Below are 54,473 nucleotides of genomic sequence, written 5' to 3' on the forward strand. Positions count from 1 at the left end.
TTGGCCTGTGGGCTGGTGACGAGCATGAGGACGTCATTGCCATCGCTAACGGTGATCTTCGGCTTGGGCGAATGCCTCGCCACATCGTTGACATCGAGGTTCGCCGCCAATCGGATTGATGTGTCAGGAAGAAATTCATGCTCCAACTCGCTCAAAAGCAGAAGTTTATAGTCAGCCAAATCTGTATCCTCGTTTGGGCTGCATCGGCTCAAAGAGCGAAGCTTTATAACGTAGATTTGAAACCGCAATATCAAAGGTCAGTTGAATCGCCACAGGTTTAACAGAAACCTCAGGGTCATTTATGAACTGACCCCACCCCGTTGATTGCCACAGATTGTTCTCATTAACGTCCGCTGTTGTCAGGGCTGCTGTTGCAGCCCTGACAACCTTAGACTTCAATCGATTCAGATATCTCTAATTTATCATCGACTTCGATGCCCAGATAACGGACTGTGCTTTCCAGTTTCTTATGGCCCAACAGAAGTTGGATCATCCGGAGATTCTTGGATCAGGTAAGGTTTTGTTCTTCTCATGGAATGTGCGCTGTAAAGCGAAGCTTCGAGGCCAAGCTTTTCTACCCACCCATGAAAAATTCGGCTGTATTGTCGGGTTGATATGTGCCGGTTAGTTCCGATCCGAGACCGAAACAAGAAGTCTTTACTGTGCAAATTGCCAAGCTTTATCAATGCAGCAACAGCTTCTCTTGTCCCTTTGGTTATCTCAAATTGCACAGGGCTACCGGTTTTCTGTTGCAGCACCGTTGCTCTGCTTGAAACCGAGCATACCATATTCAACATCAGATACTTTGAGATTCACCAGATCGCAGCCTCGTAGCTTACTATCTAAGGCCATATTGAACAGAGCTAAATCACGCGTTTTACCTTCCAGTTCAAGCCGGATTCGGATCCCACAGATATGAGATATCTGAAGTGGTCTTTTTTGGCCTATGATACGGTCTTTATTCCACGGTGACATGTTCATACTCAAATCTCCTGCAATGTTGGAGATTTGAGTATGGTTGTCCCTTATGAGCGAGAATCGGATGTTAGTCCTTACCATAATAATTTCAACAGCTGGACTACTCTTTACTGGTAGGCGGCTTTCCTTACAGTCATAAGGAAACACCATAAAGCGCTAAAAATTATGGATTGCGGTGTTTTTTAAATATCCTCCAATTACGATTAGTTTAAGTTTTTAAAATTTTCACGCAATTGCGGGATAATATCAACTATTAATTTCCTTCTCATTTTTAAAATTGAATCCGTACCATAGATGATACCGTAATCTTTCATGTATTCATTAGCATGGACAGCAGCAGTGTTATATGAGGTTATTTTTGGGTGTATTTCTAAGCCTTCATTGATTTGTTTCCTGTAGTGGTACATGCGATCGCAGAGCATCGCTGTAAAATAGCCAAGAAATTGATTCCTTTGTTCCAATATTTGTCGTTTATAAAGTTCACCACGAACACTGGTGGGTAAGTAATGGGTTAAATAATCTTTTATTGTATGCAACGGTTTCTGTCGTGTGAAGAGTAAAGTTCTTATGTCACAGATAACCGAATTGAACCTACTCTCATCAATTTCTTTTGGGATGTTAATGATAAAAGCATTATCAATTAATTCGTTGTTAATTGAAATAGGTTCTTCATCTGCATCCCTCAAAAAACCAGCTACAATGCCACTTAGTCCATAATTATTTTTAGTGGTTTTGTTCCATTTCTCGATAATAACTTTTGCTTCTTCCTGCGGGATTTTTTCCTCAAGTGAATTTTCATTCTCTCTAACTTTAAGCCAGTCTTCCCATGTGTGGGTATCAACTAATTTCGGACGTTTTCTAGGATAAAATAAAGCATCTTTAATATAATTACCCCATAACCAACTATAGTAAGTATCGAATGCCATCGAAAATTTAATTTGGCGAGATATTATTGTTGTCCACGGAATGGAGTGATGATGTGTGATTTTATCTAAAATACCTATGATTGAATTGGTGATGATTTTATCATTAATTATAGCAACCAGATCTGAGTAATTTTTCATGATGTGCTGTTCAATCGCCATCACTTCCCACGAGGCTTTTGATTTTTTTGCGTAGAGGTAATCCATTAGTATTTTTGAAATATCGTCTTTTTGATTTTCCAATTGAGCCGACGTTGAATCTCCGGGATTCAAGTAAATATAAAGGGCTATGTTTTTATTTATCTCTTTATGTAGGTTAATTACTTCATCACACCGACCAGCCTTAAGCTCATCCCAAACAAGTAGGTCACAAGAGAGTAACCAATCCAGATGATTTAGCATACTTATTTCATGTGGTTCCAGTAGAGCCATTACGCACACCTCCAAGTGGCAATTCAGAATTAGGTTCAGAGCAGTGAGGGGAGTTTGGTCAAACCAAAGTCTCTCTTTTTTTGAGCACTAAACTTCACTACATTTGATGAACTTCTTGCAGTCTATCTAATGGTGATAACAAATGAAATCAGTATCGTATGACGCAGTAATGAGCCCAGGGGCTAGGGAAAAGATCGATAACGGCGAATGGCGTGTAATCGGCTTGTCCGTGATGGATACCTCAAATGGAAGAATGGTTGCCAATCTCAAAACGGTTACCAAGAGTAATCAATCTGAGTACACTCCTGCTCTGTTCGTAGCCTTAAGAGATGAGATTTGCCTCTCTCAACGATTGATGTCAATTAAGATTCGTGAGTCATTCGACAAGCAAAGGAGCATTCTGAACCGAATTGAAGGAAAAATTGATTTTCTGACTGATGTCAAATTCGCTGAGTTGGCTGGTGAGATTAATCATTTCTTTACTCAATGTGATCATTTACATACAAGTGAGGCGGTAAAGGCAGAGAGAGTGCTCGACCATGGTGGCCGTTTAGCTGCTAGGTTAGCGGGAATAACTGATGCCTTAATAGATGACTATTTGGGTAGCGTACAATTGGTTGTTGGGAATGAAACAATGGATTATTCCATGTACACATCGAGAGAATATACTACGGGGGGGTATCGTTACGAACCAGATGTTACGGAAATGACTTATCCGGATTTTATCGGTACGAGAGTTAAAAGCTTCCTTGGTGCGTTAATTGAAATGCTTAACAGTCTCAATCTTATCTCAGTGTGCTTTAACCAGGAGCTCTACATGGGGTATATGGACTCGCTAACGGCGCTACGTGTAAAATTACGGGCACTGCTTAATAGTTTAGTGTTCGGAGTTCCTGTTAAGGAAGGGAAGTTTAAATGCAAAAACTATCGTGCGCTAATATTCACCAAAGATCGCAATGGCGACTGGGTTCAGGATAATGAGGCCGAAAGACTCGCTCAGTACTACACTGAATTTTCCCATAATAATCTTGCAGCAAGCATCTACGAGCGGACCTCAGGGTATGTTAAACGAGATGAGAATTTATTCGCTGCCGTAACCGTAGTGCTCAATTTTATTGAGGATATTGATCTCCTTCTCAGTAGAGGTACCGAGCTCACGGAAGGAAGTATCATGGATACTGAGTCCATTAAATTGCTGTCCGAAACAATATTTCCATCTCGCACGAACCGATTACTAACGTCAACATCATGATAATTTGATGCCTAAACAGTCGCGCAAGTGATGTCTGCTGTTGGCACAAAGCGGCATGTAGGAAACTGATAGCTCTGCTATGAGCGAGAAGCAAATCAGTCTTTGAGGAAGGCCGACTTACTCACTATTGAGTCGTGTAAAGTGGTTTGTCATACAGGAATGACCCTGAATCATAAAGATGTCAAATCACATCCGACCGAATACAAGTGAGACGTTTCCAGCATCCCGCCTATATGTTTATAAAAACTGTTTTTATCGACATATAGCCAGAACATGTCGATGCCATAAACATGTTTTAGCCTTATGTTTATAAACATGAGTGTTATCACCATGTTGTTGCTGTATCTCGATAGAATTTCTGGTCGTCAATCATAGTTTTCTGCATAGTGCTGTTAACGATGTCTTTTGGGGTGAGACAGAGCTACATGGATACGACAGTGAAACTGTGTACAATTAAAAATATTATCCCTCACAGGGGATAAATTTGAAATATCCCCTGAAGCGGATATACTAAAAATATCTGTCATGGGGGATAAAATGAACGTAACCTCACCCAAAATGCTGGCTCAGGCAGTCAGGGATGCACGCAAGCAACGTAAGCTGACTCAACGCGAAGCTGCTGAAAGTATGAGCATGAAGCAATCAACGGTTTCAGAGTTTGAGAATCATCCGGAGGGGACACGGCTGGACACGCTTTTTAAGCTGCTTGCCGCTCTGGATCTTGAACTTCAGGTCGTAAGCCGAAAGGGTAAAAACAAAACATCTGAGGGTTGGGACCAGGAGTGGTGATCCGTGGAAAGATTAACGGTTGCGCTAAATGGCATCATTGTTGGTACGCTGGAGAAAACAGCGGGCGGTGAAATGTCTTTTTACTACCAAAGAGACTGGCTGGAAAGAGCTGGTTCTCGTGCTATTTCTCTTTCGATGCCGTTACGGGAAGAGCGTTATCGTGGCGAAATCGTTTATAACTTTTTTGATAATCTTTTGCCAGATAGTGAGCAAATTCGTAGCCGGATTCAGGCGCGGTTCCATGCGCCCACAAAGCAACCTTTCGACTTGTTAGCACGTATTGGGATGGACTGTGTTGGGGCTATACAGCTTTGGCCTTATGAAACCGATATTCCATCTATTCAGAGAGTGGATGCCGAACCCTTAACTGAAAACGAAATAGAACATCTGCTGCAGGGATACAAAGATGCTCCATTGGGTATGCAGGCAGAGGTCGATGATTTTCGTATTTCACTGGCGGGTGCACAGGAAAAAACAGCTCTGCTCTGGTGGAATAATCGATGGTGTAGGCCACGCGGGAGCACACCGACAAGCCATATTTTTAAACTACCTATTGGCTATATCGCCAATAACGGAATTGACCTTCGCGAGAGCGTTGAAAATGAGTGGCTGTGTTCAAAAATAGCGGCTGAGTTTGGTTTTCCCGTTGCGGATACCCGAGTTGCGTATTTTGGGCAACAAAAGATACTGATTGTTGAACGTTTCGATCGGCGATGGGCTAAAGATGGTCAGTGGCTGATGCGTTTGCCAACGGAAGACTTTTGTCAGGCATTGGGTGTAGCTCCGGCGCTTAAGTATGAATCTGATGGTGGGCCAGGAATCGCCAGAAGCATGGATTTGTTACTGGGTTCTCAACAACCGCTTAAGGACAGGATTTTGTTTTTCAGAAGTCAGATCTTTTTCTGGATGTTGGCGGCAATTGATGGCCATGCCAAAAACTTCAGTGTATTCCTTGAACCAAACAGCGCTTACCGTATGGCCCCGCTTTACGATGTAATGTCTGCTTACCCTTTGATGCACCCGAAAGGTATTCCTCCCAGAAAAGCTAAAATGGCGATGGCGCTATCCGGACGTAATCGCCATTTTCACTGGAGTACAATCATGCCCCGTCATTTTCTTTCCACTGCGCGAGAAGTGAGCTTTCCCGTTTTGCAGGTTGAGCAATTGCTGGCGGAGATGAAACAACGAACTGAATCGGTGATCTCAAAAGTGGAAACGATGTTACCTGCAGGATTCCCAGAGCACATAAGCGAAGCTATTTTTGAAGGATTAAGGCATCAGTCAGCGCGTATTCCGTAGCCATCTCGGTAGTAGTTGAAACAGTAAAAAATACCCCTATTTCATGGCTAATTAACCGCGAAATTATAGCTATGGAGGAAACTACCGATGTTACCCCGGACACACCGCCAGCTCGTGAGCGTAGAAGTGATGTGGCCTGCTCAGACGCTACCGCTTCCCCTGCAACAGGTAGTCGAAGCATTGAATCAGGGCGAAACGCCCGATCAGATTATTATCCGCATGAACCAACGGGGTCTGCTGGCGTGGCGCGAAGACGCATTCGAGCAGGATACACACGATGTTTTTCAGGTGCGGCTGGACAATCAGCATGAAGCGCGGTTTCTCTGCCGCTACGTTACGCTGCCGCTGCACTGATGTCCGTATCCCGGTAACGCGAAATTGAAGAGTGCTGTTTATCACCGGATAAATTAATATGCTATAAAATAAAGAGTTAGCATATGTCGTTTCAGGGATGATGAGTTGTAAATGAAGAAGAAACTGCCAGACCAGCTTACCAGGGAATGCATTATTGCGGCTATGCGCGCCTATGATGAAGGTGTACGCCACCAGTTCAGCGAGTCCCGGCTGTATGATGTGGTCTTTGAAGGGCGCAGTTATCCACCGAAAGCTATAGTCGGTATTGTTGCTTCAAATATGACAGGCGTTGAGTTTTCCCCTGAAGATTTTAGTGGTGGTATCAAGTCGAAATGCGTCAAGTTGCTTACCGATCAAGGGTTTCAGATCGTTGAGAAAAATTTGGGTAACGAGCAGCCTGCCATCAGTATTTTTCCTGATGAACTGCCGCCGCAGAGCGTATTTAATGAAGGTGCAGCTACGCAGGTAACGGTTAACCGCTATGAACGCGACCGTAAGGCCCGCCAGGCCGCATTAGCCTGGCATGGTTGTCTGTGCAGAGTATGTGGTATTGATATGATGAAGGTGTATGGTGAGATAGCAAAAGGTTTTATCCATATACATCACCTGATTCCGCTATCAGACATCAAAGAGAATTACTCTCTGGATCCCAAAAAAGATCTTATTCCCGTCTGCCCTAATTGCCACGCCATGTTGCATCGGCGTAATCCGCCTTTTTCGCCTGAAGAATTGAAATCAATTATTGAATATCATGCGGCTCTTTAGGTATTAAAGCCCATTCGCTGTAGCTCGGTGGAAGAGAGTATTTTGATATAAATTGCTATTCGCGCAGCAACTTCAGCCACGGATTATTCACCGGCACTTTCTCCCCCAATACCTGCTTCGGATCTTCCATCAGAAAACCTTTCAACTGACTACTTTTCTTTTGTGGAACCCGAACCTCGCAGGTCCAGATAAAACTGTCATCATTACAGCGCAGGGCAAGCCCTGACTCCTGAAACATTCGCTGTGCCAGTTTCCAGCCGTCGCCGGTATCGCCTGTAGTTTCTGCTGCGTATGTCTTAAAGATCCCCGGCGAAATCAAGAAAAGATGGTTTTCCACCACATGTACCTTGCCGTTTCGGGTATTCACCGTGGTTGAAGGGCTGGTGTGGGTCTTCAGCCACTGCAGGAAATTATTATTGTCACCAAGCCTCGGGTCGTCTGCTATCTCCGGCAGCGGTTGAGTGGGTGCGCTAAGTTCAGGGACGGGTTCAGCTTTGCTTACCGGCGTCACATCACCGGCAAAACCGGCGGGACGTTGTTCGCCTAGCTCCCATATTGCAGACGGTGTCAGGCGCAGCAGCGTCAGCGGTTCAACGGGCGACCAGCCCTTATCCGATCGGATAATGCAGCGCCAGATCGCTTTATCCTCATTGGCAACGATAAGCTGATGCGTCAGCAGTTCGTCAAACAGGCGGTTATTGTTTTCCGGCACGCTAGATACGCCATGCTGGAGCAGCCAGGCGCGAACCCGGTCGGCGGTGGTTTTGCTGATAAGCCACAGCGCATCCTCCGTCAACCAGCCATCTGATCCGCATTCGGGATTATTGAGCCGGTACTCGTTCTGTACCAGCGACCGCAAGGCTGTAAGAAGTTGCTGGGGGAAGGAAGAGGGCTTTTGCGCCAGCGCGGTTTTGATATCGCCGCCGAGGTATCGGGCGACAGAGGCTTTATCGGCCTGCTGCACCAGTTCAGCCAGTGCGCCAGCCCTTTCGTAGTGTCCGGTGAGCTGATAAATCAGGGACGCAAAAGCCGCCGGGTATCCGGCCAGCCAGTCCAGTAATGGCGAGGGTATCAACTGATTAATCAACATTGCGCCAGCTGCCGGATGCAGATGATAGTCGCGACCGTGGCTATGGTACTGCCAGCGATAAGGCTGTGCCAGATTACCCTGCCACGAATGCCAGCGGGTGCCATCACGTTGATCAATCTCCATATCCACGGCGATTTTTCCCGTATCGTGCAGCAATGCCGCGCAGACCACCGCGACCGTCCATGCGCTGGCCTGCCGCGCCTGTTCTTCCGCACCTGCTTCAGGTGGCAGCAGATAACCCTGGCGCAGTCGGATGGCGTTGCAGGCAACTTCCAGCGAATGATCCAGCAGCCCGCCGGGAGTGGAATGGTGATGACTTTGTGAGGCGGGTAGCAGTTGCACCAGGGCGGCGAAGCGATGAATCGCCGTGAGGATCCAGCTATCGAACAGGGTATCCGGCAGCGGGGTCAGTTGTCGTAACTGCTGCAAACAGGACTGGCGTAACGGTGTCGCCAGTAATCGTTCTGCGGATTGTGGCGCAAACCAGCCCTCCGACAGCGTAGCGTCTGGCGCAGGTGGCTGGCTCCATGATGGTCTTTGTAGCCACTTCAGCATATTTCCCCTTTCCGGGCAGGCCCCTTTGCCCTTGTCGCCCTTCCTTTGCAGTTTCTCCCTTTGGGCCTTTTGTATGCAGCAGGTTATTTTTGTCAGCGAGGAAGAGTTGAAGGTTGATGGTCATTTAACGAATATAAGGATGGTGTCTCTACGGGCTGGACTATGCGCAGATGGCAGCGCAATTTGGCTGACAAATAATGAATTTATACAAGGACGAGGTCATGGCACGATTAGTCAGAAAAAATTATCCGCAACTGGGGGAAGTTAACGCTCCTTATGTTCATGCAGTTGCACACCAGGGGGCGCTATATATATCGGGTCTGACAGCTTTTGGTTCTGAGTCGCAGAGTGGTGATGTTGTTGCGCAGGCAAGTGAAATATTCAGGCAACTTAAGGTGATAGCAACAGCGGAGGGGATTACGCTTGATAATCTGATTAAAGTGACGATTTTTGTTACTTCAATTGGTTCGCTGAAAGTATTGCGTCAGGTATTGTATGCAAACTATGGCGAGAGCTTGCCCGCCAGTTCTCTTGTCGAAGTTAGTGCACTGTTCTCCCCGGATCTTCATATTGAAATTGAAGCCGTGCTTGCACTGCAATGATGTAAAAGTGGCCGATCGAAACCGGCCACTCCGTTCCACTTACCACCAGGCATAAAACATCAGCCTGTCTCGCTCAAAATCAAACGTCTCCAGCGTCTCCTTCACCCAGCGAGTGACGGTGCGGACATCTTTCCAGTAGTGTTCTCCATAATCGGTATAACCATAGAAAAAGCCGTCAATGGTGGGATAAACCGCGCCGCAGTTATCCGGCGTCAGGCTCTGCAGGTCACTCAGAAGCGCCTGCAAATGTGCTTTTGTGACTTCTAACAGCACTTGGTTGCGCACCAGCCCAACGTGTTTATCCACCCATTTGAGTAACGGGTTCGCCTTGCGGAAATAACCCACTCTGGCGTACTGGCTTTCATCGGGCGCGTTTTTTGCCCGTTCGAAAAAGAAGAGATCGAGTCCCATACGTTGATCCTCAGAAAAAGGGAGCAACTTCCCGGCGGGGAAGGCTCCCCGTGCGGGTGGGCTGTCAGGCGCTAAGCTGACAGGGTTGTGGTACCGCGTTGAGCAGCCATTCACTGGCGTGGCGCGCCATACCGCTGGCGCGGATCACTGCCCGCTTGTCCTGGCGCAGAATATCCAGCCAGTAGCCGATGTAGCTGGCGTGCTGGAGCCTGCCCTGAATGCCGCAATGGGCGCACAGGAAGGCGCTCCCCATCTCCGCCACTAACTCTTCAGCGGCGTAGAGTGCTTCGGTGCGTTCTGCTCCGGCAATACCGGGGCGGTTGAGGCGTGAAGCGTGACCAGTAGCGTGCGTCAGTTCATGCAGCAGCGTGGCGTAGTACGCCTCGCTGCTTGCAAACTGTTGCGGGTGCGGCATCATCACCAGGTCGGTCGCGGGTTTGTAATACGCTTTCGACTGGCGGCGATGGCGTAGCGTCACGCCGCTATTCATCGCGATGGTTTCGGCCATCTCCACAGACTCTGCGGGCCGGGTAAACGGCTCGGACAGCGACTGCGGCAGGCCGTCACACTGCGACAGGTTAAACAGCCGAAATTCACGAATAATCCCGAAATGCCGCACCTTCGGCTCACCGTCTTTATCCAGCAACGGCTGGCCGAGTGCATCGGTCTCTTCCTGTGTGCGCGGCAGATACAACACCGCCAGAGAGGATTTCTCCCCCCGGCGTACCTGCCCACCGAGCGCGCTGACCTGATGGAACGTCAGCCAGCGGTCGCTGGCGAAGCTCTGCTTGTCGGCGCTGTTCCACAGCAGCGGCACGTTGATGCCGTGATACGGTCGACCGGATAACGCATTGATCGGGAACGGCGGCTCGCCATCGCGCCACGGGCGGATCCACGGCACATTGCCGTTTTCCAGCTCAGCAATAATCTGGTCGGTGACTTTCTGGTAGATATCGTTGCTTCTGTCCATTGTGCGATCCTCATGGAAGAAGCCGGAACTGCCTCCACCCGGAAGCGACTCCGGCGGGGAGAGGTTATGCCTGTTCAGCCATCGAGACCTGCACATAGTGGCCGTGATAGTTGAGCGACAGCGGTAATGCGACAGGGACTTTCATATCGCCCTGCGGCGGCTGGCAGTAGATCGTAAAGGTGACTTTCTTGCGGGATGCCCCGGCGGTGCGCAGGGTCAGCAGTACGGCGAGCAACAAATTGCCCAGCCGTTCTTCCACCTGCTGCGGGTCGGCGGGAAATTCCACAGCGGATTGCCAGACATCAGGGGCGATAACCACCGGCATTAACGACGGTTTTTTATCGAAAAGCGACATGGTGTTTCTCCTGTAAATGAGCAGGGAACACCCTTCGCAGGGCATTTCCCTGCGGGATGGAATGGTACAGGTATCCTGCGCATCTGCGCCGTTCGCGCCTTCCGGATACATGGCGAACTTACTGCATGGCTGGCGGTAGTGTTTTCTGCGCGGGTGATAAAAGGGAGGGGAAAATCATTACCGGGGCTGAAGAGTTTTGTCGTTCCTGAAATGTGAACGCAGGCAGATTGATGCGCACTCATCGCTCAAAAAATGATCTTTTTCAGGCGGATACTGAAATCAGAAAAGCATATGACCTTGAACAGTAAACACAATGACTGGAGGGATATGCTAATGAACCAACAAGATATAAACGCATTGAAGAATTTTGATTTTCTGGCGCGCAGTTTTGCCCGTATGCACGCCCTGGGCCAGCCAGTAGATATCGATGCCGTGACCGGCAATATGAGTGATGAACAGCAAGCATGGTTCCGGGAGCGATACGACCACTACCGAAAGCAGGCTGAGCGGGCGAGAGTGATAGAACTGCGGTGATGTAACGAACAACGGGCTTAACGGCCCGTTGCGTTTTTCAGGCTTTGAAAATCTGTTTTCGGTGCCAGCCAACATACTGTTCAGCAGGCCACTGCGTTTTGTCATAAGGGAGGAATAACTGCTGGCCGTCCCGGTGCCAGAACAGATGGTCTACCACCGGGCTACGACTGACGCCGCCGGAGATGCGGATGGTCATACTCTCATCCAGCCCGAATGCCCCCATATCAAACGCATCGTGGTGCAACGTACAGAGCGCCAGGCCATTGTTTACCACGCACGGACCACCGTACGCTTTCCAGTGAATATGCGCCGCTTCAATACCAACCAGCGCGCCATCGAGTCTGAGATCGTAACCACAGAACGCGCACCGTGAGTGGTAAGCGCGAAGAACGATATCCCTGAAACGCGGATCGCGGTTCCTGGAGCGATCGATAAAATCGAATCCCAGTTGGTTGGCCAGGATCCGCTGAATACTTTCCGGGAAGCGATCGGTGAGGATCTTCTGAGCCAGTTGGTCGATCATCTCTGGATGTGCCAGCAATTGCTGGTAAGCCGCTTCATCGAAGCCGCCCGCCACCTGGTTATCAATCAGTTCTTTCTTTGTCGGCTGAGTATTGCCCTTGCGCGGTTTGCAACCTTCTGCGTGAGCGATCTCCCAGAAGCCGTCTGTTCGCAGCCGCCAGAACGGCATATTGGGATAGTCGGTGCGTCGCTTGGGGCCAAACTCTTTCAGCAGGCGAGTAAGCGGTTCGTGGATCTCCAGGCCGTAGTTAAACAGGCGTGGATGGCCTGCTTTGTACTGCGACAGTACGTACAACAGCAGCAGCGGTTTATGTGGCGCGCATACGTCACCCTGACGCCAGACTGAGACGTTAGAGATGGCGGATTGCAGCGTTTCTGGAGAGATCATAAGAATGAACCGGGTAACAGGCTGATGTTATTGCGATCATGCTCGCAAAATGCCGGTGACTCAAGCCCCATTCATCACACCGCCAGTACGAAATCTTCAGGGAATGCGTGTTTTACTGACGATCATCTTCCCGACCTGTTCACCAGCGCTGCGGATATCGCCGACCGCGCTACCCATCACTCCGGCGAAGGCTGCGCCGATCCTAACGCCCGCCCACGTCAGCGCACCCAGCCAGAATGCGGGTAACACCAGGAACATTACGCCCATAATGATATTCACAATCAGATCGTCGGAGGTGTTTTGCAGCCCCCAGAGGTTGAAGTACGAGTGGGTGTCGCTGTCGTACATCATCTGCATCAGCCAGTTATCCAGCCAGCGGGCCAGTTCCCACCAGAAGGTAAGAAAGAACAGGGCGAACTGCACAAAGCTTAGCGTGATGACAGTTTTAAGATCCCATGCCGAGAACAGCAGGAGCACCGGAATACAAATTACCAGCGCCATTTCGAGGAACGCCTGCACCATCGGCAGCGCCTGGCGGACATTATCAAACGCCGGAAACAGGGCGTAGCTGGAAAGCCCCGCGCCGATGATCCCGCCCACACGACTCAGTAACTGCGTCTGGCTGAGATTCTCCCCCGCACTCCCACCAAACCCGTTGTACACCAGCCCGCCCTGCGATACCTGCATATTGCGCGGGCTGACCAGCGAGCGCAGTACCGCTTCTTCATACTCGTCTTTCGACTGCCCCAGTTTTTGCAGTTGCTGCCAGAGCGTGGTATCGACTTGCTTAAGCAGACGGTTTTTCAGCCCCGTATCGCCATCGGACCACCACTCCTTACACGTTGGGTAGCCTCCTCCACCCGTATCGTTCAGGCCATCATCGCGGCTGGCGTCATAAGGCCAGGCGGCGCGGGGCGTATGGGAATGATCGTGGTCGTAATAGCCTGGTGTGGCGAGATAAAAGGCCGATCCCACCCAGTCCACTTCCCGACTCTGTTCCTCGCTGATATCGCTGCCCAGCCGCTTGAGGCGTGCGCGCGACGGCCCGTAGCAGTCGTTAACGAAATCCTGTAGCTCCTGCGCCAGCGCCGGATCGGCGATCCGGGTGTGCTGCACCTCAAAGCGCAACTGGCGCAGGTCCGGCTTGCAAGGTAGCACCGCGACGGCGGCGCTGGTGATGCCTTTGCCCAGCGCATGAGTGAAGTACCACCAGACCGGCACCGAGGCGTTCTGGCCGCTGAGTTCGTTGATCAGTGGTGCGTAGCCGGAATCACCGGGCTGCACCACCGACCAGCCGCACTGCTTCGTGCGCTGGCTGTCGTAGGTGAGGGTATTGATATCAACATTGAGGAACGGCACACCCGCGAAGAAGATCACCAGCAGGGCGCTGTAGAGCGAGTGCTCCACCCAGACGACCAGCAGGCGGGCGACGTTGCCCTCATCAGCCCCCTGGCCTCGTGCTTTAAGCCACAGGGCAACCAGTTTTGCCAGCAGGGGCAGGGCGAACAGCCCGGTGGCGGTCAGCGTCTGCCACACGCCGTTGTTCACCAGCCAGCCGAGCAGGGTGAGCACGTACTCGAAATAGCTGTTGGCGGTCATCGCGGGCTGTCCGGCTGCGGGTTATTGAGGTTGTGTAGACGGCTGTCGCTGTCGTCCGGCACTTCCACCGCCTGTCCCTGAAGCTGGTCGCGCTGCTGCTTGCGTTGCAGGATAAGGCTTGCGGTATTGCGTGTCAGCGCCTGGCGGAAATCAAGTTCCAGCTTAAGCTGGCTCAGCTCTTCATCCAGTTGGGTGGTGGTTTTGCTTAAGCTCTCCTGCGCCTCTTTGACGTTGGCGATATTCGGCTCGCGCATGCCTGCGAGCAGCGTACGCCGGGCCAGCAGCGCCTGCTCGGTGACGCGGGCCAGCGCCAGTTCTCCCGCCAGCCGTTCGGTGAGGACGGCAACATCCGGATCGTCGCGTAGCGCCTCGACCACGCCGCGGGTAAGCTGCATGGATCCGCCGGAGGCTTTCGCCAGATTGTCGAAGCCGGGTTTCTGACTGCCATTAACCAGATCTGTCAGGAGGGGCAGGATCTTCGCTTTTTCTTCGTCGATCAGTGGATGCAGGCCGATCCCCGCCTGTGCGCCGGAACGTGCATCCGGATCGTCGGTGGCCTGCGCCACGCTGATGGTTTGCTCACCCACCACGCGGCTCATCCATCCGGCGGCCTCTTCAGGGGATGTCCAGGTGCTACAAAGTTCTCCGTCGCATTCGGAGGAGGTAAGAGACGTGGTGCTGGTGGCGGGCTGCTGGTTGAGAATATTCCAGCCTGCGGCGGTGGCGTCATGGACCACCTTAATTGGCGGCTGGCCTTTGCCGCCTCGCTTTTCGCCACCTACCCAGCGTTTACCCTTTTCGGCGGCCTCTTTTGCCGCTTTCTGGTCGGTGCGGATGGCGTCATTATCGCTGGCGGCAAGGGTCTGATAGTTCTCCGCTTTGGCTCCGGAAAACCAGGCGGAATCAGTCGCCAAATCGGTCATCTTCTCCGCCATTTTCTGGCAGTTCAGCAGCGACTTATCAAAATCCAGACGCCCCTGCAGCACGCCGTTGGTCAGTAGATCATAAAGCTGCGGATTGGCGCGCTGGATAATCATCGCGGGCAGGCTGGCAACCGCGCCAGTGGCGCTCTGGATAACGTTACCCATCAGTTGCTGGAAGCCATCGGTGATGCCGTTTAGCTGGTTGCGCACCGTGGTGTCGATGTCGAAATTGCCGCACATCATATCGGCGTTCCAGCCAATGCCCACGCTGAGCGGCGAGGGGCTGCGGCGTACCGGAGGCGGCATGACTGCCTCGCCGCCGCCAATCTGATAGTAAAGCTGGTCGTCAACCGCGCCTCGCGTGCGGAAGCTGTAGTCGTCTGCCGCCACGCAAACCCAGGCGAAAAACAGTAAGACCAGGCAAAGAACTCTCATCACCGCCTCCGTTAACCCGTACTGCCGAGGAAGGTTTGCCCCCGGCGCGGACAGCATTTGTAAGGCCGCCACAGCGTCCAGGCGTACGTGCCATCCTCCGCCAGCTTGTCGGCGTAGGTGTCGGTGGCGCTGCCATCCGGGAACACCGAACAGGCGGCGGATTTTTTCGGCGTGAGCATTTGCCAGCGATGGTTATCGCTGTCGCCTTCGATAACCGGGGTGGGCGGCCAGTACCCGGCGCGCGATGAGGCTGTCAGCGGCGTGTAGATATGCGACTGCCCGGTACGCGTCACCAGATCGGCCACGCGCTGGGCGATAACGGCGGCGGCTTTATAGTCGTGTGTCTGGCTGATGGCTCCGGCGCGCGGGTAGATATTGCCCCACATATCGCCGTTCCGACCGACTTCCCGCATGCCCGGCGTCAGCGCCTCCGGGTAGGTCATTTCCGGCACACCGCTGCGCCATGCCAGCGTATCGAGTTGACTCAGAAAGTACGGTTGAAAAGGTTGCGATGAAGGTGAGCAGATATAGCCAAACTGGGTGAAAAACGTCGCCAGCTCATCGCCTGCCGGGAAGCCGATGGCATCGGCATTCTTAAAGCGGATCTTGCTGTGCTGACTGGCAGAACGAGGATTAGTATCGCCGCCGCCTTCGGCAACACCGGGCAACGGTGGGCTGAGTAACGACATCTCTGCCCACGGACTTTGCCCGGTGTTGCTGTAAGCCGACACCACCAGATCCGGGCGGAAATGACTGACCTTCACCGACGTGCGCACCGTACAGCCGAACGGCGTGCAGTACAGCCAGTAGCATAGGCCGACTACCCGGTAGTTCACGCAGTCCGGCGACAGGGCGGAGGCTGCAATTTCCGGCGTGGTAATGGCTCTGAGCGGGAAAGCGGCGCACAGCATCAGGGGCAACAGAAGAGGAAAGCGGTCTGGCATAACGCCTCCGGCAACAGAGTTTTCTTCTGCCGGGTGTAGCGCAATGCTCATACGATCACTGCTGAAAACTGGAACCCGCCCGTGAAAATTGTTGAGTCTGTCATCAACCTTTGCCGGGCTTTCTGGTGTTATTCTGTGGTTCAGGCCGGGCTACGAAAGTGGTTCCGGCCTGTTTTTTTCTTCATTTTTTATTGTGTTTAAGGAGCAAGGCTTATGCCAGTAAAACGAAAACATCTGACCCGCCATGAAGTGGGGCAGATACTGCTTGCAGCGGACAGAGGGATCCATTTTGAGCGCGATTACTGCCTGATTCAGATGTGTTTTTTACACGGTCTGCGGGTCAGTGAACTGTGTGGGATGCGCCTGTCGGATATCGATTTGGTAGGGCGTTCTGTCTATGTCCGACGGCTTAAAAACAGTCTCTCGACGCAGCATCCACTGTTTGATGCCGAATTGCCCGCATTGATGCGCTGGCTAAAGGTGCGCCGACGCTGGCGGGAGGCAGACAGCGACTGGCTTTTTCTGTCGCAGAAAGGAGGCCCGCTGTCGCGTCACCAGGTCAGGTTATTGCTCAGACGTTACGGCGAACTGGGCGGCGTCAGCATTTCCGCATATCCCCATATGCTGAGGCACGGATGCGGCTACGCGCTGGCGGACCTGGGGCGTGATACGCGTCTGATACAGGATTATCTGGGGCACCGGAACATCCGGCATACAGTGATTTATACGGCGACAAATACGCAGAGATTTATGAATGTCTGGGGGAATATGAGAGAAAACCACACAATTAGTGCCAGAATGTAAAGTAGTATCAGAAAAATTTAGCAAAGTGTCAAAATTTTTCTGAGACCCCTTTTGATAACGGATTATCTCTCTGTTTTTAAATAATTATTCCGAACTAATGCAGCTTAACACACCTTTGGTACCCTGCTGGCAACGTGCGTGAGTCGTCCACGTTGCCAGTTTTCATTTGCTCACCGCCTTACTGTTTTATGCCATTCCGAAAGCTCAGTTCCTCTCCCGATGGCATTTTATTTCTCATTCTCTTCTTCCACATCATTTTCTCCTGAACTCACCACTCTGGCACTAACGGGAAAGTCTAACGCAGATTTTTTCACCGCCAGAGTGATGCGGGGCCGAGTCCCGAATGTTCTTTCATCAAGGAGAAACACATGAAAAAAACGATGTTAAGCGCGTGTTTTATGCTAGCGGCGGCTAATGCCATGGCCGCCGACGGCACCATCCACTTCACCGGTAGCATTACCGACCAGACCTGCAAGATCGACACTGGCTCCCAGAATCTACCGGTGAACCTCGGCAATGTTGCCCAGACTGCCCTTAACGGGGCAAAGGGGATGAGAGCGGCGCCAACGCAATTTACCATCAACGTGAGCGAGTGCCCGGAAACGGTCACCGGTGCAAATGTGAAATTTGACGGGACATCCGATAACAACGACCAGAGCCTGCTGGCGCTGGACAGTGGCACGGGCATCGCCACCGGGGTTGGGATCCAGATCGCAGATAAAAACGGCACGGCCATCCCACTGCACTCCGCTTCATCCGACTACACCCTCGCAGAAGGCGCAAATGCGCTCGACTTTGTCGCTCGCTATGTCTCCACAGGCCCGGCGGTCACCACCGGTACAGCAAACGGTACCTCTGAGTTCACCATCATTTACAAATAACGCTGTGCCGTCGCGGGGCGCATTCTCCTCCTCCTACCCATGCGCCGCCGCATAACAGGGAGCGTTTCGCAGGGATGCGTATTTTTCGTCCGGAGATAACAAGATGAACAGGTATGCAGACATTTTGCTGGCGCTATTGCTGGCCGTATTTACCGTGCAGGCACAGGCCGGGATTGTCATTGGCGGGACACGGATCATTTATAACGGCGACAAAAAAGAGACCTCCGCTTCTATACGCAACCCCGACAGGTCCGGCGTCTGGCTGGTGCAGAGCTGGGTAGATAGCGGGATGAAAGGAAGTAAAACGCCATTTATCGTGACGCCGCCGTTATTTCGCATTAATCCAGGCGAAGAGAACATCCTGCGCATTGTGCGCACTGGAGGGAGCCTGCCTGAAGATCGGGAATCGGTGTTCTGGCTGAACGTGAAGTCCATTCCCGCCACCGACGACAGCGTGCCGCATAACAACGTTCTGCAAGTGGTGGTGAAATCCCGCCTGAAACTCTTTTACCGCCCGGCGGGGCTGGAAGGACAGCCGGAGACGGCTTACCACCATCTGTCGGTCTCCCGTAGCGGCAATCGTCTTACGGTCAGCAATCCCACGTCTTACTACGTCACTTTGTTCACCTTAAAGGTGGACGGGCAGGAGATCAAAGAGGCCGATATGGTGCCGCCGAAAGGCAGCGTCAGCTTCACACTGCCATCGGCCACGGCGTCCACGGTGACCTGGCAGTCGATCAGTGATTACGGCGGCGTCAGTCAGACCGAAAGCCGTAAGCTCTGAAGGAGGGAATATGAATAACCCGAATTCCCGACTGATGATCTTCCTGCTGGCGCTGTTGCTGATTATGGTGCTGCTATTGGGTTATCTGCGTCATGCGGAAGCTCGCGAGACCTTCAATACCCACGCGCTGGAGCTGGACAGTCCGGGCCAGGCGGTCGTTGACTTATCCGCCTTTTCCGAATCCGATGGCCAGCTACCGGGCACTTACCGGGTGACGGTGTACGTCAACGGCGAGCAGCAGGGCGAGGCGCAGGATATTGCCTTCGTTGCCGGACCGGATAAAAAACTCATCGCACAGTTAACCCCGGCGATGCTGAAAGACTGGGGCGTGAATACCGCTGCGTTTCCTGCGCTGACCGCACTGCCAGCGGACAAACCGCTGGAGGATATCGGCCACTATATCCCGATGGCTTCCAGCGAGCTGCGTTTCAGTAAACTGCAACTGAACCTCAGTATCCCGCAGGCGGCGATGAGCGCTACCGCGCGCGGCTGGGTGGATCCGTCCGAATGGGACGAGGGCGTACCTGCCGCGCTGCTGAACTATAACCTCAGCGGCAGCAATACCTGGCGCGACGGGGAAAATGGCTCCGATGATAACTACTACGCCAACCTGCAGAGCGGGCTGAACCTCGGCGCGTGGCGGCTGCGCAACTATTCCACCTGGAATTACGACGAGGATAACGGCAGCCACTGGGATTCAGTGAACACGTATCTTCAGCGGGATATCCAGCGCCTGCAGGGGCAGCTCACGCTCGGCGACAGTTATACCCCGTCGGACATCTTCGACAGCGTGCAGTTTCGCGGCGCGCAACTGGCGTCGGATGACAATATGCTGCCGGACAGCCTGCGCGGGTTTGCCCCGATCATCCGCGGTATTGCCCAGTCGAACGCCCAGGTCACCATTAAGCAGAACGGCTACACCATCTACCAGAGCTACGTCGCGCCGGGGGCCTTCGCCATCAGCGATCTCTACCCGACCTCGGGCAGCGGTGACCTGGAGGTAACGATTAAAGAAGCCGACGGCAGCGAGCGAACCTTTATTCAGCCATTCTCTGCGGTACCGATTATGCAGCGTGAAGGCCGTCTGAAGTATGCCCTCACTGCCGGGAAATACCGCAGCGGCAACAGCGACAGCGATGAGCCTGAGTTTGGCCAGATAACGGCAATTTACGGCCTGCCGCACGCCATCACGATTTATGGCGGCACGCTGTACTCGGAGGACTATCAGTCCGGGGCGGCGGGTCTGGGGTTTGGTCTCGGCGAGCTGGGTTCGGTTTCCGCCGATATCACCGCTGCGCACACCACGCTGAATAACGATGAAACTCACGACGGCCAGTCGTACCGGGTGCAGTACTCAAAAGATTTTCAGGCCACCGATACCAGCTTCACCCTGGCGGCGTACCGCTATTCCACGGAGGGGTTCTACACCTTCCAGGAGGCGAACGATTTACGCTCAGACAGCGACGACGGCTGGCGGCTGACGTACAACAAGCGGCAGAAACTGCAGCTCGATCTCACCCAGAGTATCGGCAGCTACGGTTCGTTCTTTGTTTCCGGCTACCAGCAGGATTACTGGCATGAGGACGGTTACGAGCGCACCCTCAGTACCGGGTGGAACGGCAATATCAATGGCGTCAGCTACAGCGTTTCCTACAGCTACAGTGATTATCCGGACAGCACTCAGCCTGCCGACCAGCAGCTGGCGTTCAGCATCCAGGTACCTCTCAGCCGCTTTATGCCGAACGCGTGGGCCAGCTACAGCGTCAATACTGCGAAGCACGGTGACACCCGTCAGCAGGTGGGCCTCAATGGGACGGCGCTTGCCGATAACAACCTTAGCTACAGCCTCCAGCAGAGCTACACCAATCACGGTACGGGCGGCTCCGGCAATATCAACGCCGACTATAAAGGCGGGCAGGGGGAAATCACCGGCGGCTACAACTATGACGACGATATGCAGCAGGTGAACTATGGCCTGAAAGGGGGGATTGTCGTCCATCCACATGGCGTCACTCTTTCCCAGCCGCTTGGTGACTCACTTGCCATCGTGAAAGCGCCAGGCGCGGACGACGCGAAGGTGCAGAACAACACCGGGGTCTATACCGACTGGCGCGGCTATGCGGTCGTGCCGTACGTCAACGCCTACCGGAAAAACCGCATCGCACTGGACACCAGCACACTCGGCGATGGAGTCGATATCGACACCGCCGTGCAGACGGTGACGCCAACGCAGGGCGCAGTGGTAATGGCGGACTTCAACACCCGCGTCGGACGGCGCGTACTGATGACGCTGCTTTACCGTGGGCTGCCGGTGCCGTTCGGCGCTCAGGCGAAAATGAAGGAGGGCGGCAGCGGCATCGTTGGCGATGACGGCCAGGTGTACCTGACAGGCGTCCCGGATGAAGGTGATATCACGGTGAACTGGAATGGAAAGCAGCAGTGCGTGGTGCATTACCGGTTGCCGCAGAATGCCGCAAACGCGCCGGTAACGGAAACTGAGCAGGAGTGTCGGGAATGAAACTTATTCGCTACATTGTGGCCCTTACGAGTGTCATCATGTTTTCTCTGCCAGTGATGGTCTGGGCGTCATGCGCCTTTACGGGCGGTGCAACCTCAGAAATTAGCGGCTATGTCACATTTGGCAATGTGTCTGTTCAACGCGATGCGCCGATAGGCAGCGTGCTTGCTACGGCGACAACCGGGACTTATAACGGTGGGCAGGCGATTGCCGGATGTTCTGAATCCTGGACTTATCGCTGGGAACTGAGCAAATGGAGCTCGTTGAGTTCCCAGGGCAACAAAGTCTATAACACCAATATTGCAGGAGTGGGGCTCCGGCTAACAAACACTGCATCTGGAAAGTTGCTTCCCTATGACCAGAGTATGGGAACGGGCAGCGTCATTATTAATGCTGATGGTATTAAAGCTGAATTAATCAAAACGGGCGACATTACGGGCGGAACCCTGGATACCGGTATGCTGGCGCGGGCCTCGGTTGCAAACCAGTTTTATTTTGCCAATGTCACGTTGAATGGCACAAATACCATTACCTCTGAATCCTGCTCCGTTACCACTAACCCGGTTAATGTCCCGCTGGGGGATCATGACAAAAGTGAGTTCAGCGGTCCGGGTACCGGAACGGCCTGGCAGACATTCAATATCAATCTGAGTTGTGTTCAGGGCGCGCGGATTAATGTGCGTATTGACGCCACAGCAGACAGCGACGCAGGCGTACCCGGTGTCATTAAACTCGACAGCGATCCCGTTAATGCCAGCGGTGTCGGCGTTCAGCTCTGGTATCGCTATGAAGATAGCCCGGTACAGTTCGGCCAGGAGCGGTATTACTATACCTCGCCATCAGGTGGTAACGAATATGTTCAGCTTCAGGCGCGCTATTACCAGACAACGCAGAGCATCACGGCCGGAAAAGCGAACGCCACAGCGACATTCACGCTGAGCTACAAGTAAATCACCGGAGCAATGACATGAGAAAAGTTATATGTTTCATGCTGTTGATGCTGGTGGTTTCACCGATCGCCCGAGCCAGTTGTTCATTTTACAGCGGCGTGTCCGGAGAAGTGCCGGGTTATCTGAACTTCGGCAATGTGGTTGTTCAGCGTGATGCACCGATAGGCAGTGTACTCGCCACCGCAGTAACAGGCGCTTATAACAATGGCAATGCCATTGCAGGATGCACCAGGGAGGCCTGGACCGCTCGCTGGGAGTTGACGCAGTGGGGGACGCTCAGTGGCTATGGCAACGGCGTCTACAATACCAACCTCGCTGGTGTCGGTTTACGTCTGAGTGCAGCACAAACGGGCAAAGTACTGCCCTATGAAGGCAGTTACCCCTACAACGCCGGAGGCTCATGGGCATCTATTCCTGGCGATGGCATCAAAGGGGAGCTTATCAAAACGGGAGATATCACCAGCGGCACGTTAACCGACGGTATGCTGGCGCGCGCCTCGGTAGTGAACCAGTTTTATTTTGCTAACGTCACGCTTAACGGCACCAACACTGTCACTGCAGCCTCCTGCTCGGTGACCTCGGTGGATGAGCCGGTCCAGCTTGGCGATCACAACAGGCAGGAGTTCAGCGGTGTGGGCTACACCACGGAGTGGAAGGCGTTTAATATCGTGCTGGACTGCAATAAAAGCGCGCATATTTATGTGCAAATTGATGCCACAAAAGATGCGTCGAATGCGCCAGGCGTGATGGCCATTGATTCCGAAAGCGGCAGTACCGTGGCGACGGGCGTTGGGGTTCAGCTTTACTTCGCGCCGGACAACAGCGCGGCGCAGTTCGGGCAGGTGAAGGATTATTATACTTCGCCAAATGGCGGGATGGAGACCGTTCAGCTCAAGGCGCGTTATTACCAGACGGCTTCAGCGGTGACGGCGGGACCCGCCAATGCGACGGCGACGTTTACGCTGACGTATAAATAGCTACCTGAACAATTTTAAAGGTTTTAGACTAATCCTCTGTTTATCAGGGAAGATGATAATGACCCAATATTGGTGGAAAGATCTTTTTGATCGCAATAATAACTGGCAGGGTCTGGAGTTGACACTCAAGAGCAGCCAGAGGACCGACGTGGCAATCGAAATGCTAAGTGGTCGTTATGGGCGGATGGCGCTACAGGTCTCCGGGAAGACATTATTCTGGGCATCAATGTTGAAAGACCATTCCGGAGTCTGGTTGGTGTTTAATGCCGATCATTCCGTTTGCCAGACATTATTACCGGCTGTCACATCTGAAGATATTGAGGGTATTAAAAACAAAGGCGAACGGGCCTGGACAGGTGAATGGTGTCGCTATTTTTCCCGGCAATTAATGAATGCGTCAGTGCCTCTTCTGTCTCCTCGCCGATGGCTGATAAGGCCGATGGAGGTCAAATATTCATTACCAAAATTATCCGGACAGCGTGTTCCTGTGAATAGCTGGCGTTTTGATGCCCCAGAAAGCAGCGGGAATATCGGCTGTAGCTGGACGCTCTACGGCGAAGATTTTCCTGATTTGGTCAATCCTGACAAAGTCAGATTAGTGGATTGGTGGTGGGGAGGTAGCCTGCTACTTGGGCGTTATCCGATACAACCTGATGCCGGAAGGTTGAAATGGTGGCGTAAAAAATGCCGTGAGGGTGCGCTGCCTCCAGTACTTGTCTGGTATATAGCAGGGCTGGGATCATTTGTTATTCTTGATGGTCATTATCGTTTACAGGCAGCTATTGCAGAAGAAATCCCTCCTTCATTTCTGGTGCTCAGCGAATTGCAGGAACAGGATTTTGCTACCGATCAAGACCATCGGGCCCGTATTGTCCGGGCTTTAGAACAGCAGCTCAAAAATCCTAAGTGCAAAATCGATGGTGTAAATCAGACGCTGATTAATCTTTATGATACACGCTATCTTTATGCCTCAACCCATAGCCGCGCGACGCTTGGCGAAGGAACGCGTTGGGCGCAGGAGTTAGAAAGCTATCTGCAACGGCATCAGTTGGAAGACTATCGGGACAGGATACTTAATGGCGTTAACGATGAATGCTGAATTAAGGATAACAAATGGCGGCATTCTTTAGGGAATACAGAGTAAACGAGCTTGCGGATACCAGCATCCCTGCTGGCGACTATTTTAATGACACTGGTTTTTGACTCTCGAGACTCTGGTGTACCGCCTCACAAATCCGGCTCACCGCCAGTCCGTCCACTGCGGTTACCGGGTAGGGTGCTTTATGTCTGACCGCCCGCACAAAGTCATTGATAGGGTCGATACCGAAACCGCTGGCGACGCCGTTGCGGTAGTTGATGAAATAGCTGTTGGGCGTGAGCGTCATGCCCGGCGTGGTGATTTCCAGCCCGCGATGCTGTGAAGTGCTGCGGATATACGTGGCCTCGCAGAGAATATCGATGCGCCCGTCGTTGTCCTTCGGAAAACCCTCCGGCAGCACCCATGAGTTTTCCACCACCCATGAACTGCCATCAGCCATTGTCAGCAGGCTCTGCACGCTGTCGTGGGTGTCGATCCCGCACATGTCCAGCAATTGCTTCTGGCCCACCGCATACACCGATACCACCTCCTGCCCGGAGAGATACCGCACCAGGTCGAAACAATGGGAACCCAGAAACCACACCGGGGAGCTTGCGCCTGCCCAGTCCAGCCACTGCGTCGGGACCGTTATCACGTCGTCCATGCTGATATGCCCGCGCAGGATCCGCCCGGTTTCCGGCTTCTCCAGTTCAGCTTTGATGCGCATCACCGCCGGGTCCCAGCGCTTGTGGAAATCGACGCCGACCAGCAGGTCCCTCTGCCGCGCCATCTCCACGATAAGCTCGCACTCGCGTACCGAAGTGGCGAGCGGTTTCTCCGCCAGCACATGCTTGCCATGGCGCAGGGCGGTGAGGATGGATTCGGTGTGGTACGGGTCAGGTGTCGCCACCGAGACCACATCGACGGCTTCTTCCTGCAGCAGGACATCCAGCCGGGTATAACCCATCACGCCGTAGGTCATGGCAAGGTCGTCACAGTGCTCTGTATCGGTGTCGCAGATAGCGACCAGCACCGTGTCCGGGTTATGGCTGTACGCGTTCATATGGTGCTTGCCGTAGATACCTGCGCCCACCACGGCGGCTCTGATTTTGTTCATGATGATGTCCTCAGAATAAGCCCAGGGAAAACAGCCAGCCGACTATTACCGCAAGCGGCCCGGTTAACTGGCGTGAGAGCAGAAAGGCAGGGACGCCCTTCGCGATGGTCTCCGGTTTTGCCCCCTGCATGGAAAGGCCCACCGGGACGAAGTCGCAGCCGACCTGCACATTGATGGCAAACAGCGCGGGCAGAGCGAAGGCCGGGGATATGGCACCTGCGCCAATCTGCGTACCAATCATCACGCCGATGACCTGCGAGATGGCCGCACCCGGCCCGAGTACCGGGGAGAGGAACGGAATGCCACAGATGAGCGAGAGCAGCACCAGCCCCCACAACGAGTTCGCCAGCGGCGTCAGGGCGTGGGCAATCAGGCTGCCGAGAGTGGTCTCCTGCACCAGCGCAATCAGCAGCGAGACAAAGGCCATAAACGGGATAACGTTACGCAGCGACACGTCCACCGCCTCGCGGCTGGCAGCGAACAGCAGGGCGATAACGTGGCCGACGGCGGTACCGGTCTGCTCGACCATGCGCACCAGTTTCTCCGCGCCACGGGGAGGCGGTGGTGTGCTGATAACCTGTGGTGCAGTGACAGGCACCGGCTCCGGTTCACCGTCAGGGGCTTCGGCGGTATCTACCAGAACCAGTTGCTCCATCGTGACGCCGGAAACGTAGTTATCCTCGGTAATAAAGTGCGCCAGCGGTCCGGCCCGCCAGGTGGGGAGCACGTTGACGGTCGGGATACCCTTCTGCGGGTACAGGCCGCAGCGCAGGGACCCGGCGCAGTTAATCACCACGCACAGGATGTCGTTATCCGGCGGGATATCGGCGAAGCCGTTAACGATTTCCGATTCGGTGAGCGCGCCGATTTCTATCGCCACCGGATGGATTTCCCGCCCGGTCAGCGACAGCACCTTTTTGCCACTAGCGACGGGCAGCCACAGCCCTTTACCGTAGCCACCGGGGCCGGGAGGAATCAGTACCGTGTTCATGGCCGTCCCTCCTCTATCACCAGGTTACCGTGCAGGTCATGGAGTTTCGGCACCGGGCCGGAGAGGTGAACCGCGCCGATGTGACAGGGATTCAGGTCACCGTTAAACACCAGTGTCAGATGTCCGAGTTCAAACAGCGCCTGCTGAGCCCCCTTGCCAACGGCAGTCACCAGATAGTCGTGCCCCGCCAGCATCAGGCGGTCGCCAGGAAGTATCATCAGGCTCTCTTCCCGGAATGACGGCTCCAGCGACAGCGAGTAATCGAGGCAGTCCTTTGGCCCGTTGCTGTCGAAGGTGATGAGCATTTTGTCGGTGAGGCCGTCGGCGACGAACAGCCCGATAGCAGTAATACGCGCACAGTAAATCATCATGGCGCATTCCCCCGCTTGCTGAGCCGCAGGAACACGTACTCGGTGATAATTCCGCGTATCAGGCCAATCAGCATGGCAGCGGCGATATAGCGCAGCGCCAGCGGGGTGACGGGCAGGCCGAGCGCCTTAACCCCGGCAGCCACGCCGAGCCAGACGAACAACTCCGACGGCACCACATGGGGAAACAGACTGGTGAGCGGATGGGCGGTGGTGCCGAGTGCATCCTCATAGCCGGGCTTGCTCTTTTCGGGCAGGAGTTTGCCTAAAGTGAGCGCGCCGGGGCTGCTCATAAAAAACCAGCCGAGCACCGGCAGTACGCCGTAGGTGAGAATGCGCGAGCGGCCGAGCAGGGCGGCGACTTTCTCCATTCTGATGGTGCCGACCAGCTTCATCAGGAAGTTGATGGCCAGCAGCAGACAGATAAGCATCGGGATAAGCCCGGTCATCATGTCGAGGAAGATTTTGCCTGCGGCGTGGAACAGGTGGATAAAGCCTTCAGCCAGAGAGACCAGAAACATGGCGGCCTCCTGTACTCAGTGTGATTGTGTTGGTTTGTGGTTCGGTGTGCATAAACAACTCTCCTGTCAGGTGTCGTTGGTTAATGCGTCCTGCCACTCACAGCGCGGGTCGTTATGTCCCGGAGTTATCGGTTGTTGTCATGGGGTGAAGCGGTTTTCTGGGTTGGCGTTTATTTCCAACATTGAGGTAACGGCCGGGCCAGATCTCTGACGGATGCACGTCGAGCGCGATGGCAATCAACCACTCGCCTTTCGGCCACGGGCGCGTCAGGGTATTCGACAGCGTTGACGAGGCCAGCCCCGCTTCCCGCGACAGTTTCGCCAGACTGGTACCGCGCTTGTGTAAGGCGGCAACGATGTCGGCGTGGTGCCAGTCTTTTTTAGCCATTTCGGTTACCTCTCTAATTCACATGCTACGTTTTTCGTAGTATCTAAGCCATTAAAAAACTACGAATCTCGTAGTTATGCAAAAAAGACTCAGACAACGGGATGTTTTCATCCGTCGATTAAAAGAAGCCCGACAGCGCTTAGACATTTCTCAGACTGCTGTGGGGATTGCTGCGGCTGTAGATCCTTCTGTTGCAAGCACCCGTTTCAATCGCTACGAGAAAGGTGTTCATGAGCCTGATATGGAAACTGCTGCACGGATAGCTGATGTGTTGAATGTTCCACTACCATGGTTGTTCACTTCGGATGAGAATCTTGCTGAACTGATTCTCAACTTCGCTGCCCTCTCTCCTGATGCGCAACTCCAGTTGCTGGAAAAGTCCCGCCAGATGGTAGATATCTCCCCTGAAGATGATGCTTAAGATACAGCCTCTTTTAACCTGTTACTGTGATACTACGTTAATCGTAGTATCGGCAGCAAGTAAAAACTACGATTCTCGTAGTTATGAATACAAGTAACCATTACAACGATATTTTTTGCCGTCGCCTGAAGCAGGCGCGACTGGCAAGTGGGCTTTCTCAAAAACGACTGGGGATCGCTGCGGGAATTGATGAATTTGTCGCCAGTACGCGCATTAATAGGTATGAAAAAGGCGTACATGAGCCGGGAACGGAGATTGTGCAGAAACTGGCTGAGGTTCTGCGAGTGCCATTGGCTTACTTTTATGCTGAAGATGATGATTTGGCGGAGTTGATGTTGATTTTCTGGGCTTTATCAAAATTAGAACGTACTAATGTCATTTCTTATGCAAAGCAACAAAGTATTGCTTGAAAATTGATTCGGATCATATCCAGTGCGTTGCTTTAATTTTTTTGACTACTCAATTTACTATCAGATGGTGAGTTGGAAACAGTTAGAAGCTAAAACAGTTAACCATATAATTCAATAAGTGCTTGCAAATGTAATTGGTTAGCTATCACTAAACTTAAGGGGGGACATTTCAAATCTAAAATCGTACCTGATGTTGGCTCAGATTTTAGGTCATTGTCCAGAATGCTACTTATAGTCTGTCGACCTATAGTCATCATGATTTTATAAATACCCTTTATTTAAAAGGATATGACACGTGCCAGATGCTGACATCGATTTCATGAGTATCAAAAACATTCTTGCTGAAAACATAAGAGTCTATAGAGTCAACAATAACTTATCACAAGAACAGTTCGCGGAGATCTCCGGTCTACATAGGACCTATATAGGTTCTGTTGAAAGAAAAGAAAGAAATGTAACTTTAAGTACTCTTATTTTTCTAGCTAGAGCTATGAATACTTCTGTACCAAATCTTCTCACAAAACAGGGAGTTAAAAATGAACAGGGATGAGCAATTATTTTTGTTGTGGGGAAAGCTAAATGATCGCCAAAAAGATAACTTCTTAAAATGGATGAAAGCTTATGACGTAGAGAAAACATATCAAAGAACAAATGGAGATGTTTTTAATGAAGAGTTTTTTGATATATTTGGCGATAAATTAATTACCCATCATTTTAGTAGTACTCAACCATTAACTAAGACTTTATTCGAGCATGCATTTAATGATTCTTTAAATGAATCCGGGGTGGTTTCATCTCTGGCCGAAAGTAGAACAAACCCAGGCCATGATATAACAATCGATGGTATAAAGGTTGGTTTGAAGACAGAAGCAGCTAAAAATATCAGCAAATCACAAATACATGTAAGTAAGTGGATGGAGCTGGGTAAAGGCGAATGGATTTTAGGATCGTTGTTAGAGCGTTTTTTAGAGCACTTGAAAAATTATGAGCGTATTTTTACACTCAGATATTTTAAAATCTCAGATTTAAAATTTAGTTACCAACTTGTTGAAATTCCGAAACATCTATTGCTAGAGGCCAAAAATGCGAAATTAGAGGTAATGGAAAACAGCAAGCAAAATCCAAAACCTGGTTATGGTTATGTTTTGGATGAACATGGGGATAAGAAGTTTTCTCTATACTTTGATGGTGGTAGTGAGAGAAAACTTCAAATAAAGCATTTAGGCCTAGAGCATTGTATCGTTCACGGTGTTTGGGATTATATATTACCTCCCTCTTAATAATCTCTCTTTGGCGAGAGAAGCATATTCATCATTGAGCTCGATACCAATACATTCTCTGTCGAGCTCTTGACAAACTATACCTGTAGTTCCCGAACCAAAAAAAGGATCAAGAACTTTCCCTCCGGGACGTGAACCAGCCAACACACACAATCTAGCCATAGCGCGCGGGTAAACCGCAAAATGGCTTCCGGGATATGGTTCAGTATTAATATTCCAAACGGTTCGCCTATTTTTTTTACCCATTTTAGGGTCAGCTGCCGGTTCTTTAATTGATTCCCAATCATAATAATATTTTTTCCCTTTTGATAAGAGGAAAATATATTCATGGGATCTCGTCGGCCTGTCTCTGACGCTTTCTGGCTGACAGTTTGGCTTATTCCATATGATATCAGTTCTTAAATACCAGCCATCATTTTGAAGAGCAAATGCTAAACGCCATGGTACACCAATTAAATCTTTTGGTTTTAAACCTTCAGGCGTAGGGGGTCTATAGGTCATGGCTCGCCCCTTGTTTTTATCATCTTTATCACGCCAAGTTCTTCCACCAGAGGTGTAACTATCACCTATATTAAGCCATAGTGTACCATCGTCTTTTAGTGTTCTCCTGATCTCTCTGAATAAAAGGACTAAATCACTGATATAATCATTTACATTATCTTCAGCTCCTATTTGCCCTCTATTCCCATAATCTCTTAATCCCCAATAAGGAGGGGATGTAACAACACAGTCAAATATATTAGAGTCTAATTCCTGTATAACTTCCCTAGCGTCACCAACAATTATTTTGCAAGACCGCGAGTTACTTTCTATACATTGTTCAGTTTGCTCGAACAAATCTAAATTATTACTGTATTTTTTCATAAAATTTAAAAAACCAAAAAGTGTTGCTACTCATAGTATTCATTTTGGGTGTTAAAAACAACGATTTTAGACTCAAGATTTTCAAGTTACCTATGATAACGATCATCTATTATAACATCCGTTAGCAAAGAATTCATGTAGATACCTATACGTTTTTTGTGTAAGTTCAGCAACAAACTAGGTTTTCCTTTTGTTGAGTCGCACCACTTAGTTTTGGTTATTTCTAACTACCTACACCCCAGGCCATAACTAGGGCAGAGTAGCGGATTTTAAGTGGTTTATAAAAGTTTAGTAGGAAAAATGAGAGATGGTATGTTTGAGAGGGGAGGTAACTAATTGAATGCAATTGATTTTCACGGATTTCTTCGATGGTAAGATATTAATTGGGTTCCTATCATCAATAAACGAAAATTATTAGGTCAGTTTCATTGCCGCCTCCACCTCACTACACCCCGTCTCCCGCATAATCCGCATCCTTTCCGCCTTTTCATGTTTCTCGGTCATCGCCAGCGCCAGATAGAGCGCTGGCGGCACAACCCGGAACAGCGCTTCCACGCGCGGCGACAGCACGACACCCTCGGTATACTGCCCCGGCGATTTTACCGCCGAGCGCAGCAGTTGCCGCTGTTCCTCGGTCAGAGCCTTAAACCGGCACACCTGATCGATCTCTTCCGGCGGCATCACCAGCAGTTCCCACCACTCGATCATATTGAGCAGCTTCTTCGCCTCGTCAGGAAAATCCGCCAGGTTCTGCGTCGCCAGCCATAGCCAGATGCCGAGCTTGCGCCACATCTTCGAGCCCTTCGTGAGGAACCGCGCCAGCAACGGATTAACGGTAATGATATGCGCCTCGTCGGTAATATTAACGATTGGCCGCGCCAGATGCTGGTCGCGCTCGCCGAGGTTATTGATATGGTTAATCAGTGAGATATAGCTGATGGCAAGCTGGGCTTCGTAGCCTTCGCGGGCAAAGGTGGCGAGATCCACCAGGGTGATATCGGCTTCCGGCCACATCTGTCCTTCGCGGTTAAACAGTTCACCTTCAAACCCGGCGCAGAACAGGTTGATGGATTCCGCCATCTCGTAGGCCCGCTGGCGGCGGGCTTCCGGCAGGCTGGCATCTTTTGAAAGACCAAACAGCGCATCGCGGATATCCTGGGTCAGCGTCTGGCGTTTTTCTTCATAGCAGGTATGCGCGGCAGCGATAATCGCCTGGCGGATCATCGCCCGGTCTGGCCGGGTGAGGCGCGCATCCTCTTTTGCCTCGCCGCCGGTGATCATCAGCCGGGCGGTGATCTCCATTTCACCCAGAACGTCGCGCTGGTCGTCTCCGTCGCTCTCTTCGTCCTCTGGCGGTTCAGCGTCGGTAACCGCCTGTTCCACCAGTCGCCACGCATCGGCGAACAGGGGCAGAGTGATGCCGGAGCCGGGGCGCAGGCTGATTTTATTGACCGTCAGGCCGTGGGCGGCGGCGTAGTCCGCCATCAGGCCAAACGAGTTTCCGGCTTCGATGATAAACAGGCGCGGACGGTGAAGCGCCATCAGTTGCGCGATTTTCGCGTTGAGGGTGGCGGATTTGCCCGCTCCGGTTGGCCCAAGAAGTAAGAGGTGGCCGTTCTGGGCACGATCCAGCTTATTCAGTGGATCGAAGCACAGCGGCGCGCCACCACGGTTGAAGTAGCAAATCCCCGGATGCCCGGTGCCGGTTTTCCGTCCGTAAACCGGCAGCAGCCCGGCAATATGCTGGACGAAATTGAGTCGCGTATACAGCCCACGCGGATCACGCAGGGGATCGAAACACATCGGCAGCCAGCGCAACCAGTGGCTGAGCGGGGCTACTTCGTGTTGCTCCTGCACCGGAACCAGTCCGGCATTCAGCAACAGGCTGTGTAGCTGGCGCTGCTGGCGAAACAGGGTATCGGTGTCGGGCGCATGTAGGTAAAACGCCAGCGTGCTGCGGTAGAGCTTATGGCCGTCCTTCAGGTAGCTGCGCACCTCGTGGCAGTCGCGGCGGGTGTATTCCGAATCGGTATTGTCGCCAATCGCCCGGTCGGAGAGATGGCTGATGTGCTGTTCCAGCTTGTCCTGCGGATACACCACCATCGTCAGGTTCATTATGGTTCCCGATGGCAGCAGATCAAACAGGGCGTTGATGCCATCGCCGCGCGAGGTCTCTCCGGTCAGCAGGCCGGGTGGCGGCGCTTTGCGCAGGCGGTCGACGACGACCACTTTATGCGGGCGGTTATCCAGCCACCAGACGCCGTTCTCTGCATCTGAGCGAGGCTCGCTTGCCAGCAGCCGTTCTGCGAAGTCGGTGATGACGGGCAGGGATTCTTCTTCCGGTAAATCCAGTTGTCGCCAGAAGACTTTTTTATCTTCAACGGGCGGCGCGGGATTAAACCAGCGCACCAGCCAGCGGTGGATGGACTGTTCATTCTGGCGGACAGCGCTGATACTCGCCGCTTTCAGCCCGGCGGTGAGCCGTTCGCAGATGTGGTTCAGCGTCTCTTCCGGGGACGGTTCGTCCAGCGAGAGGCCGGGTAGCCAGCGGTACACCACCATCCGCGTGCGCCGCCATGTGGCTCGCCAGCGGGTACGGGTGACGGTGTTATCGAGAAACAGCCCCTCTTCACGGGTGAGCGCGGCCATATGGTTTGCCATCTGCGCGAGCCATTCCCGGGTAAAGGCGGAATCGCGGATTTCCGGCGTGGCGTAAGTCGCCAGCGTCTCCAGCCATGCCTCGCTGTCGTCCTCATCCTGGCAGAAAAACTGCACTACCCACGGCGCACGTTCGTGCTCATCAAAGGCATCCTGTAAGGCATCGGTGACGGTATCGCGCACCTGTTCCAGAAAAGCCGTCGAGCGGCCTTCGGTGCCAACGGGATTTAGCTCAAATACGGCACCTACCGAGCGGCCATCCTCCAGCAGTAGCGTCTGTGACTCCGGCAAAAATTCCACCCACGGCAGCCAGTCCACAAACGACGGGCCTTTGCGGTAGCTGGTATTCAGCGCCTGTTCGGTCAGGCCGCGCCGTTCACTCATGGCGGCGTCAGGCGCTCGCCCGGCAATGCATACTGCGGGCGGGTGTAGAAGGGGAAGACGGTGCTGTAACCAGGCACCGGCGTGTTGCCGTTAAGGTGCGGGAAGACGTACAACACCATATCCGGGTTGGGCAGGCGCGGAAACTGGCTACGAATGGTGTTCGCCTCAGGTTGCGCCACCGGACCATCCGGCGGGCGGCGCAACCGGGCGCGCGCATCAAGCAGGGCGGCACTGCCGCCGCTTTGCTGCTGCCACAGCGAGAGCATACTGGCGTCGGGGTCGACCGGCATCATTTCCTCCTGCGAGGTGCTACACCCGGCCAGTAAAAACAGAAGTATCAGGATGGTGTATTTCATTCCAGTCCCCCCGGCGTGCTGGCCTGCTGATATTTCACTTTTCGGCCTTCCGGCTCGTAGTCGATGGCCAGCGGTTCAGTGAGATGCACTGCCACCTTGTGGCCTGGCGGCACGTACACGGCATCGAACATCTGGCCATAGTGCTGTTTCATCCAGTCGGCGGTTTCTTTCAGCCCGCCGCCGATGGCTTGGCCGAGCACGTACTGGCCGTTGTTGCCCGTCACCGCGCTGGTGATGCTGCCGTCCTCCACCACGGTGGTGCTTTCGCCATTGGCAAAGGCCTGTGCTGCCGCGCCGGAGCCCGCCAGCAGGAACTGCGAGGTCAGGTACTCCTTCGCATTGCTTTTGCGCTCGCCGGGAATACACGGCAGCCCCTGGTTATCCGAGAGCCAGCCGATCTCCTGCTGCTTGTTGCCGGATTTGCCGCCCTGAGGCACGGTGCGGATGGTGCCGTCGTGAAACACAAAGGTCATCGAGGTGATTTGCCCGCGCACACAGGAGAGCGTCCAGTCGCCAGAAGCGATGCCGGAGACCACTGCGCCCGCCACGTCCGGTAGTTCGATGCCGTTGGCGGTGAGGTTGTCCTCGCCAATCAGCAGCTTAAACGGGTAGGGATCGCTGACGGCGCCGTTGAGTGGTACGCGGCCAATCAGCGCCGTCATGGCGACCGATCCGGCCAGCGTGGCGTTCTGCGGCAGGGTGTAGACCTTCACGTCAGGTTTTGGCGGCGGTTTGTCCGCCACTTTCAGGGTGACGCGCAGTAGCTTTTCATCCACAGGTGGAGGCGCATCCAGCGGCTCCAGCCAGCGGATATCCGGCTGTACGTCTGCGGGCAGTTCACCGGGCGTCAGTCCTAAGCCCGGTGGGATATCGTCCGGGCGCTTAGCCATCAGACGGTCGAGCTTATCCAGCAATCCCCGCTGGCTTTTCAGTAGTTCGTCGCGCATCTGATCCTGCTGCCTGCGCATATCCCCGCGTAACTCTGATACCAGCGTCGCCTGCTGCGCTTTCAGCCGCTTCTCGCGCGCCTGCTGGCTTTCGTTATCGTTCTGAATCGTCTGAAGCTCCCGGCGGTACTGCTTCATCTGACCGACCAGCGTGGCGACGGTATCGGCAGGCGTGTCGCCGTCGATACCCAGATCGCGCAGTTCCTGTGGTGTTAATGCTGCCACGCTGCGGGACGGGGATTTTTCAGGGGAGTTTTTGTTGGCCGGGCGCAGCAGTAACCAGACAGTGAGAAAGACAATCACAGGCAGCAGGATTTTCAACAGGAGGCTCTGGCGCGGCATCATGGTTTCGGCTCCGGCAGTAGGGCGCGGGAAGCCGGGCCTTCCGTCAGCAGATACACCACGGTGGTATCTTCTGCCAGACCACGCGGGCCGAGCCAGTCATGCTGGAAAGCGGCGGCGGTGAACTGCCCCTGAAGTTCGCGCGGATCGAGCGTGATGCGCTGCCCGCTCTGGTTTTGCAGGCGGACAGCGGTGACAGTGGTGGCGTTGACCTGCCATGCTGCCAGTGGAGTGGCGATAACGGGCTGCTGTGGCAGTAACGTGGTGATGCGTTTTGCCAGTCGGGCGGGGGCGGGCGTCACGCCTGGCAGGGCTTCGACGGTGCGCGGCGGCGCATACAGATTCTGCGCGGCGTAGCGCACCAACAGGACGGGCAGGGGCTCGGTTGATGCTGTCACCGGGACGGGCGTTTTGGCTGTGGCAGGCGTCTGCGGCGCATAGCTAATTTGCATTGCTTCAAGTGGTGAAGTGCTTTGGGTGGCCTGAATATCCAGCAGGATCAGCTCACCGCTGCTGGTATCGCGTAACTGGATACGGGTGGCCGGGAACGCCGTATTCGCCAGCAGGAAGACTTTGCCGCCCGCGCTTTGCAGACGTACTTTGCCTTCCAGCGTGGCGGGATAGCCGATGCGCACTGTTTTCCCCACGTCGACAATCCGCTCCTGCCCGATATTCAGTGTGACTGGGAGCGGGATGTTTTCCCACTGCACCACCTCCGTGGCGATGGCCGGGAAGCTGAAGAGTAAAACCAGGAAGACAGATTTCATTGTTTCTCCTCCGCTACCAGACGTTGCGGTGCGGCATCGGTACAGTCGATCGCCAGCCCCCACGGGTTTTTCTCCGCATCAATGGCATAACGCACGGCCTGTAATGGGTAGCGCACCAGCGCCTTTTTTACCGGCTCGTTCTGAAAGTACTCCTCAACCGCCACATCCAGCGTTACCCGCCAGGTGTCCCGGCTTAATATCTCGACGCGAGGAAGCGGGTGTTTATCACCGTCATGCACCAGGCTGCTGTAGCCGTGGCCGGGAAGCTCATACACGCCGCGCGTGCGTTCGCGTAACTCACCGCCATTGCGACGCACCTGAAAATCGTGCTCCAGCCGGGTGTAACAGGCGGGCGTCAGGTAGGCGCGTAGCGAACGAAGGTTGCGGGAATAGTCCTCCTCGCCGTTATCCGGCCAGCGGTTAAGCTGCTGGAAGATATAGAAGGTGAAGGCGTAAACGCTGGCGGGCGGCACTTCCCACCACGGGCGGGTGCTGCCGGAGCGCAGGTCCGGCGGGAACCAGAGGGTGAGCTTTTGCGGGGCGCTGTACCAACCGTAGCCGACGCCCGCCAGACACAGACATAGCAGAATAATCACCGCCCGCAGCGTCAGAATATGGTTATCGCGCTCGGCCAGCGCATGGCGAAAGCGGCTCATCGCGGACTCCTGCGCACTACCCATACGGTACTGTGCTGGACCAGTTGTGCGCCCCGGAGGTGATGGCGCTCCAGCCAGGCGAGGATCGCCTGCGGCAGCCAGCTGTCGGGCTTACCGCGTTTGGCGCGGGCCAGGATGCGTCCGCCGCCCTGAATCAGTAATGTAGCACCTGCCAGCGCTGAACCGGGGATTAATGGCCAGTAATGGGTTATCAGGGCCAGCAGAATGCCAAACGCGCAACCGCCGCCAAGACCGCTCGCCAGCGCCAAAAACAGTTCGCTGGTGGTCAGGCCGCGCCAGACCACGGGCTCGCGGTTGAGGCGGTCGGGGAGAAAAGGGATGGTTGCCATATTACAGGACATCCGAAGCCTGGTTGAGCAGCCAGATGATGACCACGAGAAGAATGCTGCCGACGCCCGCCATCGAGCCCAGATCTTTCCACTGCTTGCGCCCGCTCTGGATCTCCGAGTAGGTGGCAATACAGTTATTCGCCACTACCAGAAATCCGACGGCACAGATTGCCAGCGCCAGCAGCACTACGATGTCAAAACCGTAGTTCTGCAACGTCTCCATAATGCCTTTGCCCTGACCGCGCGACGGATCTTCCATTGTCGGCAGATCGGCGAAGGCATTGAATGCGGTGAGTAACAGCAGTAGCCAGCGCATGGAATCTCCTTAGCTCAGTACCAGCCAGAAGCTGACCAGCACCAGTAAAAGTGAACGTGCCGCCACCGCGCCAAAACTCTGCCAGCTCAGGCGCTGGCGGCAGACGCCCTGCCAGGCGACCAGCAGCGTCCAGGCGCACCACAGCAGCAGGGCGCTGGTAAACAGACCAAGCACTAGTAGGCTGACGGTCTCCGGCTTAGTCAGACTGGCGGCCTGGAAAGCGGTAAGTTGCGAGTCAGTCATCAGGGTTCTCCCGCTGGTAGCTGGTGCTCAGGGGCTGGACGGCGCGTGGCTGCGCTCTTGCCGGGGTAAGGTAGCGGCGAATGCCCTGTTCAACGGTGGAGAGGTCCTGCTGCGCCTGTGAGTAGTCGAAGAAGTAGCGCGACTGTGGATCGGTGCTGGCGCTGGTCTGGGCGCGTTCCAGCGAGGTTTTTACGCCGTCGAGTTGCTTCAGCGCGAGGGCGAGATGGGTGGATTCCGGGGAGGCATAGGCCAGTGACCATATGGAAAAAATCAGTAACAGAAATAATGGACTATGTCGCATGGCAGTATTTTCCTGAAGCGTATTAAGGGTAGGATCATAGAAAGGGTTTTGATGGAGAATCAGCGAGGAATTGTTTGTATCAAGTAAAAGTTTTTAGAAGTGGCCAAGTGCCTCAACGCCGATCCTGAAGATGGGGAAATATACCCATGATGTGTATAGGTTCAGGCTTCATCCGGCCGTGTTCTGTGTCAATAAACGATCGAACTTGGCTATCTACTATGAGCGAAGAGTGGAAGTTGGTACTTATAAAAAATGGCTACGAAGGCCGTGGCTATCCAACAATCACTTAAATAGTCCTTGGCGTGTTCTTTAGGGGCTTGAAGAGCGAATCGTTCGGCGACACTATAAAATGTATTAAGAGAGTATATTATTGGTATAACAGCGCACTAGAAAAACATGCATAAAACAGTGGATTGCCCAAAAAGAAGTGTTAAATATGTGAAAACTATAATGTGATGACCTGTTAAGTTCAATACTAAAGATTTTTAGATGGAAAACGCATGTAATAGGGCGTAACTTAGATGAAAGATTCTGTATTGCCGCCAAACAAAATTTGGTTATTTTTATAAAATTAAGGATTACTATATGTTAGAGTTTAGGGTTATTGAAAGAGGCGGGTATATGCCTGCTACGGAAACCAATAAAGCCTTCCTGCGTGCAGATAACTGGAATGATTATTCTTTTGTTACAATGTTTTATCTTACTGTCTTTGATGAATATGGTGAAAAACGTGACATTGGAAATGTTAAAATTGGTTTTGTAGGGCAGAAAGAAGAAGTAAGTACTTATTCACTAATAGATAAGAACTTCAGTCAACTCCCTGAAACATTTTTTTCTTTGGGTGAAAGTATTGACTATTATGTTAATCTCAGCAAATTAAGTGATGATTTTAAATATGGCCTTCTTAAGGCTATGCAGGATTTAGTAGTACGTCCAAATAGATTAGCTGATATTGAAAATGAAAGTGTCCTCAATACATCATTACTTAGAGGGGTTACTCTTTCAGAAATTCATGGGCAGTTCGCACGTGTGTTAAATGGTTTGCCGGAATTATCAGATTTCCACTTTTCATTCAACAGAAAAAGTACTTCCGGATTTAGTGAGTTAACAATACCTTTTGAGGTTGCGGTTAATTCTATGCCTAGCACGAACATTCATGCTTTTATTGGGCGGAATGGATGTGGTAAAACAACAATTTTGAATGGGATGATTGGTGCAATCATCAACCCAGAAAGTCATGAGTATTTTTTTTCAGAAAATAATAGGCTCATTGAATCACGAATCCCAAAAGGATATTTCCGTTCGCTTATTTCGGTTTCGTTTAGCGCATTTGATCCTTTTACTCCTCCTAAAGAACAACCGGATCCTGCAAAAGGTACACAATACTTTTATATTGGGCTTAAGAATGCTGCCAATAATAGTTTGAAATCACTAGATGACCTTCGTTTAGAATTTGTATCAGCATTTGTTGGTTGCATGAGAGCAGATAGAAAGAGACAACTCTGGCTTGAAGCTATAAAAAAACTAAGTAGCGATGAAAATTTTTCAAATATGGAACTCATTAGTCTTATTTCTAAATATGAAGAGTTAAGACGTAATGAATCACAGATTCAAGTAGACAATTATGAATTCACTGAATTGCTTTATAAAAATATTCAGAAATATCTACTGCGAATGAGTTCTGGGCATGCAATTGTTTTATTTACTATCACAAGATTAGTAGATGTTGTTGGTGAAAAGTCATTAGTTTTATTTGATGAACCAGAGGTTCATCTACATCCACCTTTGCTCTCCGCTTTTTTACGAACGTTAAGCGACTTACTCGATGCACGCAATGGTGTAGCAATAATTGCAACTCATTCCCCAGTAGTACTGCAAGAGGTTCCAAAGTCCTGTGTGTGGAAAGTTCTGCGATCAAGAGAAGCTATGAATATTATCCGTCCGGATATTGAAACATTCGGTGAGAACTTAGGTGTTTTAACCCGTGAAGTGTTTTTACTTGAAGTGACAAACTCTGGATACCACCATTTATTATCACAGTCCGTTAATTCAGGGCTTTCTTATGAGGCCATTCTAGAAAATTATAATGGACAGATAGGATTAGAGGGCCGAATTGTTTTAAAAGCGATGATAATGAATAGGGATGAAGGTAAAGTACAATGAAAAAACTATCTCTTCCAGAGAGAACTTATAGTGAAATGCTTAATAAGTGTTCTGAAGGAATGAAGCAGATTAATGTTAGAAATAATTTTATTGCTCACTTCCCCCATTTTTTGATTAAAGAACAGCAATATAGGGCATTAAGCTCGGCAGGTCAGTTATTTACCTACGCTAGAACACATCCTCTTACACCTACAACCTTAGTAGTCGGTAACTTGACAAAGGTTAAATTAGAAAATCTTTATGAGAATAACCTCCGAGATAAAAATAAACCAGCTAGAGCATATTACGATGATATGCTTGTTTCATCAGGCGAAAAATGTCCATTTTGTGGTGATATAGGGCAAACAAAAAACATCGATCATTTTCTTCCTGTTGCGCATTATCCTGAATTTTCAGTGATGCCTATTAATCTCGTTCCGTCGTGCCGCGACTGTAATATGGGAGAGAAAGGTCAAGTTTTCTCTGTGGATGAAGAACACCAAGCGATTCATCCTTATATCGACAAGGATATTTTTTTTCGTGAGCAATGGGTGTTTGCAAATTTTGTTTCCGGAACCCCTGATGCTATCAGTTTTTATGTTGAATGTCCTGTAACCTGGCGGCAGGAAGACAAAAGCAGAGCTCTTCACCATTTCACGCTTTTAAATATTGCTAACAGGTATCGTTTGGAGGCGGGAAAACACTTGAGTGAAGTGATTACTCAAAGAAACTCTTTTGTAAAAGTTATAAGGAAAATTAGTCCAACCGTCACTTCTCAGCAACTACGGTCGGCATTTATTGAAGCAAATCTGAAACCAATTATAGATTTGAATGATTTCCCCAATTACTGGAAAAGAGTTATGTATCAGTGTTTGGCAAACTCGGCAGAGTTTTTCAGCGGAATCTAGAGCTTGATGAAAGATGGAAAGTTCAGCCGCTTATTGGAAGTGAGCGTATTCGTTTAATATGAAGAGGACTGTTTTTTACAAAATCTGGCAGTAATGTGCTAACCAATTCTTGGGGCAGGTCATTGGCAAAGTGACTCGCCCCAAGAGGGACGTTTGCAATATCCGCTATCTAGCACGAAACAGCGTGTCAGCTTAGCTAAGATTTGAACTGATTCAGTCGATAGATTTACAGCGATTCCTGTTGGTGGAAAAGATCGTCTCTCAGCAAATCGATAAAATTAGACTCTGTAGTTGAAAATGGGAAAGTTAGTATTAAGCGGTTTATAACCAGCGCTTAAAGCTACCAGCCACCATCCATACCGTTATCCCGAACCATAAGTTGATAGGCAGTAAAATCAGCATTGCGGGCAGAAACAGCGGCTGTGCCAGATAAACCACCCACAGCGTGGTGGCGACTGAACTGCCGGACCTGATGATGTAGCGGTGGAGAAAAACGGATTCCAGCCCGGAGCCAAACCGTCTTAAATCCCGCTGCACCAGTCCCTCCGTCAGCCCTATTACCGCATACAGGCAGAGCAGGGGGAGAATGGCGGCAAGCCATACAAGGCGCTGCATAAAACTCACCAGCGTATAGGCCAGGGCGATGAACGGTTTCTGCAGGAGCCTGTTGGCCATAAGCATGCGAGTTGCCCCTTTCTCCAGCAGCACCAGAATTTCATTTCCCAGAGGGTGCGACTGTAACGCAAGAACCAGTTCAGTTTTCTCCAGCCTCATCACCTGAAAAACATGCCTGCTCCCCTCCTGCGGCCACCAGAAATAGAGCCCCGCCAGTTCCAGCACCACCCGCAACACCAGCGCGCCAATAACCAGCCCAATAATCCGTCCAGCCAGTGACAATAGCCAACCAACCGGTCCTTGTGGCGGGCGTGAAGGAGGTGGACGCTGCTCATTCATTCCGACTGCCCCTGGTGGCGCGCCTGCATCCACGCCGCCAGTTGCGCGACGGACTCCGGTAGCGGGCAGTGTTTATCCGCCACGGGCAGCGGCAGGCGTATTTTCCATAACTGACCGCCTTCGAGCAGAGCAAAGGCCTGGCCTTTGGGAAGCTGGATCAGCGCGGCGGTATCAATCAGCGGTACATTACTGGTGGTCACCTGTTCACGGGTGTTGCTGGTAAAGCTGTTGATGCCGCCCGGTGTGTCGGTGACGCCGGAGCTAACCTGGCGGCTGCGCACTTCCACCTGCGGCAGTTGCTTCGTCAGTAGCTCTGCGGTGGCGGTTTCGCGTACCCGCAGCATAATCAGGTTGTTGAAGTTGCCCACCACCTGGCCTGCCTTGGGCGCGCTGCCGATGCGGGCCTGAATGTCGCTCAGTGTCTGGGTATAAGCAGTGACTTGAATACCTGCGCCGCCGCCCTTGTTGACCAGCGGGATAAATTCGTCACCCATTAGTTCGTTAAACTCATCGCAGTGCAGGTTGATGGGCGGCGGTTTTTCACTGCTGGTGGGTAGTCCTTCATTGAGGCCAAATTTATACAGATGCCCGGCGACGCTCACCAGGTCAGCAAACATCGAGTTGCCGACGGCGGCAGCGACCACCGCATCGGAAAGCGCGTCCAGTCCGACATAGACCACTGCTTTCTGGCGGATCGCCTGCTGCCAGTCGAGGATCTGACGTGTGTCATCCAGATCGTGATAGTCCGGGGCGAGCAGGGCGGCCAGCGTGCCAGTGGTTAGTTTTTCCAGCAGCGGCAGCAGCGAAGCGACGATCTTGTCGAAGTAGGTTTTGTCATAGCGCACCGCTGAGAGCAGGCCATCGAGGATCGGATCGTAAAATTTCTCCGCGTTGAGGTACTGCTCTAGCGCCACTACGTGAGGATCGCGGCCCAGCATATGGCGCGGCATATTCCGGTCATTAAGCTGTTCCGCCAGTTGCACCACCACTTCCCACGCCCGCGCGTTGTGGCGTGGCAGTACGATGCGGGCATAGTCGATAAACAGGGCGTCGATATTGACGACGTGGCGGGAAATCAGCTGGTAGTCCGGGCGCTGGCCGAGCGCCACCAGAGCGCGGGCGATGATATTCACAAAGCGCCAGGCGAACTCGCGAAAGGCCGCTGAGTTGCCTTCGCCGGAAAGCTGTCCGGTGAGGCGCGACGCCACTTCCGAAATACGGCCAAAGCGTCCAATGGCGTTGTAGCGGGCGGAGATTTCCGGGTATGCCAGATGGAACAGGATAAAGCGGTCTCCGCGTCCGGCGCGCTGCGCTTCTGTCCACAGACGCTTCAGCAGATCCGCGTCGCCTTTCGGATCGAAAACGATCACCACCTCGCCACGGCGGATATCCTGAGTGGCAAGCAGTTCCGCCAGCCGGGTTTTGCCGACGCGGGTGGTGCCGAGCACCAGCGTATGGCCGGGGCGTTCACTGAGTGGCAGGGTAACCTCGCTTTCTCTCAGCTCCACCCCATGCAGCCACGGATTGCCGCCGACGGGCGGCAGCGGGCGCACCGGATTCAGCCAGCGATCGGCGCTGAGCAGGCGGGTAAGATGGGGAAGAGCATGTTCACCGCGTTTTTCGATGTGCCTTGCCAGACGGTAACACCATCCGGGGCTCAGCCAGCGTGCGGCTTCCGGTTGCAGGCAGTCGTACAGACGCTGGGTATGGATGGGTAGCCAGCGGAACCCTTTGCCGAGAAACAGTCGCTGGCGGCTGACCGGGATTTTCCTGCTGGTCAGCACGTAGCGCGGCAGGCGCAGCAGGTTATGGTGGTAGCGCACGATTTGCCAGCCCTGCCAGCCGCGTCGCAGGGCCAGCAGCATCAGAGCACAGGCCATCAGTTGGGCCTGCAACGGTGTGAGCATCAACCACGGTGCCTGCGTCAGGCAGACTAATGAGCCACAACTGGCGGTGACGGTGCTGTAAAACTCCACGGGTGGGCGCAGCAGCGCCTCCAGCACGTAGCGGCTCATGGCGGGGCTTCCTGTTGAAAGTGGCGGCTGACCAGTTTGCGGTAGCGTGCGGCTGGCGCGCCGCCAGCGGGACGATGATAACGGGCGGCAGCATTGAGCCAGCTTCCGGGACGTTCATCGTAGCGTTCTCTCAGCAACTGTGCGGTGAGCGACAGGTTACGCCAGGGATGCAGGGCGTCGCAGGGAGAAGCAAAATGCGCCCGATGCCAGCCGATATTGATTTGCCCGAGTCCCACGTCAATGCGCTTCGGGCTGGTGCGGCGGATGGCGGCCAGCAGCGCTTGGCAGGCCTGCTCCTGGCTGGCATAGCGGTAGCCGGTCCCGGCGATATTGAGCGTCCACGGCCACGGGCGATGTTTGCCACTCAGGTTCGCCCCGCTTTCGGTCTGTGTGACGGCCCACAGCAGCTCCGGCGGTACGCGGTAATGCTCCGCGGCGCGCAGATAAGCCTCTGGCAGAGGCTGCGCCAGCGCCAGGCAGGGCAGCAGCAGGATCAGGGCAGGACCTCGCGCCATTGCTCCCCCTTACGCTCCAGCGCCACCGGGATTTTGCTCTGCCCCAAAAGAAGCCAGCGGCCCGCGTCGTGGTTAAGCGTGATGCTGTGTTCACTCACCAGTTTTGCGTCAATGCCATGCGCTATCGCCCAGCGGCGCACCCGGTTATCATCGCCTTCGCTGTTGATCAGCCAGATATCCAGCGGGCGCTGTTGCGCCAGCAGGGTACGCAGCAGGCTGTCGCAGGGCGGGCAGTCATCTTTAACGAACAACGAAACGCGGGAAGTGCTGACGGAGGTGGTTTTCAGCGGCGTTAGTCCCGGATACAGGAGCTGCCAGGCGGCGTCATACGCGCGCTGGAAGGCGAGTTCCTTCTCCAGCCGCTGGTACTCCTGCCTGACCAGCAGTTCGGCGAAGCGCTGACGTTCGTGGTCAGTGTCGGCTTCGACGCCCAGCGTGGTCAGCGGATCGAGCCCCGGCGACCAGACGCCGCGCGCCTGCTGTTTCAGTGTGAGATAGCGCTGCCACTCCTCTGGCGTGACGCCCCAGACGGTGGCCTGCTGTTGCGTGGTCAGCGGTCTGAGAGCAGAGTCCGCGTTCTGGCTGGTCTGCACCTGAAGCGGTTGCGCCCACGCGCTGGCGGTGAACAGTAACAGAAGAACCAGGTGTTTCATCGCTTACTCCGGCATCTTCAGCGTCAACTGACGTTTGCCGTGACGGAACACAGCCCGGCGCTCATCAAACCGCTCCAGCCGCCAGTCGCGCCACTGCTCTCCCTTACGTAGCCACACCACCTGATGGAGGTAAACGGCTTCCGGCGGCACGACAACCGCCAGGCGGATATCACCCCGCTGTATGGTCCCGGCGAGAAAAAACGGGGCCGTTAACGGCCCCAAAGGGTGGAGGGACACGGGATGACGGTAAGCCACCGTCGGGGGGAGGGAATGGTCGCTGGCGAAACAGACTTCACGGCGGTTTTTGTCGGTGGTCACCCGCCATGCCGGGCCTGCCAGCAGTTGCAGAGCGGCCTTCAGGCGCAGCGGGCCGGTGTTGTACTGGCTCAGCGGTAACGGGAGCCCATAAAGCTGTGCCCGGCGCGCATCGGCGAGACACAAGGACCAGCCGCTGTCGCGCAGCAGGTATTGCAACGCTTCCCCTACCATCGGGTGAAAACCTGGCGGAACGGACAGGGTGGTAAGCTGCTCCAGAAGTGGCTGTTGCGGTGACGTGTTGACCAGCAGATAGCGGTCGTAGCGGACGACTTCTGGCGTGGCAGGGGAGGCGGTGGCCACGCCGTTGAAAATAAACAGGAGCAGAGCTGTCAGCAGTCGTTTCATCGTATCCTCCACAGAGCTTTGACAGGAGCGTGCTGGATGAGAGGGCTGGGGACTATCGACAACTGTTTGCGGCGTCAAAAAATAGCGCCCGGTTCCGGGCGCAAAATCAGATCAGTAAGGGAATCTTTCCCCCATCAGCCCCAGCGTGGCGGCGATGGGGATGCCCTGCTCAGAAAAATGAACGCGTAGCGTCAGCCTGACGGTTTGCTGCTGCGTGCTGCCGTTAGTTTTTTGCGGCAGCACCGAGCGGTAATCAATACGAATGGTGCGCTGCGGCGGTTGGTGGGAGATAAAGGCCACTACCGCTGCCATTTCAACACCTTTCAGCAAGTCCCTGATGGCGTTGTCATTCCGGTCTTCAAGACAGTGCTTGTGGGCCGAAAGAGTTATGGCCAGATCCAGCGGCAAGCCAGCGTCCAGCGCCTCGTCATCAAGGTTAATCAGTTTGCCCCGGTCAAGGGCTTCTTCACGTGAGTTAAATACGGTATTCATCATGCGTCTCTCCGGTAAAAGTCCGGGGAAACGCCCCGACGGGGAATTTCCCCGGCAGGGTGAATGCTGTGTGTCAGAACTGCGGTACAGGCTCTGCTGGCGGTGTGGCTGGCGCTGGCTGGGATTCTGCTTCGCGTTCTGCCCGGTAAACTTCTTCACCGTCAATTTTGATGAGCCCGATGTGCAATAGATGGGCTTTCAGGCTGACGCCGGTTTCGCCTTTACGGTCGCCTTTGCTGTAGACAAAGGTGTCGGCATACAGATCGCCGAGGCGGAACTGGATCAGTACCTTGCGCTTCTGCTCACAGGCGTCGATACAGCGGCGCACCAGTTTCTGCGCTTCCTTGCCGCTGACGCGGCAGTCGAACCAGGTGTGTTCCGCGTTGCTGGCTTCGCCCCGTAGTGCGGCAATGTCGCAACACAGGAACGGTTCGCCTTTTTTCGGGGTCACTTCCCGGATCCGGTTGAGGTAGCCCAGACCGCTGGTGTACAGGTTGAAGTAGTGGGTATCGTTCATGGTGGTATCTCCGTGTTGAAAGGTGCGGAGGCCCCATGCGCGGGGGTGCCCCGCTTCGGGTTTGGCTCATGGGCTGCAAGGCCTCTGAGTTACTGGCAGTACGGGCATTCCGCGCTGTGCGCCTCCGCGTTTCAGGAATGCATGGCGGACTTTGGTGATAACGGCATTAACAGCAACAGCTTTCGGGGTGAGAGAACAGCGAGATTTGTTATCGGTGGCTGAATAATTTCCGTGACAGGCTGGGCGCATAATGTGTGATTTACATCACAAAACTGCGCTTCGGTGAGTTGAAATATTGTTCAGTAACCTCATATAGAAAGCGGGTAAGGGACACCTGCCCATAAGACATGAACTTTTTGAATATTCTTTTTTACTGTTCAGGAGGTACATGATGACTCTCAGAACTTTTCCCATGTTGCACGATCTCTCCGACTCTCTTTTTGCGGACCGTTTTAACCGTATCGATCGCCTCTTTAGCCAGCTAACCGGCAGTACGCCGTTGCCCTCCACGCCTTCTTACAATATCCGGCGGCTGGGCGATAACCGCTATGAACTGACGCTCAGCGTACCGGGCTGGAAAGAGAGTGAACTGGAAATTGAAACCGTCGGCGGTCAGCTGAACATCAGCGGTAAACGTGAAGAGGAGAAAACCGAAAACGGCGAAGAAGGCTGGATCCATCGGGGTATCAGCCGCAGCGACTTCCGGGCCAGCTATAGTCTGCCGGAGCATGTGAAAGTGACCGGCGCTTCGCTGGAAAACGGCTTGCTGGCGATTGAATTACACCAGGATATCCCGGAAGAAGAGAAACCACAGCGCATCGCTATCAACAATAACCCGGCGATTGAACACAAGCCGTAATCGTTGAGTGTCGTTGTTTTCACGCCCGGCAAACGCCGGGCGTTTTGCTAACCTGATGGGGCGCTTTTCTGGACTCTAACTATTTTAGCCGTGAGCGCTGTGACGGCCTCTTGCTGCTGCACCAGGAACGCCTCCAGCCCCATTTTCCCCGTCGCGATGTCATCCAGCATCTGCTCCCATAGCGCAGTGGTGCCTGGATCTTTCAGCGTTTCCGGCAGGGCGTCAATCAGCGCGCTGGCCGTATTCGTTGCCAGCAGAAAGCGGCGCTGCTTAATCAGATAACCGCGCTTAAGCAGTGTCTGGATAATCCCGGCGCGGGTGGCTTCAGTGCCAATACCGGCGTTCTCTTTCAGCCGCTGCTTCAGGCGTTCATCGCTGACAAAGCGTGCGGCATTTTTCATCGCGGCAACCAGCGTCCCTTCCGTGTAGTGCTCCGGCGGTTGGGTCTGGCGGGCGCGAACGTCCACCTGTTCCACCTCGCAGGTCTGTCCCTGTTGCAGAGCGGGAAGTGCTTGCGTTTCTTCCGGTGAGTGCGTTGCCATCTCGCGTAAAAACAGTTGTCGCCAGCCGCTGACAATCACCACTGAGCCACGGGCAACCAGCGTTTCCCCGGCGCAGTTCAGGCGCAACTCTGTTTTATCCGCCTCATGGTCCGGTAGAAACTGCGCCAGAAAATGTCTGCGCACCAGGCCGTAGACCTTGCGCTCGCTGTCGTTCATCTGCGTCAGATCTACCGTTTTACGGGTCGGGATGATGCCGTGGTGGGCGGTGATTTTGCTGTCGTCCCACAGTCGTGAGCGTTGTTGCAGATTCAGTTGCGTGGCGAGGGGCTGGAGTGAGGCGTTGCTGGCGACCAGCGCCGCCAGAACCTGTGGTGCTTCAGCGTGCATGGAGAGTGGCAACCAGCCACAGTCGGTGCGCGGGTAGGTGGTGGCCTTATGGGTTTCATACAGGCGCTGGGCGATATCCAGTACTTCCTGCGCGCCCATACCCCACTGTTTTGAGCAGACCTGCTGCAGGGCGCTGAGGGTGAAGGCCAGCGGTGGCGGCGTTTTCTCCCGCCGGGTGGTCACATCCAGTACCAGCGCGGTTCCGTCCTGTTGCAGGCGCGCAGTGGCCTCGCGGGCGGCGGATTCGCGGATACAGCGCCCTTCGTCATCGCAGTAAGCTCCATCGGGCTGCCACTGTGCCAGAAAGGAATTGCCGCCTGTATGCAATCGGGCATCTACCCGCCACCAGGGGCGGGGCGTGAAGCGGGAGATCTCCCGGTCGCGTTCCACCACCAGGCGTAAGGTCGGCGTCTGCACCCGGCCCACGGAGAGCACGCCTTTGTGCCGTCGGTTCATTAGCGTGCAGGCGCGGGTCATGTTGATGCCGACCAGCCAGTCGGCGCGGGCGCGCGCCAGTCCGGCCTGGTACAGCGGGAAAGTGCTTTCACCGGGTCGCAGCGCAGCGAGCGCCTTGTGGATACTGGCCTCATCCAGCGCCGACAGCCACAGCCGCTGGACCGGACCGCGCCAGCGGCATTTTTCCAGAATTTCACGGGCGATGGTTTCGCCTTCGCGATCGGCGTCGGTGGCGATCACCACTGCATCCGCCTGTTTCAGCAGCTTTTCGATGATACGGAACTGCTTGTGCGCCTCCGGGCGGATCATCAGCCGCCATGCTGGGGGAATAAACGGCAGGTGTTCCGTCCGCCAGTGTTTCAGTGTGGGATCGTAATCCTCCGGCGCGGCCATGCTCAGGAGATGGCCGAAGCACCAGGTGATGGTCACGGTGGCGTTATGCAGGTAACCGTCACTGCGGTTGCGGGCGTCAAGCACGCGGGCGATATCACGCGCCTGAGAGGGTTTTTCGCACAGGTAAAGTTGCATGGGCTGTCTCCGGTAAAAGGGAGTTCAGCATGGTGTGCCGGAGGGATAAGGCGACAGGGGAAACTGGAGGGCGAAGGTAAAAATTGCACCTTAAAACGTGCATTAAGCGGATAGTGCCTGTTTTTAGGTGCATGAGGTGAGTGTAAAAAAAACGCTAAAGTGACACTCAGGGTTTAACTTTGCGCAAAATTTTAAACCAGCGTGGCTAACGGCCGTATCCGCCGCAGCATAAACATCACCACTGAAAGCTGCGTATTCAGCACCTGTCGCCGCCATTCGAGCGCCATCAGCGCATCGCGCAGTTCATCGCTCGCGTCCGGCTGTTGAATGGCCTCCTGCAACGCCACGCTCCCCGAACGGTTGTTGTCCAGATTTCGCCAGCGCAGATAGCTGACGCCGGAGCGTGCCGGGTTGCTGCACAGGATCAGCGGTACATTACGCCCCGGCAGTTCATACACAGCCTGTTTCAGCATCGGCTGGCGTAGTTGCAACTGCATGCGCAGCGTCTGTAATTCCCGCACCAGCGCTCGCAGCTCTCCCTTACCCTTAAAGGCCTTTAAAAGGCCCTTTAGCGAGCTTTTGCGGGCGGAGCTTTCTTCGTCGTCTTCACCGATCATCACGCTGGATCTCCGCAAGCATCTTTTTGGGCAAATTCCCGAGCTTATGCGCCATCATCTGCGCCAGCGGACTGTTCGCCCGCACATCGGCGCGGGTCACGCCGGTGGTGCGAAAGCGGTTCACGAAGCTGAACACCTGGAGCATCAGGCGTGGGATGGTGGCAATGAAATCGCGCTTCTCCGCCTGGGTGATAAGGCCGAGGTGCCAGGCGAGCAGGGTTCGGCGGACCAGCAGATCGTAATCAATCAACTGTTGTAGCAGGCGCGAACCGGGCGGTGAGAACAGCGCCAGCGGCAGGATGAATTCGGTCGGGGACGGGTTACTGACCTGCGTGGTATGAATAGCGCCCGGCAGGCTGGCGAAGGCCTGGTCCAGCCGACGGTTTTTTTGCTTCAGCAGGTGTGCGATCAGGCTCAGGCGGATGCGCAGTTGCTTCAGCCAGTGGGCGGCCCACGGATCGTCGGCCTCCTCGGCGCGCAGCAGACGCCTGAGTAACGCCAGACAGAGCAGCATACCGGTGGGATGCGCCTGCCATAGCCGGGCGGCGACGCGGGTGTGCAGGGTGATGCGGATATCGCTGAACAGGGTTGTGCCAGGCATCGGAAATTCTCCATGGGTTCAGATGCCCGCAGTGTCGGTCCGCGCAATGAGTCTGGCGACGGGAAACCCATCTGGTTCACAGAAAGTTAATTTCGCCGATGAATGAGGTTTGATTGATAGCTGGCACACCGGCTTTATGCGGTGCGCATAAAATCAGGGCTATCTGCGCCTGCGCCGAAGCTGATTGAACTCGCCCCGTCTGGCTTTCTCCAGCGTTGCCAGCAGATAGGCGAGGGGGCGGTGGATATCGTGGGCGGCGATCCGCCACTGGAAGTCGTCCAGCACCTGTTGGCAGAGAGCGGGATCCAGATTGCGCATCGCGCGTTCTGCGGCGCGGCGCTCGCTGGCGCTGAAGGGATTATCCACAGGCCAGTGCAGCAGTTGCGTACGCTTTTGATGTTTATTGTTTAAATCTGTACCAGTATGTACGCAATGCGGCTCCGGCTGCCCGCCAGCCCCCGCCACATCACTGAGTCTTAATTGAAGACTCGGGCATTTTTTACTGAGTCCTCGATTAAGACCAGGGGCGGTCTTCAATGGAGACTCAGTGCAGGTTCGTCCACCGTCCACAGGTTGTTGCAGGGTGAGCAGCAGCCCGATAGCGATGTTTCGGATGCGTCGGTTGCGGTGGCGGGAACAAGCGGTGAGCAGCGACAGATATTCACTGTCCATCCGACAGGCATTGGCATGAGTCAGTGGCGCATCATGCAGGGCGTAGAGGTTGCCGGTGATCCTGCCGCTTTGCTCGTCGCGCAGCCGCTGGCACAGGCTCAGCCAGCGGGTGATCCGCAGCATCATCAGCGCATTGCTGACGGTACTGCGCGAGGCCTTCTCGCCTTCAGGCTGGTCAGAGAGCCAGCCCTGCAGTTCGTTGTAGGAGGGGAAGACGCCGCTGCCGTCGTCGCGGGCATGCAGGCGCAGCAGTTGCCACGCGAACTTGTCGCGCGGGGAGAGGTTGCGCGCCAGCAGCAGGCGCTTCGGCACGCTCTGCTGCGGGTTGCCGAGAAACAGCAGCCGATCGTCACTCTTCATGCAGCAGCTTCTCCTGAGTCCACTGGCGCAGCAGGTTCCAGATGACCGTCAGCGACAGATCGTGTTCGCGGGCCATTGCCATCATGGCGGTCAGCGCTTCGGGTGAGTCGAGCTTTTTCACGCCCGTCTTCTGCCACTCGTTCCACACCAGCGTCTCCACCTGCTCATCCGGGGCATTGTTGCGCCCCTGGCGGACAAACAGGCCAATCAGCCGCCGCCGGGCACAGACCTCCGGCGTGGAAAGGCCAAAATAGTGGTTAATGAACTCGATGGACGCGCCGAGCGACAGCGCTTCCTCCAGACGCTGCTGGAACAGCCGCTCCTGCTCCATCCTCGCGAGCATCCGGCCCAGCATTTCGTGGTCAATGTGGGGGGTGATGAACTGCACCGCGCTGTTGCTGAGAAACAGGATGTCATCGGCGGTAAGCCGCGTCAGCTCGCACAGCTCCTGCGGGCTGAAGCCGAGCGATTCGCAGTAGCGGATCTGTCCCTCCTTCAGCGCCTGGACGATGTGGGTGAGTACTGCCTGGTTAACTGAGGGTGTCATGGCGCACCTCCCGCAGCCGTCGCTGGCGGCACAGGCTGATAAGCTGCATCAGTTGCTGGATCTGAGCGTTGTTGTAGTCCGGCGACAGCAACAATTCGAGGGCGGGCATCGGCGTACTGGTGTCGCCATTCAGGGCCGCCAGCACCTGATAGCAGCGCTGTGCCGCCGGGTGGGGAAAATCGTGGCAGGGCGCGAGGGTGAAACCGGCCGGAGCACTGTCGTCCCGCTGGATACAGGCGTCCAGTCCCCAGCTGGCAAACAGTGACCGTGCCGTATGCACCAACGGCGAGGGCTTTGTCTCGCCGGGCGCTGCGGGTTCAGTTGGCGGTTCAGGCTCTGGTAGTGGTGCTTTTTCCGCTTCCGGCGGTGGCGGCCAGAGGACCTTTTCGGCGGGAGGCCCCAGCAGCACCTGCCGCTTGCTCTGACCGTCAGTCAGTTCCGCCAGCAACGTATTCCAGCTCATGCCGCTGCGACAACTCATCTCACCGAGCAGTTCATCCTGCACCAGTTGCGGTACCACGGCTTCCGGCTCGCCGTTGAAGGTGGCGAGGGCGGTGCTGAACAGGTCGGCAAATTCCGGCTGGCGTTCCAGCGGCATCAGCTTTGCCCAGACCTGTTCCGCCGCGCTGCGTAGCGCCAGCAGGCGATCGATAACCTTACGGGTGAGGCCGCCGTATAGCGCGTTAGGGATGCAGGGCAGCAGCCAGTCGACGGTCTGTAACATCCGGCTGATTTGCGACTGGCTGACGGGATAGCCGTCGCGGGTCAGTTGTTCCGCCAGCGCCAGTTGCGTCGGGCATTCAATGCCTGCCTCGAGGTAAAGATCGCGCAGGTGCAGGACCCCTTCCGCCCGTTCGATAAACATCAATCCGTTATGCAGGTCGCTTTCGGCCAGATGGCCGATCAGGCATTGTACTTCGCCCTGCTGCGGTGACAGCGTTTCCGGCCACGGTCTTAACGGCCAGCAGACGCGGTGGTAACGCTCATCCTGCGTCTCCTGCCACAGTTCATTGAGGATGGCGAGGCGCGTATTCCCGCCGCTGGCGAGCATATATTTTTCATCACCGGGGCGACGGGTCAACACCGGCGGGTTATCCAGCCCACGGGCAAGAATTGACGCTTTCAGTACGTCATAGCCGGGATTGCGGGTGACGCGGGGATTGAGGGAGAACAGCTGGATTTGCTCTAGGCTGACCTGGACCATCTCCTGTTCTCCGGTATTGCTGACGCCGTGAAGCCAGCGGTTGAGCAGGTGTGAAGCGCACATAATCTTCCTCCGGCATTCAGACATCGCGGGTAAGCCGGATGCGCTGGTGGATCCAGGCATCCACCTCGCTTTCCAGCCAGGCGACGTGGCGGCTGTTGAGTCGGATGGATGGCGGAAACTGTTGCAGCTGTATTTGTCGATAAATCCACGATTTACCGAAGCCGATTTTGTCTTCCACCTGGCGTAAGCGTAAAAATCTGTCGCTATTCATAACCATTCCTCCTGTGTCCAGATTCGTTCACATCAGCACGATGGGCGTGGTTATCAAAGCAGCAGCGTCCCTGCCAGGCAGTAAAAATCCTTATCTGGGTTAGTGAGAGTTGTTAGTTGAAATGGTTAGTTAATCGCGTTACGGCGGTGCGCCGCGCTGGAGGGCGGTTTTCAGCGTCTCGGGGCTCAGCGGCAGGTGCATACCTTCCTCGCGCGCCCAGCATTCGAAAATGTTCAGCAGTTTGTAGGGATGCTCCAGCATTTCATCGTCCAGCTGTGGGTTGTGCTTGCAGGCCAGCCACAGCAAACGGGAAAGCGCGGAGGTGATCCGCTCCTTTGATTCCGGCTGATGGCGGGTCAGGAAGGCTTCAAGATGAGTACGACGGATAACGAACAGTGCGTCAGGAGGCAATGTATCCTGCAGGTAGCAGACGGACAGATTGAGCCGGGATTTCAGGTCATTGTGACCATTACCATATAACTGGCCAATCAGCAGATGTAGCTCTTCCTGAAGGTTGTTTTGCGTGGCGAGCAGTTCCAGTAAAAGCTCCCGCAACGATTTGCGGCAACAGAGTTGGTAGTAGCTGTCGTTCTCATCGCAGACCACAATGCCAATCTGGTTGCAGCAGTGGGTATCTTTGGGGCAAGGACGATTCAACGTTTTCGCCAGTTGCTGGTGGAGCAGCAGGCGCTCAAGGCCAATTAACGGCAAATTCCACAGATGGCTGGTGGTCAGTTGCAGAGTCGGGTCGCGTCTGCATGGTGGAGAGTTCGCCATCACTTTCCGGTTGCCGGGTTTGTTGCACTGCGAAGGT

Annotated in this window: 61 protein-coding genes and 1 pseudogene (2 of these 62 only partly in view); 22 read left to right on the forward strand and 40 right to left on the reverse strand. The window is 54.0% G+C overall.

What is annotated here, in order from left to right; all coding sequences use genetic code 11:
• Positions 1-119 carry the 3' end of a hypothetical protein gene (locus FOB24_RS04525; RefSeq protein ID WP_150344559.1) on the forward strand. 1,981 nt of this gene lie to the left of the window's left edge, so 119 of the gene's 2,100 nt are visible here — the last part of the coding sequence; its start codon lies beyond the left edge, outside the window; it ends in the stop codon at positions 117-119.
• 269 nt (positions 120-388) lie between these two features.
• On the opposite strand, the pseudogene FOB24_RS04530 reads toward FOB24_RS04525, so the two are convergent.
• Together FOB24_RS04530 and FOB24_RS04535 are read right to left on the reverse strand one after the other, a co-directional pair.
• A pseudogene (locus tag FOB24_RS04530) lies at positions 389-981 on the reverse strand (tyrosine-type recombinase/integrase).
• A gap of 200 nt (positions 982-1,181) precedes the next feature.
• On the reverse strand, positions 1,182-2,333 hold the full coding sequence (locus FOB24_RS04535) for a hypothetical protein (protein ID WP_150344560.1): 1,152 nt from the start codon (positions 2,331-2,333) through the stop codon (positions 1,182-1,184).
• A 142-nt stretch (positions 2,334-2,475) separates the two neighbouring features.
• Between FOB24_RS04535 and FOB24_RS04540 the strand changes: the two genes are divergently transcribed.
• The 5 genes from FOB24_RS04540 to FOB24_RS04560 all read left to right on the forward strand — a co-directional run bounded on the left by FOB24_RS04540 (position 2,476) and on the right by FOB24_RS04560 (position 6,792).
• Entirely contained in the window at positions 2,476-3,585 is a 1,110-nt protein-coding gene (locus FOB24_RS04540) for a hypothetical protein (protein ID WP_064188548.1), read from the forward strand.
• A gap of 537 nt (positions 3,586-4,122) precedes the next feature.
• A complete protein-coding gene (locus FOB24_RS04545; RefSeq protein WP_032724128.1) occupies positions 4,123-4,374 on the forward strand; it encodes a helix-turn-helix domain-containing protein in 252 nt (83 codons plus the stop codon).
• Positions 4,375-4,377: 3 nt separating this feature from the next.
• Positions 4,378-5,673 carry a type II toxin-antitoxin system HipA family toxin gene (locus FOB24_RS04550; RefSeq protein WP_064188549.1) on the forward strand — a complete coding sequence of 432 codons (1,296 nt, stop codon included), beginning with the start codon at positions 4,378-4,380 and terminating at the stop codon, positions 5,671-5,673.
• Positions 5,674-5,760: 87 nt separating this feature from the next.
• Complete coding sequence (locus FOB24_RS04555) at positions 5,761-6,027, forward strand: hypothetical protein (protein ID WP_064188550.1); 267 nt, start codon at positions 5,761-5,763, stop codon at positions 6,025-6,027.
• Positions 6,028-6,138: 111 nt separating this feature from the next.
• The gene (locus tag FOB24_RS04560) at positions 6,139-6,792 is read left to right on the forward strand and encodes an HNH endonuclease (protein WP_150344561.1); all 654 of its coding nucleotides are present in this window, start codon (positions 6,139-6,141) and stop codon (positions 6,790-6,792) included.
• 55 nt (positions 6,793-6,847) lie between these two features.
• On the opposite strand, the gene mobH is transcribed toward FOB24_RS04560, so the two are convergent.
• Positions 6,848-8,437: a MobH family relaxase gene (gene mobH / locus FOB24_RS04565; protein WP_150344562.1), complete on the reverse strand. Its 1,590-nt coding sequence runs from the start codon at positions 8,435-8,437 to the stop codon at positions 6,848-6,850.
• A 221-nt stretch (positions 8,438-8,658) separates the two neighbouring features.
• Between mobH and FOB24_RS04570 the strand changes: the two genes are divergently transcribed.
• Positions 8,659-9,039 (forward strand): RidA family protein, encoded by a 381-nt coding sequence (locus FOB24_RS04570; RefSeq protein WP_150344563.1) that lies wholly within the window; start codon positions 8,659-8,661, stop codon positions 9,037-9,039.
• A 39-nt stretch (positions 9,040-9,078) separates the two neighbouring features.
• Here the strand turns inward: FOB24_RS04570 and FOB24_RS04575 are convergent, their stop codons facing one another.
• The 3 genes from FOB24_RS04575 to FOB24_RS04585 all read right to left on the reverse strand — a co-directional run bounded on the left by FOB24_RS04575 (position 9,079) and on the right by FOB24_RS04585 (position 10,775).
• Positions 9,079-9,450 (reverse strand): hypothetical protein, encoded by a 372-nt coding sequence (locus FOB24_RS04575; protein ID WP_150344564.1) that lies wholly within the window; start codon positions 9,448-9,450, stop codon positions 9,079-9,081.
• A 64-nt stretch (positions 9,451-9,514) separates the two neighbouring features.
• Positions 9,515-10,420 carry an ArdC family protein gene (locus tag FOB24_RS04580; protein ID WP_150344565.1) on the reverse strand — a complete coding sequence of 302 codons (906 nt, stop codon included), beginning with the start codon at positions 10,418-10,420 and terminating at the stop codon, positions 9,515-9,517.
• Between the two features lie 64 nt (positions 10,421-10,484).
• A complete protein-coding gene (locus tag FOB24_RS04585; protein WP_025713656.1) occupies positions 10,485-10,775 on the reverse strand; it encodes a hypothetical protein in 291 nt (96 codons plus the stop codon).
• Between the two features lie 333 nt (positions 10,776-11,108).
• On the opposite strand from FOB24_RS04585, the gene glgS reads away from it, so the two are divergent.
• The gene (glgS, locus tag FOB24_RS04590; protein WP_020845974.1) at positions 11,109-11,309 is read left to right on the forward strand and encodes a cell surface composition regulator GlgS; all 201 of its coding nucleotides are present in this window, start codon (positions 11,109-11,111) and stop codon (positions 11,307-11,309) included.
• A 37-nt stretch (positions 11,310-11,346) separates the two neighbouring features.
• Here the strand turns inward: glgS and FOB24_RS04595 are convergent, their stop codons facing one another.
• The 4 genes from FOB24_RS04595 to FOB24_RS04610 form a co-directional block, all read right to left on the reverse strand.
• On the reverse strand, positions 11,347-12,219 hold the full coding sequence (locus FOB24_RS04595) for a phosphorothioated DNA-binding restriction endonuclease (protein WP_061382774.1): 873 nt from the start codon (positions 12,217-12,219) through the stop codon (positions 11,347-11,349).
• Between the two features lie 96 nt (positions 12,220-12,315).
• Entirely contained in the window at positions 12,316-13,818 is a 1,503-nt protein-coding gene (locus FOB24_RS04600; RefSeq protein ID WP_150344566.1) for a conjugal transfer protein TraG N-terminal domain-containing protein, read from the reverse strand.
• A complete protein-coding gene (locus FOB24_RS04605) occupies positions 13,815-15,176 on the reverse strand; it encodes an integrating conjugative element protein (RefSeq protein WP_150344567.1) in 1,362 nt (453 codons plus the stop codon). The genes FOB24_RS04600 and FOB24_RS04605 overlap by 4 nt, the downstream gene beginning before the upstream one ends.
• 11 nt (positions 15,177-15,187) lie before the next feature.
• Positions 15,188-16,120, reverse strand: a complete 933-nt coding sequence (locus FOB24_RS04610) for a TIGR03756 family integrating conjugative element protein (protein ID WP_223851244.1) — start codon at positions 16,118-16,120, stop codon at positions 15,188-15,190.
• A 213-nt stretch (positions 16,121-16,333) separates the two neighbouring features.
• On the opposite strand from FOB24_RS04610, the gene FOB24_RS04615 reads away from it, so the two are divergent.
• The 7 genes from FOB24_RS04615 (at position 16,334) to FOB24_RS04645 (ending at position 24,133) form a co-directional block, all read left to right on the forward strand.
• Positions 16,334-16,924, forward strand: a complete 591-nt coding sequence (locus FOB24_RS04615) for a tyrosine-type DNA invertase (RefSeq protein WP_032718898.1) — start codon at positions 16,334-16,336, stop codon at positions 16,922-16,924.
• Between the two features lie 368 nt (positions 16,925-17,292).
• The gene (locus FOB24_RS04620; RefSeq protein ID WP_009654430.1) at positions 17,293-17,805 is read left to right on the forward strand and encodes a fimbrial protein; all 513 of its coding nucleotides are present in this window, start codon (positions 17,293-17,295) and stop codon (positions 17,803-17,805) included.
• Between the two features lie 103 nt (positions 17,806-17,908).
• Complete coding sequence (locus tag FOB24_RS04625) at positions 17,909-18,589, forward strand: fimbrial biogenesis chaperone (RefSeq protein ID WP_134769814.1); 681 nt, start codon at positions 17,909-17,911, stop codon at positions 18,587-18,589.
• A gap of 10 nt (positions 18,590-18,599) precedes the next feature.
• The gene (locus FOB24_RS04630) at positions 18,600-21,107 is read left to right on the forward strand and encodes a fimbria/pilus outer membrane usher protein (RefSeq protein ID WP_150344568.1); all 2,508 of its coding nucleotides are present in this window, start codon (positions 18,600-18,602) and stop codon (positions 21,105-21,107) included.
• Entirely contained in the window at positions 21,104-22,057 is a 954-nt protein-coding gene (locus tag FOB24_RS04635) for a fimbrial protein (RefSeq protein ID WP_223851232.1), read from the forward strand. Before FOB24_RS04630 ends, FOB24_RS04635 begins: the two co-directional genes overlap by 4 nt.
• A gap of 17 nt (positions 22,058-22,074) precedes the next feature.
• The gene (locus tag FOB24_RS04640) at positions 22,075-23,034 is read left to right on the forward strand and encodes a fimbrial protein (protein ID WP_150344569.1); all 960 of its coding nucleotides are present in this window, start codon (positions 22,075-22,077) and stop codon (positions 23,032-23,034) included.
• Positions 23,035-23,092: 58 nt separating this feature from the next.
• The gene (locus FOB24_RS04645; protein ID WP_150344570.1) at positions 23,093-24,133 is read left to right on the forward strand and encodes a ParB/Srx family N-terminal domain-containing protein; all 1,041 of its coding nucleotides are present in this window, start codon (positions 23,093-23,095) and stop codon (positions 24,131-24,133) included.
• 79 nt (positions 24,134-24,212) lie between these two features.
• Here FOB24_RS04645 and FOB24_RS04650 read toward each other — a convergent pair whose 3' ends face one another.
• From FOB24_RS04650 to FOB24_RS04670, 5 genes are all read right to left on the reverse strand, one after another.
• Complete coding sequence (locus tag FOB24_RS04650; RefSeq protein ID WP_150344571.1) at positions 24,213-25,229, reverse strand: Gfo/Idh/MocA family protein; 1,017 nt, start codon at positions 25,227-25,229, stop codon at positions 24,213-24,215.
• Between the two features lie 10 nt (positions 25,230-25,239).
• Positions 25,240-26,220, reverse strand: coding sequence for a PTS glucitol/sorbitol transporter subunit IIB (gene srlE, locus FOB24_RS04655; protein ID WP_150344572.1), 981 nt, complete (start codon positions 26,218-26,220; stop codon positions 25,240-25,242).
• A complete protein-coding gene (locus FOB24_RS04660; protein WP_150344573.1) occupies positions 26,217-26,591 on the reverse strand; it encodes a PTS glucitol/sorbitol transporter subunit IIA in 375 nt (124 codons plus the stop codon). Before FOB24_RS04660 ends, srlE begins: the two co-directional genes overlap by 4 nt.
• Positions 26,588-27,109 carry a PTS glucitol/sorbitol transporter subunit IIC gene (srlA, locus tag FOB24_RS04665; RefSeq protein ID WP_150344574.1) on the reverse strand — a complete coding sequence of 174 codons (522 nt, stop codon included), beginning with the start codon at positions 27,107-27,109 and terminating at the stop codon, positions 26,588-26,590. Before srlA ends, FOB24_RS04660 begins: the two co-directional genes overlap by 4 nt.
• A gap of 112 nt (positions 27,110-27,221) precedes the next feature.
• Complete coding sequence (locus FOB24_RS04670; RefSeq protein WP_150344575.1) at positions 27,222-27,497, reverse strand: helix-turn-helix domain-containing protein; 276 nt, start codon at positions 27,495-27,497, stop codon at positions 27,222-27,224.
• A gap of 76 nt (positions 27,498-27,573) precedes the next feature.
• On the opposite strand from FOB24_RS04670, the gene FOB24_RS04675 reads away from it, so the two are divergent.
• The 4 genes from FOB24_RS04675 to FOB24_RS04690 all read left to right on the forward strand — a co-directional run bounded on the left by FOB24_RS04675 (position 27,574) and on the right by FOB24_RS04690 (position 29,608).
• A complete protein-coding gene (locus FOB24_RS04675) occupies positions 27,574-27,918 on the forward strand; it encodes a helix-turn-helix domain-containing protein (RefSeq protein ID WP_150344576.1) in 345 nt (114 codons plus the stop codon).
• Positions 27,919-28,001: 83 nt separating this feature from the next.
• Positions 28,002-28,328 carry a helix-turn-helix domain-containing protein gene (locus FOB24_RS04680; protein WP_150344577.1) on the forward strand — a complete coding sequence of 109 codons (327 nt, stop codon included), beginning with the start codon at positions 28,002-28,004 and terminating at the stop codon, positions 28,326-28,328.
• Between the two features lie 319 nt (positions 28,329-28,647).
• Positions 28,648-28,878, forward strand: a complete 231-nt coding sequence (locus tag FOB24_RS24580) for a helix-turn-helix domain-containing protein (protein ID WP_150345559.1) — start codon at positions 28,648-28,650, stop codon at positions 28,876-28,878.
• Complete coding sequence (locus FOB24_RS04690; protein ID WP_150344578.1) at positions 28,865-29,608, forward strand: restriction endonuclease; 744 nt, start codon at positions 28,865-28,867, stop codon at positions 29,606-29,608. The genes FOB24_RS24580 and FOB24_RS04690 overlap by 14 nt, the downstream gene beginning before the upstream one ends.
• On the opposite strand, the gene FOB24_RS04695 is transcribed toward FOB24_RS04690, so the two are convergent.
• The 10 genes from FOB24_RS04695 to FOB24_RS04740 all read right to left on the reverse strand — a co-directional run bounded on the left by FOB24_RS04695 (position 29,594) and on the right by FOB24_RS04740 (position 37,792).
• Positions 29,594-30,472 carry a DNA-methyltransferase gene (locus FOB24_RS04695; RefSeq protein ID WP_150344579.1) on the reverse strand — a complete coding sequence of 293 codons (879 nt, stop codon included), beginning with the start codon at positions 30,470-30,472 and terminating at the stop codon, positions 29,594-29,596. The two genes, FOB24_RS04690 and FOB24_RS04695, sit on opposite strands and share 15 nt — an antisense overlap.
• 414 nt (positions 30,473-30,886) lie before the next feature.
• Positions 30,887-33,514 carry a conjugative transfer ATPase gene (locus FOB24_RS04700; RefSeq protein WP_150344580.1) on the reverse strand — a complete coding sequence of 876 codons (2,628 nt, stop codon included), beginning with the start codon at positions 33,512-33,514 and terminating at the stop codon, positions 30,887-30,889.
• Positions 33,511-33,870 carry a TIGR03751 family conjugal transfer lipoprotein gene (locus FOB24_RS04705; protein WP_150344581.1) on the reverse strand — a complete coding sequence of 120 codons (360 nt, stop codon included), beginning with the start codon at positions 33,868-33,870 and terminating at the stop codon, positions 33,511-33,513. The genes FOB24_RS04700 and FOB24_RS04705 overlap by 4 nt, the downstream gene beginning before the upstream one ends.
• Entirely contained in the window at positions 33,867-35,162 is a 1,296-nt protein-coding gene (locus FOB24_RS04710; protein WP_150344582.1) for a TIGR03752 family integrating conjugative element protein, read from the reverse strand. Before FOB24_RS04710 ends, FOB24_RS04705 begins: the two co-directional genes overlap by 4 nt.
• The gene (locus FOB24_RS04715) at positions 35,159-35,926 is read right to left on the reverse strand and encodes a TIGR03749 family integrating conjugative element protein (RefSeq protein ID WP_150344583.1); all 768 of its coding nucleotides are present in this window, start codon (positions 35,924-35,926) and stop codon (positions 35,159-35,161) included. The genes FOB24_RS04710 and FOB24_RS04715 overlap by 4 nt, the downstream gene beginning before the upstream one ends.
• Positions 35,923-36,582, reverse strand: a complete 660-nt coding sequence (locus FOB24_RS04720) for a PFL_4703 family integrating conjugative element protein (protein WP_150344584.1) — start codon at positions 36,580-36,582, stop codon at positions 35,923-35,925. Before FOB24_RS04720 ends, FOB24_RS04715 begins: the two co-directional genes overlap by 4 nt.
• Positions 36,579-36,932, reverse strand: coding sequence for a TIGR03750 family conjugal transfer protein (locus FOB24_RS04725; protein WP_150344585.1), 354 nt, complete (start codon positions 36,930-36,932; stop codon positions 36,579-36,581). The genes FOB24_RS04720 and FOB24_RS04725 overlap by 4 nt, the downstream gene beginning before the upstream one ends.
• Before the next feature lies 1 nt (position 36,933).
• Complete coding sequence (locus tag FOB24_RS04730; RefSeq protein ID WP_094888294.1) at positions 36,934-37,248, reverse strand: TIGR03745 family integrating conjugative element membrane protein; 315 nt, start codon at positions 37,246-37,248, stop codon at positions 36,934-36,936.
• Between the two features lie 9 nt (positions 37,249-37,257).
• The gene (locus FOB24_RS04735) at positions 37,258-37,491 is read right to left on the reverse strand and encodes a TIGR03758 family integrating conjugative element protein (protein ID WP_150344586.1); all 234 of its coding nucleotides are present in this window, start codon (positions 37,489-37,491) and stop codon (positions 37,258-37,260) included.
• Positions 37,484-37,792 carry an integrative conjugative element protein, RAQPRD family gene (locus FOB24_RS04740; protein ID WP_150344587.1) on the reverse strand — a complete coding sequence of 103 codons (309 nt, stop codon included), beginning with the start codon at positions 37,790-37,792 and terminating at the stop codon, positions 37,484-37,486. The genes FOB24_RS04735 and FOB24_RS04740 overlap by 8 nt, the downstream gene beginning before the upstream one ends.
• A gap of 585 nt (positions 37,793-38,377) precedes the next feature.
• Here FOB24_RS04740 and FOB24_RS04745 point away from each other — a divergent pair.
• Both FOB24_RS04745 and FOB24_RS04750 read left to right on the forward strand, forming a co-directional pair.
• Positions 38,378-39,955: an AAA family ATPase gene (locus FOB24_RS04745; protein ID WP_079951591.1), complete on the forward strand. Its 1,578-nt coding sequence runs from the start codon at positions 38,378-38,380 to the stop codon at positions 39,953-39,955.
• Positions 39,952-40,842, forward strand: a complete 891-nt coding sequence (locus FOB24_RS04750) for an HNH endonuclease (protein WP_150344588.1) — start codon at positions 39,952-39,954, stop codon at positions 40,840-40,842. The genes FOB24_RS04745 and FOB24_RS04750 overlap by 4 nt, the downstream gene beginning before the upstream one ends.
• Before the next feature lie 321 nt (positions 40,843-41,163).
• Here FOB24_RS04750 and FOB24_RS04755 read toward each other — a convergent pair whose 3' ends face one another.
• The 7 genes from FOB24_RS04755 to FOB24_RS04785 all read right to left on the reverse strand — a co-directional run bounded on the left by FOB24_RS04755 (position 41,164) and on the right by FOB24_RS04785 (position 46,651).
• A complete protein-coding gene (locus FOB24_RS04755) occupies positions 41,164-41,796 on the reverse strand; it encodes a DUF4400 domain-containing protein (protein ID WP_150344589.1) in 633 nt (210 codons plus the stop codon).
• On the reverse strand, positions 41,793-43,811 hold the full coding sequence (gene traD / locus FOB24_RS04760) for a type IV conjugative transfer system coupling protein TraD (protein ID WP_150344590.1): 2,019 nt from the start codon (positions 43,809-43,811) through the stop codon (positions 41,793-41,795). The genes FOB24_RS04755 and traD overlap by 4 nt, the downstream gene beginning before the upstream one ends.
• The gene (locus tag FOB24_RS04765; RefSeq protein WP_150344591.1) at positions 43,808-44,326 is read right to left on the reverse strand and encodes a transglycosylase SLT domain-containing protein; all 519 of its coding nucleotides are present in this window, start codon (positions 44,324-44,326) and stop codon (positions 43,808-43,810) included. Before FOB24_RS04765 ends, traD begins: the two co-directional genes overlap by 4 nt.
• Entirely contained in the window at positions 44,305-44,979 is a 675-nt protein-coding gene (locus FOB24_RS04770) for a TIGR03759 family integrating conjugative element protein (protein WP_150344592.1), read from the reverse strand. Before FOB24_RS04770 ends, FOB24_RS04765 begins: the two co-directional genes overlap by 22 nt.
• A 3-nt stretch (positions 44,980-44,982) precedes the next feature.
• Positions 44,983-45,642, reverse strand: coding sequence for a PFGI-1 class ICE element type IV pilus protein PilL2 (gene pilL2 / locus FOB24_RS04775; RefSeq protein ID WP_150344593.1), 660 nt, complete (start codon positions 45,640-45,642; stop codon positions 44,983-44,985).
• Between the two features lie 111 nt (positions 45,643-45,753).
• Entirely contained in the window at positions 45,754-46,137 is a 384-nt protein-coding gene (locus tag FOB24_RS04780) for a hypothetical protein (protein WP_150344594.1), read from the reverse strand.
• 70 nt (positions 46,138-46,207) lie between these two features.
• Entirely contained in the window at positions 46,208-46,651 is a 444-nt protein-coding gene (locus FOB24_RS04785; protein WP_150344595.1) for an STY4534 family ICE replication protein, read from the reverse strand.
• Positions 46,652-47,039: 388 nt separating this feature from the next.
• Between FOB24_RS04785 and FOB24_RS04795 the strand changes: the two genes are divergently transcribed.
• A complete protein-coding gene (locus tag FOB24_RS04795; RefSeq protein ID WP_080340068.1) occupies positions 47,040-47,510 on the forward strand; it encodes an Hsp20 family protein in 471 nt (156 codons plus the stop codon).
• 47 nt (positions 47,511-47,557) lie between these two features.
• Here the strand turns inward: FOB24_RS04795 and FOB24_RS04800 are convergent, their stop codons facing one another.
• The 8 genes from FOB24_RS04800 to FOB24_RS04835 form a co-directional block, all read right to left on the reverse strand.
• Positions 47,558-49,384 carry a DNA topoisomerase III gene (locus tag FOB24_RS04800; protein ID WP_150344596.1) on the reverse strand — a complete coding sequence of 609 codons (1,827 nt, stop codon included), beginning with the start codon at positions 49,382-49,384 and terminating at the stop codon, positions 47,558-47,560.
• Between the two features lie 191 nt (positions 49,385-49,575).
• Positions 49,576-50,001: a DUF3158 family protein gene (locus tag FOB24_RS04805; RefSeq protein ID WP_020846020.1), complete on the reverse strand. Its 426-nt coding sequence runs from the start codon at positions 49,999-50,001 to the stop codon at positions 49,576-49,578.
• Positions 49,991-50,602 (reverse strand): PFL_4669 family integrating conjugative element protein, encoded by a 612-nt coding sequence (locus FOB24_RS04810; RefSeq protein WP_150344597.1) that lies wholly within the window; start codon positions 50,600-50,602, stop codon positions 49,991-49,993. The genes FOB24_RS04805 and FOB24_RS04810 overlap by 11 nt, the downstream gene beginning before the upstream one ends.
• A gap of 159 nt (positions 50,603-50,761) precedes the next feature.
• Complete coding sequence (locus tag FOB24_RS04815) at positions 50,762-51,634, reverse strand: STY4528 family pathogenicity island replication protein (protein WP_150344598.1); 873 nt, start codon at positions 51,632-51,634, stop codon at positions 50,762-50,764.
• Positions 51,624-52,181, reverse strand: coding sequence for a DUF2857 domain-containing protein (locus FOB24_RS04820; RefSeq protein WP_150344599.1), 558 nt, complete (start codon positions 52,179-52,181; stop codon positions 51,624-51,626). The genes FOB24_RS04815 and FOB24_RS04820 overlap by 11 nt, the downstream gene beginning before the upstream one ends.
• Entirely contained in the window at positions 52,165-53,448 is a 1,284-nt protein-coding gene (locus FOB24_RS04825) for a ParB family protein (RefSeq protein WP_150344600.1), read from the reverse strand. Before FOB24_RS04825 ends, FOB24_RS04820 begins: the two co-directional genes overlap by 17 nt.
• Before the next feature lie 16 nt (positions 53,449-53,464).
• A complete protein-coding gene (locus tag FOB24_RS04830; protein WP_001561320.1) occupies positions 53,465-53,659 on the reverse strand; it encodes a helix-turn-helix transcriptional regulator in 195 nt (64 codons plus the stop codon).
• 138 nt (positions 53,660-53,797) lie between these two features.
• Positions 53,798-54,473: the 3' portion of a hypothetical protein gene (locus FOB24_RS04835; protein ID WP_150344601.1), read on the reverse strand. Its footprint extends 215 nt past the window's final position; 676 of the gene's 891 nt are visible here — the last part of the coding sequence; the start codon falls outside the window, past its right edge — the gene reads right to left on this strand; its stop codon occupies positions 53,798-53,800.

The organism is Citrobacter werkmanii (assembly GCF_008693645.1).
In the GTDB taxonomy this organism is placed as follows: Bacteria; Pseudomonadota; Gammaproteobacteria; order Enterobacterales; family Enterobacteriaceae; genus Citrobacter; species Citrobacter werkmanii.

Excerpts from the sequence above, each read along its gene's own strand:
- FOB24_RS04570 (WP_150344563.1), top strand. The coding sequence starts at position 8,659 with ATGGCACGATTAGTCAGAAAAAATTATCCGCAACTGGGGGAAGTTAAC.
- FOB24_RS04785 (WP_150344595.1), bottom strand. The coding sequence starts at position 46,651 with ATGAACGATACCCACTACTTCAACCTGTACACCAGCGGTCTGGGCTAC.
- FOB24_RS04820 (WP_150344599.1), bottom strand. The coding sequence starts at position 52,181 with ATGACACCCTCAGTTAACCAGGCAGTACTCACCCACATCGTCCAGGCG.
- FOB24_RS04545 (WP_032724128.1), top strand. The coding sequence starts at position 4,123 with ATGAACGTAACCTCACCCAAAATGCTGGCTCAGGCAGTCAGGGATGCA.
- FOB24_RS04675 (WP_150344576.1), top strand. The coding sequence starts at position 27,574 with ATGCAAAAAAGACTCAGACAACGGGATGTTTTCATCCGTCGATTAAAA.
- FOB24_RS04640 (WP_150344569.1), top strand. The coding sequence starts at position 22,075 with ATGAGAAAAGTTATATGTTTCATGCTGTTGATGCTGGTGGTTTCACCG.
- FOB24_RS04770 (WP_150344592.1), bottom strand. The coding sequence starts at position 44,979 with ATGAAACACCTGGTTCTTCTGTTACTGTTCACCGCCAGCGCGTGGGCG.
- FOB24_RS04715 (WP_150344583.1), bottom strand. The coding sequence starts at position 35,926 with ATGAAATCTGTCTTCCTGGTTTTACTCTTCAGCTTCCCGGCCATCGCC.
- srlA (WP_150344574.1), bottom strand. The coding sequence starts at position 27,109 with ATGTTTCTGGTCTCTCTGGCTGAAGGCTTTATCCACCTGTTCCACGCC.
- FOB24_RS04710 (WP_150344582.1), bottom strand. The coding sequence starts at position 35,162 with ATGATGCCGCGCCAGAGCCTCCTGTTGAAAATCCTGCTGCCTGTGATT.
- FOB24_RS04700 (WP_150344580.1), bottom strand. The coding sequence starts at position 33,514 with ATGAGTGAACGGCGCGGCCTGACCGAACAGGCGCTGAATACCAGCTAC.
- FOB24_RS04585 (WP_025713656.1), bottom strand. The coding sequence starts at position 10,775 with ATGTCGCTTTTCGATAAAAAACCGTCGTTAATGCCGGTGGTTATCGCC.
- FOB24_RS24580 (WP_150345559.1), top strand. The coding sequence starts at position 28,648 with ATGAGTATCAAAAACATTCTTGCTGAAAACATAAGAGTCTATAGAGTC.
- FOB24_RS04750 (WP_150344588.1), top strand. The coding sequence starts at position 39,952 with ATGAAAAAACTATCTCTTCCAGAGAGAACTTATAGTGAAATGCTTAAT.
- FOB24_RS04600 (WP_150344566.1), bottom strand. The coding sequence starts at position 13,818 with ATGACCGCCAACAGCTATTTCGAGTACGTGCTCACCCTGCTCGGCTGG.
- FOB24_RS04660 (WP_150344573.1), bottom strand. The coding sequence starts at position 26,591 with ATGATGATTTACTGTGCGCGTATTACTGCTATCGGGCTGTTCGTCGCC.
- traD (WP_150344590.1), bottom strand. The coding sequence starts at position 43,811 with ATGAGCCGCTACGTGCTGGAGGCGCTGCTGCGCCCACCCGTGGAGTTT.
- FOB24_RS04595 (WP_061382774.1), bottom strand. The coding sequence starts at position 12,219 with ATGATCTCTCCAGAAACGCTGCAATCCGCCATCTCTAACGTCTCAGTC.
- FOB24_RS04605 (WP_150344567.1), bottom strand. The coding sequence starts at position 15,176 with ATGAGAGTTCTTTGCCTGGTCTTACTGTTTTTCGCCTGGGTTTGCGTG.
- FOB24_RS04730 (WP_094888294.1), bottom strand. The coding sequence starts at position 37,248 with ATGCGCTGGCTACTGCTGTTACTCACCGCATTCAATGCCTTCGCCGAT.
- FOB24_RS04705 (WP_150344581.1), bottom strand. The coding sequence starts at position 33,870 with ATGAAATACACCATCCTGATACTTCTGTTTTTACTGGCCGGGTGTAGC.
- FOB24_RS04535 (WP_150344560.1), bottom strand. The coding sequence starts at position 2,333 with ATGGCTCTACTGGAACCACATGAAATAAGTATGCTAAATCATCTGGAT.
- FOB24_RS04635 (WP_223851232.1), top strand. The coding sequence starts at position 21,104 with ATGAAACTTATTCGCTACATTGTGGCCCTTACGAGTGTCATCATGTTT.
- FOB24_RS04650 (WP_150344571.1), bottom strand. The coding sequence starts at position 25,229 with ATGAACAAAATCAGAGCCGCCGTGGTGGGCGCAGGTATCTACGGCAAG.
- pilL2 (WP_150344593.1), bottom strand. The coding sequence starts at position 45,642 with ATGAAACGACTGCTGACAGCTCTGCTCCTGTTTATTTTCAACGGCGTG.
- FOB24_RS04630 (WP_150344568.1), top strand. The coding sequence starts at position 18,600 with ATGAATAACCCGAATTCCCGACTGATGATCTTCCTGCTGGCGCTGTTG.
- FOB24_RS04825 (WP_150344600.1), bottom strand. The coding sequence starts at position 53,448 with ATGTGCGCTTCACACCTGCTCAACCGCTGGCTTCACGGCGTCAGCAAT.
- srlE (WP_150344572.1), bottom strand. The coding sequence starts at position 26,220 with ATGAACACGGTACTGATTCCTCCCGGCCCCGGTGGCTACGGTAAAGGG.
- FOB24_RS04800 (WP_150344596.1), bottom strand. The coding sequence starts at position 49,384 with ATGCAACTTTACCTGTGCGAAAAACCCTCTCAGGCGCGTGATATCGCC.
- FOB24_RS04720 (WP_150344584.1), bottom strand. The coding sequence starts at position 36,582 with ATGAGCCGCTTTCGCCATGCGCTGGCCGAGCGCGATAACCATATTCTG.
- FOB24_RS04610 (WP_223851244.1), bottom strand. The coding sequence starts at position 16,120 with ATGCCAGACCGCTTTCCTCTTCTGTTGCCCCTGATGCTGTGCGCCGCT.
- FOB24_RS04615 (WP_032718898.1), top strand. The coding sequence starts at position 16,334 with ATGCCAGTAAAACGAAAACATCTGACCCGCCATGAAGTGGGGCAGATA.
- FOB24_RS04620 (WP_009654430.1), top strand. The coding sequence starts at position 17,293 with ATGAAAAAAACGATGTTAAGCGCGTGTTTTATGCTAGCGGCGGCTAAT.
- FOB24_RS04580 (WP_150344565.1), bottom strand. The coding sequence starts at position 10,420 with ATGGACAGAAGCAACGATATCTACCAGAAAGTCACCGACCAGATTATT.
- FOB24_RS04765 (WP_150344591.1), bottom strand. The coding sequence starts at position 44,326 with ATGGCGCGAGGTCCTGCCCTGATCCTGCTGCTGCCCTGCCTGGCGCTG.
- FOB24_RS04725 (WP_150344585.1), bottom strand. The coding sequence starts at position 36,932 with ATGGCAACCATCCCTTTTCTCCCCGACCGCCTCAACCGCGAGCCCGTG.
- FOB24_RS04795 (WP_080340068.1), top strand. The coding sequence starts at position 47,040 with ATGATGACTCTCAGAACTTTTCCCATGTTGCACGATCTCTCCGACTCT.
- FOB24_RS04690 (WP_150344578.1), top strand. The coding sequence starts at position 28,865 with ATGAACAGGGATGAGCAATTATTTTTGTTGTGGGGAAAGCTAAATGAT.
- FOB24_RS04555 (WP_064188550.1), top strand. The coding sequence starts at position 5,761 with ATGTTACCCCGGACACACCGCCAGCTCGTGAGCGTAGAAGTGATGTGG.
- FOB24_RS04830 (WP_001561320.1), bottom strand. The coding sequence starts at position 53,659 with ATGAATAGCGACAGATTTTTACGCTTACGCCAGGTGGAAGACAAAATC.
- FOB24_RS04625 (WP_134769814.1), top strand. The coding sequence starts at position 17,909 with ATGAACAGGTATGCAGACATTTTGCTGGCGCTATTGCTGGCCGTATTT.
- glgS (WP_020845974.1), top strand. The coding sequence starts at position 11,109 with ATGAACCAACAAGATATAAACGCATTGAAGAATTTTGATTTTCTGGCG.
- FOB24_RS04695 (WP_150344579.1), bottom strand. The coding sequence starts at position 30,472 with ATGAAAAAATACAGTAATAATTTAGATTTGTTCGAGCAAACTGAACAA.
- FOB24_RS04680 (WP_150344577.1), top strand. The coding sequence starts at position 28,002 with ATGAATACAAGTAACCATTACAACGATATTTTTTGCCGTCGCCTGAAG.
- FOB24_RS04755 (WP_150344589.1), bottom strand. The coding sequence starts at position 41,796 with ATGAATGAGCAGCGTCCACCTCCTTCACGCCCGCCACAAGGACCGGTT.
- FOB24_RS04540 (WP_064188548.1), top strand. The coding sequence starts at position 2,476 with ATGAAATCAGTATCGTATGACGCAGTAATGAGCCCAGGGGCTAGGGAA.
- FOB24_RS04740 (WP_150344587.1), bottom strand. The coding sequence starts at position 37,792 with ATGCGACATAGTCCATTATTTCTGTTACTGATTTTTTCCATATGGTCA.
- FOB24_RS04745 (WP_079951591.1), top strand. The coding sequence starts at position 38,378 with ATGTTAGAGTTTAGGGTTATTGAAAGAGGCGGGTATATGCCTGCTACG.
- FOB24_RS04670 (WP_150344575.1), bottom strand. The coding sequence starts at position 27,497 with ATGGCTAAAAAAGACTGGCACCACGCCGACATCGTTGCCGCCTTACAC.
- mobH (WP_150344562.1), bottom strand. The coding sequence starts at position 8,437 with ATGCTGAAGTGGCTACAAAGACCATCATGGAGCCAGCCACCTGCGCCA.
- FOB24_RS04645 (WP_150344570.1), top strand. The coding sequence starts at position 23,093 with ATGACCCAATATTGGTGGAAAGATCTTTTTGATCGCAATAATAACTGG.
- FOB24_RS04815 (WP_150344598.1), bottom strand. The coding sequence starts at position 51,634 with ATGAAGAGTGACGATCGGCTGCTGTTTCTCGGCAACCCGCAGCAGAGC.
- FOB24_RS04810 (WP_150344597.1), bottom strand. The coding sequence starts at position 50,602 with ATGCCTGGCACAACCCTGTTCAGCGATATCCGCATCACCCTGCACACC.
- FOB24_RS04805 (WP_020846020.1), bottom strand. The coding sequence starts at position 50,001 with ATGATCGGTGAAGACGACGAAGAAAGCTCCGCCCGCAAAAGCTCGCTA.
- FOB24_RS04780 (WP_150344594.1), bottom strand. The coding sequence starts at position 46,137 with ATGATGAATACCGTATTTAACTCACGTGAAGAAGCCCTTGACCGGGGC.
- FOB24_RS04735 (WP_150344586.1), bottom strand. The coding sequence starts at position 37,491 with ATGACTGACTCGCAACTTACCGCTTTCCAGGCCGCCAGTCTGACTAAG.
- FOB24_RS04560 (WP_150344561.1), top strand. The coding sequence starts at position 6,139 with ATGAAGAAGAAACTGCCAGACCAGCTTACCAGGGAATGCATTATTGCG.
- FOB24_RS04575 (WP_150344564.1), bottom strand. The coding sequence starts at position 9,450 with ATGGGACTCGATCTCTTCTTTTTCGAACGGGCAAAAAACGCGCCCGAT.